Source organism: Trujillonella humicola (assembly GCF_046233715.1).
Taxonomy (GTDB): domain Bacteria; phylum Actinomycetota; class Actinomycetes; order Mycobacteriales; family Geodermatophilaceae; genus Trujillonella; species Trujillonella humicola.
Window position 1 is genome coordinate 1 of sequence record NZ_JBJNRJ010000031.1, and the last position, 51,828, is coordinate 51,828.

At 75.1% G+C, this 51,828-nt stretch carries 51 protein-coding genes and 1 pseudogene; 31 read left to right on the forward strand and 21 right to left on the reverse strand.

Features of this window, described 5'->3' with window-relative positions; all coding sequences use genetic code 11:
• From ACK586_RS15495 to ACK586_RS15515, 5 genes are all read left to right on the forward strand, one after another.
• Window positions 1-272, forward strand: a 272-nt coding sequence (locus tag ACK586_RS15495) for an HNH endonuclease signature motif containing protein (RefSeq protein ID WP_409331389.1), incomplete at its 5' end; no start/stop codon positions are given.
• 181 nt (window positions 273-453) lie between these two features.
• The gene (locus ACK586_RS15500) at window positions 454-1,797 is read left to right on the forward strand and encodes a C40 family peptidase (protein ID WP_409331390.1); all 1,344 of its coding nucleotides are present in this window, start codon (window positions 454-456) and stop codon (window positions 1,795-1,797) included.
• Window positions 1,798-2,063: 266 nt separating this feature from the next.
• Window positions 2,064-3,320 (forward strand): AAA family ATPase, encoded by a 1,257-nt coding sequence (locus ACK586_RS15505; protein ID WP_425330383.1) that lies wholly within the window; start codon window positions 2,064-2,066, stop codon window positions 3,318-3,320.
• Entirely contained in the window at window positions 3,317-4,396 is a 1,080-nt protein-coding gene (locus ACK586_RS15510) for a DUF58 domain-containing protein (protein WP_409331391.1), read from the forward strand. The genes ACK586_RS15505 and ACK586_RS15510 overlap by 4 nt, the downstream gene beginning before the upstream one ends.
• A 61-nt stretch (window positions 4,397-4,457) precedes the next feature.
• Window positions 4,458-5,411: a VWA domain-containing protein gene (locus tag ACK586_RS15515; protein WP_409331392.1), complete on the forward strand. Its 954-nt coding sequence runs from the start codon at window positions 4,458-4,460 to the stop codon at window positions 5,409-5,411.
• Between the two features lie 108 nt (window positions 5,412-5,519).
• Here ACK586_RS15515 and ACK586_RS15520 read toward each other — a convergent pair whose 3' ends face one another.
• From ACK586_RS15520 to ACK586_RS15535, 4 genes are all read right to left on the reverse strand, one after another.
• Window positions 5,520-7,001, reverse strand: a complete 1,482-nt coding sequence (locus tag ACK586_RS15520; RefSeq protein ID WP_409331393.1) for a glycosyltransferase family 2 protein — start codon at window positions 6,999-7,001, stop codon at window positions 5,520-5,522.
• The gene (locus ACK586_RS15525) at window positions 6,998-7,624 is read right to left on the reverse strand and encodes a hypothetical protein (RefSeq protein ID WP_409331394.1); all 627 of its coding nucleotides are present in this window, start codon (window positions 7,622-7,624) and stop codon (window positions 6,998-7,000) included. Before ACK586_RS15525 ends, ACK586_RS15520 begins: the two co-directional genes overlap by 4 nt.
• Window positions 7,625-7,902: 278 nt before the next feature.
• Window positions 7,903-8,874 carry a quinone oxidoreductase family protein gene (locus ACK586_RS15530; protein WP_409331395.1) on the reverse strand — a complete coding sequence of 324 codons (972 nt, stop codon included), beginning with the start codon at window positions 8,872-8,874 and terminating at the stop codon, window positions 7,903-7,905.
• Between the two features lie 930 nt (window positions 8,875-9,804).
• Window positions 9,805-11,541 (reverse strand): DUF429 domain-containing protein, encoded by a 1,737-nt coding sequence (locus ACK586_RS15535; RefSeq protein ID WP_409331396.1) that lies wholly within the window; start codon window positions 11,539-11,541, stop codon window positions 9,805-9,807.
• A gap of 480 nt (window positions 11,542-12,021) precedes the next feature.
• On the opposite strand from ACK586_RS15535, the gene ACK586_RS15540 reads away from it, so the two are divergent.
• A complete protein-coding gene (locus ACK586_RS15540) occupies window positions 12,022-12,927 on the forward strand; it encodes a TIGR03619 family F420-dependent LLM class oxidoreductase (RefSeq protein ID WP_409331397.1) in 906 nt (301 codons plus the stop codon).
• A 187-nt stretch (window positions 12,928-13,114) separates the two neighbouring features.
• Here the strand turns inward: ACK586_RS15540 and ACK586_RS15545 are convergent, their stop codons facing one another.
• Window positions 13,115-14,209 carry a helix-turn-helix domain-containing protein gene (locus tag ACK586_RS15545; protein WP_409331398.1) on the reverse strand — a complete coding sequence of 365 codons (1,095 nt, stop codon included), beginning with the start codon at window positions 14,207-14,209 and terminating at the stop codon, window positions 13,115-13,117.
• Window positions 14,210-14,413: 204 nt separating this feature from the next.
• Here ACK586_RS15545 and ACK586_RS15550 point away from each other — a divergent pair, with 204 nt between their 5' ends.
• Complete coding sequence (locus tag ACK586_RS15550; protein ID WP_409331399.1) at window positions 14,414-15,238, forward strand: alpha/beta fold hydrolase; 825 nt, start codon at window positions 14,414-14,416, stop codon at window positions 15,236-15,238.
• 147 nt (window positions 15,239-15,385) lie between these two features.
• Complete coding sequence (locus ACK586_RS15555) at window positions 15,386-15,904, forward strand: hemerythrin domain-containing protein (protein ID WP_409331400.1); 519 nt, start codon at window positions 15,386-15,388, stop codon at window positions 15,902-15,904.
• Window positions 15,905-15,955: 51 nt separating this feature from the next.
• Here the strand turns inward: ACK586_RS15555 and ACK586_RS15560 are convergent, their stop codons facing one another.
• The 3 genes from ACK586_RS15560 to ACK586_RS15570 form a co-directional block, all read right to left on the reverse strand.
• Window positions 15,956-16,873 carry a hypothetical protein gene (locus ACK586_RS15560; RefSeq protein ID WP_409331401.1) on the reverse strand — a complete coding sequence of 306 codons (918 nt, stop codon included), beginning with the start codon at window positions 16,871-16,873 and terminating at the stop codon, window positions 15,956-15,958.
• A 3-nt stretch (window positions 16,874-16,876) separates the two neighbouring features.
• A complete protein-coding gene (locus ACK586_RS25615; protein ID WP_425330384.1) occupies window positions 16,877-17,218 on the reverse strand; it encodes a helix-turn-helix domain-containing protein in 342 nt (113 codons plus the stop codon).
• Between the two features lie 301 nt (window positions 17,219-17,519).
• A complete protein-coding gene (locus ACK586_RS15570; protein WP_409331402.1) occupies window positions 17,520-19,007 on the reverse strand; it encodes a lytic transglycosylase domain-containing protein in 1,488 nt (495 codons plus the stop codon).
• 195 nt (window positions 19,008-19,202) lie between these two features.
• On the opposite strand from ACK586_RS15570, the gene ACK586_RS15575 reads away from it, so the two are divergent.
• Window positions 19,203-19,547, forward strand: coding sequence for a hypothetical protein (locus ACK586_RS15575; protein WP_409331403.1), 345 nt, complete (start codon window positions 19,203-19,205; stop codon window positions 19,545-19,547).
• On the opposite strand, the gene ACK586_RS15580 is transcribed toward ACK586_RS15575, so the two are convergent.
• Both ACK586_RS15580 and ACK586_RS15585 read right to left on the reverse strand, forming a co-directional pair.
• Entirely contained in the window at window positions 19,533-19,844 is a 312-nt protein-coding gene (locus ACK586_RS15580) for a hypothetical protein (protein WP_409331404.1), read from the reverse strand. The genes ACK586_RS15575 and ACK586_RS15580 overlap by 15 nt on opposite strands.
• Window positions 19,841-20,751, reverse strand: a pseudogene (locus ACK586_RS15585) (DUF5996 family protein). The gene ACK586_RS15580 and the pseudogene ACK586_RS15585 overlap by 4 nt, the downstream one beginning before the upstream one ends.
• A gap of 264 nt (window positions 20,752-21,015) precedes the next feature.
• Here ACK586_RS15585 and fabG (ACK586_RS15590) point away from each other — a divergent pair.
• The 3 genes from fabG (ACK586_RS15590) to ACK586_RS15600 are packed head-to-tail and all read left to right on the forward strand — an operon-like array spanning window position 21,016 to window position 23,667.
• Window positions 21,016-21,702, forward strand: a complete 687-nt coding sequence (gene fabG, locus ACK586_RS15590; RefSeq protein ID WP_425330385.1) for a 3-oxoacyl-ACP reductase FabG — start codon at window positions 21,016-21,018, stop codon at window positions 21,700-21,702.
• Window positions 21,702-22,490 carry an enoyl-ACP reductase FabI gene (gene fabI / locus ACK586_RS15595; RefSeq protein ID WP_409331406.1) on the forward strand — a complete coding sequence of 263 codons (789 nt, stop codon included), beginning with the start codon at window positions 21,702-21,704 and terminating at the stop codon, window positions 22,488-22,490. Before fabG (ACK586_RS15590) ends, fabI begins: the two co-directional genes overlap by 1 nt.
• A gap of 49 nt (window positions 22,491-22,539) precedes the next feature.
• Entirely contained in the window at window positions 22,540-23,667 is a 1,128-nt protein-coding gene (locus ACK586_RS15600) for a ferrochelatase (RefSeq protein ID WP_409331407.1), read from the forward strand.
• Window positions 23,668-23,692: 25 nt separating this feature from the next.
• On the opposite strand, the gene ACK586_RS15605 is transcribed toward ACK586_RS15600, so the two are convergent.
• Window positions 23,693-24,424: a hypothetical protein gene (locus ACK586_RS15605; protein ID WP_409331408.1), complete on the reverse strand. Its 732-nt coding sequence runs from the start codon at window positions 24,422-24,424 to the stop codon at window positions 23,693-23,695.
• Window positions 24,425-24,533: 109 nt separating this feature from the next.
• Here ACK586_RS15605 and ACK586_RS15610 point away from each other — a divergent pair, with 109 nt between their 5' ends.
• Window positions 24,534-24,977 carry an NfeD family protein gene (locus ACK586_RS15610; RefSeq protein ID WP_409331409.1) on the forward strand — a complete coding sequence of 148 codons (444 nt, stop codon included), beginning with the start codon at window positions 24,534-24,536 and terminating at the stop codon, window positions 24,975-24,977.
• Window positions 24,978-25,020: 43 nt separating this feature from the next.
• The gene (locus tag ACK586_RS15615) at window positions 25,021-26,238 is read left to right on the forward strand and encodes an SPFH domain-containing protein (protein ID WP_409331410.1); all 1,218 of its coding nucleotides are present in this window, start codon (window positions 25,021-25,023) and stop codon (window positions 26,236-26,238) included.
• Between the two features lie 109 nt (window positions 26,239-26,347).
• Here ACK586_RS15615 and ACK586_RS15620 read toward each other — a convergent pair whose 3' ends face one another.
• Together ACK586_RS15620 and ACK586_RS15625 are read right to left on the reverse strand one after the other, a co-directional pair.
• Window positions 26,348-27,286 (reverse strand): RNA polymerase sigma factor SigF, encoded by a 939-nt coding sequence (locus tag ACK586_RS15620; RefSeq protein ID WP_409331411.1) that lies wholly within the window; start codon window positions 27,284-27,286, stop codon window positions 26,348-26,350.
• Window positions 27,283-27,774, reverse strand: a complete 492-nt coding sequence (locus ACK586_RS15625; protein ID WP_409331412.1) for an ATP-binding protein — start codon at window positions 27,772-27,774, stop codon at window positions 27,283-27,285. Before ACK586_RS15625 ends, ACK586_RS15620 begins: the two co-directional genes overlap by 4 nt.
• 210 nt (window positions 27,775-27,984) lie before the next feature.
• Between ACK586_RS15625 and ACK586_RS15630 the strand changes: the two genes are divergently transcribed.
• Both ACK586_RS15630 and ACK586_RS15635 read left to right on the forward strand, forming a co-directional pair.
• Window positions 27,985-29,814 carry a SpoIIE family protein phosphatase gene (locus ACK586_RS15630; protein ID WP_409331413.1) on the forward strand — a complete coding sequence of 610 codons (1,830 nt, stop codon included), beginning with the start codon at window positions 27,985-27,987 and terminating at the stop codon, window positions 29,812-29,814.
• A 57-nt stretch (window positions 29,815-29,871) separates the two neighbouring features.
• Window positions 29,872-30,879 carry a DNA topoisomerase IB gene (locus tag ACK586_RS15635; RefSeq protein WP_409331414.1) on the forward strand — a complete coding sequence of 336 codons (1,008 nt, stop codon included), beginning with the start codon at window positions 29,872-29,874 and terminating at the stop codon, window positions 30,877-30,879.
• A 107-nt stretch (window positions 30,880-30,986) separates the two neighbouring features.
• Here the strand turns inward: ACK586_RS15635 and ACK586_RS15640 are convergent, their stop codons facing one another.
• Together ACK586_RS15640 and ACK586_RS15645 are read right to left on the reverse strand one after the other, a co-directional pair.
• Window positions 30,987-31,385 (reverse strand): STAS domain-containing protein, encoded by a 399-nt coding sequence (locus ACK586_RS15640; RefSeq protein ID WP_409331415.1) that lies wholly within the window; start codon window positions 31,383-31,385, stop codon window positions 30,987-30,989.
• A gap of 258 nt (window positions 31,386-31,643) precedes the next feature.
• Window positions 31,644-32,057 carry a hypothetical protein gene (locus tag ACK586_RS15645; RefSeq protein ID WP_409331416.1) on the reverse strand — a complete coding sequence of 138 codons (414 nt, stop codon included), beginning with the start codon at window positions 32,055-32,057 and terminating at the stop codon, window positions 31,644-31,646.
• Between the two features lie 150 nt (window positions 32,058-32,207).
• Between ACK586_RS15645 and ACK586_RS15650 the strand changes: the two genes are divergently transcribed.
• The 5 genes from ACK586_RS15650 (at window position 32,208) to purU (ending at window position 36,773) form a co-directional block, all read left to right on the forward strand.
• The gene (locus ACK586_RS15650) at window positions 32,208-32,798 is read left to right on the forward strand and encodes a DUF1360 domain-containing protein (RefSeq protein ID WP_409331417.1); all 591 of its coding nucleotides are present in this window, start codon (window positions 32,208-32,210) and stop codon (window positions 32,796-32,798) included.
• 107 nt (window positions 32,799-32,905) lie between these two features.
• On the forward strand, window positions 32,906-33,919 hold the full coding sequence (gene ku / locus ACK586_RS15655) for a non-homologous end joining protein Ku (RefSeq protein ID WP_409331418.1): 1,014 nt from the start codon (window positions 32,906-32,908) through the stop codon (window positions 33,917-33,919).
• A 1-nt stretch (window position 33,920) separates the two neighbouring features.
• Window positions 33,921-34,901 carry a non-homologous end-joining DNA ligase gene (ligD, locus tag ACK586_RS15660; RefSeq protein WP_409331419.1) on the forward strand — a complete coding sequence of 327 codons (981 nt, stop codon included), beginning with the start codon at window positions 33,921-33,923 and terminating at the stop codon, window positions 34,899-34,901.
• Window positions 34,898-35,818 carry a non-homologous end-joining DNA ligase gene (gene ligD / locus ACK586_RS15665; RefSeq protein WP_409331420.1) on the forward strand — a complete coding sequence of 307 codons (921 nt, stop codon included), beginning with the start codon at window positions 34,898-34,900 and terminating at the stop codon, window positions 35,816-35,818. Before ligD (ACK586_RS15660) ends, ligD (ACK586_RS15665) begins: the two co-directional genes overlap by 4 nt.
• 73 nt (window positions 35,819-35,891) lie before the next feature.
• A complete protein-coding gene (purU, locus tag ACK586_RS15670) occupies window positions 35,892-36,773 on the forward strand; it encodes a formyltetrahydrofolate deformylase (protein WP_409331421.1) in 882 nt (293 codons plus the stop codon).
• A 69-nt stretch (window positions 36,774-36,842) separates the two neighbouring features.
• On the opposite strand, the gene ACK586_RS15675 is transcribed toward purU, so the two are convergent.
• Both ACK586_RS15675 and ACK586_RS15680 read right to left on the reverse strand, forming a co-directional pair.
• Window positions 36,843-37,805 (reverse strand): proteasome assembly chaperone family protein, encoded by a 963-nt coding sequence (locus ACK586_RS15675; protein ID WP_409331422.1) that lies wholly within the window; start codon window positions 37,803-37,805, stop codon window positions 36,843-36,845.
• A gap of 125 nt (window positions 37,806-37,930) precedes the next feature.
• The gene (locus ACK586_RS15680; RefSeq protein WP_409331423.1) at window positions 37,931-39,223 is read right to left on the reverse strand and encodes an AI-2E family transporter; all 1,293 of its coding nucleotides are present in this window, start codon (window positions 39,221-39,223) and stop codon (window positions 37,931-37,933) included.
• A 71-nt stretch (window positions 39,224-39,294) separates the two neighbouring features.
• Here ACK586_RS15680 and ACK586_RS15685 point away from each other — a divergent pair, with 71 nt between their 5' ends.
• From ACK586_RS15685 to ACK586_RS15720, 8 genes are all read left to right on the forward strand, one after another.
• The gene (locus ACK586_RS15685; protein ID WP_409331424.1) at window positions 39,295-39,762 is read left to right on the forward strand and encodes a PPOX class F420-dependent oxidoreductase; all 468 of its coding nucleotides are present in this window, start codon (window positions 39,295-39,297) and stop codon (window positions 39,760-39,762) included.
• Between the two features lie 22 nt (window positions 39,763-39,784).
• Window positions 39,785-40,258, forward strand: coding sequence for a hypothetical protein (locus tag ACK586_RS15690; RefSeq protein WP_409331425.1), 474 nt, complete (start codon window positions 39,785-39,787; stop codon window positions 40,256-40,258).
• A gap of 72 nt (window positions 40,259-40,330) precedes the next feature.
• Complete coding sequence (locus tag ACK586_RS15695; protein WP_409331426.1) at window positions 40,331-40,891, forward strand: hypothetical protein; 561 nt, start codon at window positions 40,331-40,333, stop codon at window positions 40,889-40,891.
• Between the two features lie 36 nt (window positions 40,892-40,927).
• Window positions 40,928-41,677, forward strand: a complete 750-nt coding sequence (locus ACK586_RS15700; RefSeq protein ID WP_409331427.1) for a dienelactone hydrolase family protein — start codon at window positions 40,928-40,930, stop codon at window positions 41,675-41,677.
• Window positions 41,678-41,794: 117 nt separating this feature from the next.
• Window positions 41,795-43,243, forward strand: a complete 1,449-nt coding sequence (locus tag ACK586_RS15705) for an AI-2E family transporter (protein WP_409331428.1) — start codon at window positions 41,795-41,797, stop codon at window positions 43,241-43,243.
• A gap of 113 nt (window positions 43,244-43,356) precedes the next feature.
• Entirely contained in the window at window positions 43,357-43,776 is a 420-nt protein-coding gene (locus tag ACK586_RS15710; RefSeq protein WP_409331429.1) for a DUF350 domain-containing protein, read from the forward strand.
• Window positions 43,777-43,885: 109 nt separating this feature from the next.
• On the forward strand, window positions 43,886-44,647 hold the full coding sequence (gene fabG, locus ACK586_RS15715) for a 3-oxoacyl-ACP reductase FabG (protein ID WP_409331430.1): 762 nt from the start codon (window positions 43,886-43,888) through the stop codon (window positions 44,645-44,647).
• A gap of 147 nt (window positions 44,648-44,794) precedes the next feature.
• Entirely contained in the window at window positions 44,795-45,406 is a 612-nt protein-coding gene (locus ACK586_RS15720; protein WP_409331431.1) for an SGNH/GDSL hydrolase family protein, read from the forward strand.
• A 6-nt stretch (window positions 45,407-45,412) separates the two neighbouring features.
• Here the strand turns inward: ACK586_RS15720 and ACK586_RS15725 are convergent, their stop codons facing one another.
• Both ACK586_RS15725 and ACK586_RS15730 read right to left on the reverse strand, forming a co-directional pair.
• Window positions 45,413-46,705, reverse strand: a complete 1,293-nt coding sequence (locus ACK586_RS15725) for a hydroxyacid-oxoacid transhydrogenase (RefSeq protein WP_409331432.1) — start codon at window positions 46,703-46,705, stop codon at window positions 45,413-45,415.
• 60 nt (window positions 46,706-46,765) lie between these two features.
• Window positions 46,766-47,164, reverse strand: a complete 399-nt coding sequence (locus ACK586_RS15730) for a cupin domain-containing protein (protein WP_409331433.1) — start codon at window positions 47,162-47,164, stop codon at window positions 46,766-46,768.
• 258 nt (window positions 47,165-47,422) lie between these two features.
• On the opposite strand from ACK586_RS15730, the gene ACK586_RS15735 reads away from it, so the two are divergent.
• Complete coding sequence (locus ACK586_RS15735) at window positions 47,423-48,154, forward strand: class I SAM-dependent methyltransferase (protein WP_409331434.1); 732 nt, start codon at window positions 47,423-47,425, stop codon at window positions 48,152-48,154.
• 82 nt (window positions 48,155-48,236) lie between these two features.
• Here the strand turns inward: ACK586_RS15735 and ACK586_RS15740 are convergent, their stop codons facing one another.
• Window positions 48,237-49,547, reverse strand: coding sequence for a lipopolysaccharide biosynthesis protein (locus ACK586_RS15740; RefSeq protein WP_409331435.1), 1,311 nt, complete (start codon window positions 49,545-49,547; stop codon window positions 48,237-48,239).
• Window positions 49,548-49,551: 4 nt separating this feature from the next.
• A complete protein-coding gene (locus ACK586_RS15745) occupies window positions 49,552-50,934 on the reverse strand; it encodes a glycosyltransferase family 4 protein (protein WP_409331436.1) in 1,383 nt (460 codons plus the stop codon).
• A gap of 74 nt (window positions 50,935-51,008) precedes the next feature.
• Between ACK586_RS15745 and ACK586_RS15750 the strand changes: the two genes are divergently transcribed.
• Window positions 51,009-51,737, forward strand: a complete 729-nt coding sequence (locus tag ACK586_RS15750; RefSeq protein ID WP_409331437.1) for a class I SAM-dependent methyltransferase — start codon at window positions 51,009-51,011, stop codon at window positions 51,735-51,737.
• Window positions 51,738-51,828: the final 91 nt, after the last annotated feature.

A 51,828-nucleotide genomic window follows, 5' to 3' on the forward strand; every position in this document is an offset into this window, starting at 1 on the left:
TCCGCAAGGCCGTCGAGCTCCGAGACCGGCACTGCGTGTTCGCCGGCTGCGAGGCCCCCGCCTGGTTCTGCGACGTGCACCACCTCCTGGAGTGGGCCCTCGGCGGGGAGACCTCCCTGGAGAACTCGGCGCTGCTGTGCGAACGGCACCACACCAAGGTCCACCACGGCTACCGCATCGAACGCGACGACACCGCACCACCCGGCCGGCGCTGGCGCACCTACCGCCCCGACGGCACCCAGATCCTCATCCACCCACCCCTGCGCGTCTGAGGCCCACCCGCTTCGCCACCCCCGCGACCGGACCCCGGCCGCTGGGCAGAGGCGCGCGCCCGCCTCGAGATCGGGCACGGGGTCTCACCCGCAGGGGTGAGACAGGGTCAAGGCCACCCGCGCGCGGGCCGTTTCCCCCCGGGTGAGCAGCGCAGCGAGGACCAGGCGTCGACCGGGACGGATGACCCGATGGGCCGTCCGCGGAGCAGGTACGGGCATCGCCGCCCTCCTCTCGATCGGGCTGGCCCCGGGCATCGCCACGGCGGCTCCCACCGACGCCGACGTCGCTGCGGCGGAGGCCGAGCGCGACGCCGCTGCCGCCCAGGTCGGACAGCTGACCGCCCAGCTCGCCGCCGCCGAGGCCGCCGCCGCCCAGGCGAGCCAGGCCTCGCAGATCGCGCTGCAGGACTACGAGGAGACCCAGGCCGCGCTGGAGCAGGCGCGTGCCGCCCAGGCCGCGGCGCAGGCCGCCCTCGACCAGGCGCAGGCCGAGCTCGCCCAGGGGAGGCTCGAGGTCGTCGACTTCGCCCGCAGCAGCTACATGCAGGGCAGCACATCACCCGGCATCACCGCCTTGATGAGCTCCGGCGGGCCGGCCCAGCTGCTCGAGCGCGCCGCGCTGCTGGAGGCCGCCGGGACCCACCGCGTCGACGTCGTCCAGCAGCTCACGGTGCTGGAGCACCAGGCGACCGCCGCCGAGCAGCAAACCACCGTCGCTGCCGCGCAGGCCCAGGACCTCGAGGCCCAGGCCGCGGTGCAGCTGGCGGACGCCCAGGCCCAGGAGGTCGCCGCCCGGCAGCAGACGGCCGCGCTGGAGGAGCAGCGGGTGGCCGTCGAGCAGCAGCTCGCCGCCGCCGAGGCCGAGGTGGGCCAGCTGACCGCCGAGCAGCGGGCCGCCCGGGAAGCCGCCGAGCGGGCCGCCCAGCAGGCCGCGCGCCCGGCCCCCAACGCGCCGTCGCCGGCGGCCCCCGTCCCGGCCCCGCAGACCGCCCCCCGGACGCCGCCGGCGAGCACCGGCCCGTCCGGCGGGGGCTCGCCCTCCGGCGGCGGCTCGTCCTCCGGCGGCGGCACCCCGGCGCCGGTGCCCACCACGGTCGGCGCTCCGTCGGCCTCGGCGGTCCAGACGGCCATCGACGCGGCCATGAGCCAGCGCGGCCTCCCCTACAGCTGGGGCGGCGGCGGCAGGAGCGGCCCGAGCTACGGCATCCCCCCGGACACCGGTATCTACGGCTTCGACTGCTCGGGTCTGACCGAGTACGCCTACTGGCAGGCCGGCATCTCGATCGGTGGGACCAGTCGTGAGCAGTACAACCGGTTCCGCAACCAGACGGTGGCGCGCGCCGACCTGCAGCCCGGTGACCTGGTGTTCTGGGGGTCCGGCAGCTCGTACATGAGCATCTACCACGTCGCGCTGTACATCGGTGGCGGCAAGGTGGTGCAGGCGCCGCAGAGCGGCGACGTCGTGAAGGTGTCGACATTGTGGTTGGGCAGCGAATACTTCGGCGGCGTCCGCCCGACCGCCTGACCACCCCCCTCCCGGAACGCAACAGGGCCCCGCGCAGCTGCGCGGGGCCCTGTTCCGTTGGGGCGTCGGGCAGCCACGGGGGGAGCTGCCCGACGCACCGGCGAGGTTAGCAGCCCTCCCGCGAGCCGGGCAGGGGGCGGCGCGCCGTGTCGCGGCGGCCGGCCTGCCCGGTCCGGGCCGCAGGTGTAGGACACTGGGGCCGGGGACGGGCACGCCGCCCCGTCGCCGGCCCAGCGAGGCCGGCTCCGGCACCAGCAGGGAGAGCAGTGAGCCAGGCCGCCAGCACCTCCGCCGAGATCCCCCAGGGCGCCACCGCCGCCGGCGCGCAGCCCGTCCCGCCGGCGGCCGACGCCGCGCGGCTCGAGCGCGCTCTGTTCGAGATCAAGCGGGTCATCGTCGGCCAGGACCGGCTGGTCGAGCGGATGCTCGTCTCGCTGCTGGCCCGTGGGCACGTCCTGCTCGAGGGCGTCCCCGGTGTGGCCAAGACCCTTGCCGTCGAGACGCTGGCGACCGTGGTCGGCGGGAAGTTCGCCCGGCTGCAGTTCACCCCCGACCTCGTGCCGGCCGACATCATCGGCACCCGCATCTACAAGGCCGGGCAGGACACCTTCGACACCGAGCTCGGCCCGGTGTTCGCCAACTTCGTGCTGACCGACGAGATCAACCGCGCCCCGGCCAAGGTGCAGTCGGCGCTGCTGGAGGTCATGGCCGAGCGGCAGGTCTCCATCGGCGGGGTCACCCACCCGCTGCCCGACCCCTTCCTGGTGCTGGCCACGCAGAACCCGATCGAGTCCGAGGGCGTCTACCCGCTGCCCGAGGCCCAGCGCGACCGCTTCCTCATGAAGGTGCTCGTCGACTACCCGACCCCGGAGGAGGAGCGGGAGATCATCTACCGGATGGGCTCCACCCCGCCGGTGGCCGAGACGGTCCTGGGCCCGGACGACCTGCGCCGCATGCAGCGCACCGCTAGCCAGGTCTTCGTCCACCACGCGCTGGTCGACTACGTCGTCCGCCTGGTGGTCGCCACGCGCGCCCCTCGCGAGCACGGCATGGACGACGTCGCCTCGTGGGTCTCCTACGGGGCCAGCCCGCGCGCCTCGCTCGGGCTGATCTCCGCCAGCCGGGCCCTGGCGCTGGTCCGCGGCCGTGACTACGTGCTGCCGCAGGACGTCCTCGACATCACCACCGACGTGCTGCGGCACCGGCTGGTGCTCTCCTACGACGCGCTCGCCGACGGCGTCCCGGCCGACCACGTGGTCAAGCGGATCCTGCAGACGGTGCCGCTGCCGCAGGTGACGCCCCGCCAGCGCGCCGGTGGATTCGGTCCCTCGGCGCCCGGCGGCCCGACCGCGCCGGGTTTCGGCGGCCCGGGTCAGGGGCCGCAGTTCGGTCCGCCGGCGGTGCCCGGTCAGCCGCCGCGGCCGCAGGTCCCCTCCGCCCCGGCGGCCGGCGCGCCCGGCGGCCCGGCCGGCCCCCAGGCGCCCGGCGCCAACGGCTACGGGCGCGGACCCCAGCAGACGTGAGGCTGCGGCGCAGGGCGGCCGCCCAGGCGGCCCCGCCCGAGCAGGAGGCCGCCGAGGCGCCCCGCGACGAGCCGCCCGTGGGCGGCGCCGTCCCGGACGCCGGCGGCCCCGTCCCGGCGGACACCCCCGGTTCCGGGATCGACCCGGGGCGCGGCGACGGCGCTCCGCCCAACTTCGCCGAGGGGCCGGCCGACGTCCTGCTCCAGCGGCTGGAGCTGACCGTCCGGCGCCGCCTCGACGGCCTCCTGCAGGGCGACCACCTGGGTCTGGTCCCGGGCTCGGGCACCGAGAACGGCGACTCGCGCACCTACCACCCCGGCGACGACGTCCGCCGGATGGACTGGCCGGTGACCGCCCGCACCCAGGTGCCGCACGTGCGCGAGACCGTCGCCGACCGGGAGCTGGAGACCTGGGCCGTCGTGGACCTGTCGGCGAGCTTGGACTTCGGCACCGCCAACTGCCAGAAGCGCGACCTGGCCATCGCGGGGCTCTCGGCGGTCAGCCACCTGACCGTCCGCGGGGGCAACCGGCTCGGCGCCGTCGTCACCACCGGCGAGCGGGTCGACCGCTACCCGGCGGCCGCCGGCCGGCTGGCCGCCGACCGGCTGCTGCGCAACGTCGTCGCCACCCCTCGTGCCTCGGGGGGACGGCGGGGCGATCTCGCCGTCGCCCTGGAGAGCCTGCGCCGCCCGCCGCGCCGCCGCGGGCTCGTCGTCGTCGTCTCCGACTTCCTCGGCGACAGCGACTGGGAACGGCCGTTCCGGCTGCTGTCGGCCCGGCACGAGCTGCTGGCCATCGAGGTCGTCGACCCGCGCGAGCTCGAGCTGCCGGACGTGGGGCTGCTGACGGTCGTCGACCCGGAGACGGGGCAGACCCTCGAGGTCCCCACCGGCGACGCCGAGTTCCGGGCCCGGTACGCCGCCGGCGCCGCCGCCCAGCGCCAGGCCGTCGCCCGGGCGCTGCGCCGCGCCGGCGCCGGGCACCTGCAGCTGCGCACCGACCGCGACTGGCTCATGGACGTGGTCAGATTCGTTGCCGACCGACGACGGGCCGGCTCCGGAGGGGCGTCGCGATGACGTCCCTGCGCCCTGGCAGCCGTCGCGACCGCCGGCGCGCCGGCAGTGGAGGGGCCTCCCGATGAGCTTCCAGGCACCGTTGTGGCTGCTCGGCCTGCTGGCCGTCGCCGCGCTGGTGGCGCTGTACGTCGTCCTGCAGCTGCGGCGCAAGAAGTACGCCGCCCGCTTCACCAACGTGGCGCTGCTCGGATCGCTGGTGCCCCGGCGTCCGGGCTGGAAGCGGCACGTGGCCTTCGGCCTGGTGGCGCTGGCGCTGGGGGTGCTGGTCGTCTCGCTGGCGCAGCCGAGCACCGAGGTCCGGGTACCGCGCGAGCGGGCGACCGTCGTGATGGCCGTGGACGTCTCGATGTCGATGGAGGCCACCGACATCCGGCCGACGCGCTTCGAGGCGATGCAGGTGGCGGCCAAGGAGTTCGTCGACGTCCTCCCCGAGCAGATCAACCTCGGGCTGGTCGCCTTCTCCGGCACCGCCACCACGCTGGTCACCCCGACCACCGACCGCGGCCAGGTACGCGCGGCCATCGACAACCTCGAGCTGTCGGAGGCGACGGCCATCGGCGAGGCGATCTTCACCTCGCTGACGGCGATCGCCAACTTCCAGACAGCACTGGGGGAGACCGAGGACGAGGTGCCCGCGCGGATCGTGCTGCTCTCGGACGGCACCAACACCGTGGGCCGCGGCACCACGCAGGCGATCGACTCCGCCATCGACGCCGGGGTACCGGTGTCCACGATCGCCTTCGGCACCGACTACGGCACCGTCGAGATCGAGGGCGAGGCCGTGCCTGTGCCGGTCGACCGCGCCGCGCTGGAGGAGATCGCAGAGGAGACCGGTGGCAGCTACAGCGAGGCGGCCAGCGCCGCGGAGCTCGAGGACGTCTACAGCGACCTCGGCAGCCAGATCGGCTACACCACCGAGCCGCAGGACGTGAGCTACTGGTTCGTCCGCGGCGGCGTGCTGCTGGCCATGCTCGGCGCGGTCATGAGCCTGCTCTTCACCAGCCGCCTGCTGTAGACGAACGGAGCCGCCCGGTGACGGGGAACGTCACCGGGCGACTCCGTACGGCCCCCTCGCAGGGGCCCGCCGCGAGCTCGCGAGCGGTAGGGGCGAGGGGGTCCTTCCTCAGACCGTGAAGCCCTTCTGACGGCGGAGGAGCTTCTTGATCATGAACAGCGTCTGCAGCACGGTGACCAGGTAGAGCACCGGCCAGCCGATCGACAGGATGGCCGACTGGACGCCGACGCTCTGCTGGCCCCAGGCGTAGATCAGCACGACGAAGGTGGCGAGCGCGCACACCGCCGGCATGACGTAGGCCGAGCCGCGGCCCTTCTCGGCTGCCGCCTGCGCGGCCCAGTTGTCCTTCTCCGACCGGGAGAGGAACTGCACCCACGCGGTCATGAAGTGGCCCATGCGGATCCACATGTAGAGCTCGGCCGGGGCGAACAGGAACGCGTAGAGGATGTCCGAGGCGCTCTTGTCGTGCATCGACAGCGCGATCCGCAGGTTCAGCAGCGTGGCCACCGCCGGCGGGATCAGCCAGATCGGGTTGAACACGAACGCGTCGATCGACAGCGCCGCCGCCAGCAGCAGCAGGAACGACATGCGGGTGCCGATGTTGAACAGCATCGAGATGTTCTCGTACCAGCGCAGCCGCAGGTTCGGGTGCAGCGGCTGGCCCTTGGTGTCGCCGCGCTGGCCGGGCCACAGCAGGTCGATGCCGCCGAAGTTCCACTTCACCTGCTGCCCGTGCAGGGCGCGCAGCGTCGTCATGGGCCCCACGAAGGCCCGCGCGCGGGCGCTGATCTTCGTGTTGAAGCCGGCGTCCTTGATCTGCAGCGACAGCTTCGAGTCCTCGACCTCCGAGTCGCGCACCCACGGAGCGGACTGGTGGTTGCGGTACATGACCGCCTCGAGCGCCCGGACGCTGAAGAGGCTGCACTGGCCGCCCAGGACGGCCATGTTGCGGCCGCGGATGAGGTTGTCCATGTTGAACCCGGCGAACTGGGCGCGCTGCCCGGCGACGAGGTACCTCGCCATGGCGCCCTTCACCCGCGACTTGTCGAAGGTGTAGATCGCCGACAGCCCGCCGATGCGCGGGTCGGTGACCATCTCCTTCTCCAGCCACTCCACGCAGCGCCGGTCGAGGGTGGTGTCGCCGTCGACGCCGAGGATGTAGTCGTAACCGCGGCTGACGTAGTAGCCGAAGTTGAGCGCCCCGACCTTCTTGTCCGGGTTCTCGCCGATGTCGTGGATGTGGACGACGGTGTGGTAGGCCTCGCCCTTGACCACCCGGAAGTGCTCGCCGGCGAACTGCGCGGCGATCTCGGGGGTGTCGTCGTCGGTGTTGTTGATGATGACGTGGATGGCGTCCGGCGGCCGGGTCTGCGCGAGCAGCGAGGTGAGGACGTCGGCGATCGTCGACTCCTCGTTGTAGGCCGGGATGATGCAGCTGATCGTGGCCGTGCGGCGCTGCTCCTCGGTGGCCGGGCCGCCGAACTCCGCCGGCACGAGCGAGGTGATGTCGGGGACGTTGGAGTCCCCGCGGGCCAGCAGGGTGACGCGGTCGGTTGCCCGCCGCTGGCCGTGGACGACGAGCTGGGTCACTTCGGGTCCTCCTGGAGGAGCGGCAGCTCGAGGGTGTCGAGCACGGTCTGGCGGTAGTAGCGCTGGGAGCCCGGCTCGGTCTCCACGAGCAGGTCGAACTGGACGTAGAGCGTCACGGCCTCGGCGGTCGGCGCCGACGGCAGGACGGTGAAGGCGGTGCTGTAGCTGAACGGCGGCATGACCGCGAACTCGCCGCGGTCCTCGACGACCACGGTGCGGGCGGTGCCGTCGTCGGCGGTGACGACGAAGCGGGTGACGAGGACCTCGACGTCCTCGTCGCTGTCCGCGCCTTCGATGTGCGCCGACAGCTGGATGGTCTTCTCGGCGTCCGCGGTCCACTGCGCGGCCTGCTGCGCGGTCCAGTAGTCGATGACGACGTCCTGGGCGCCGGCGGCGAGGACGCGGGTCAGCGAGCCGGTGTCCAGGTCACCGACCGGTCGCACCGGTGCGACCACGGCGTCCGCGCTCCCGGCGGCCCGATCGGCGGCCTCATCGGCGGCGCGGTCGGCGGCGGCCGGCTCGGTGGTGGCGGCGGCCTCGGACTCCTGGGCCGCCGACGAGTTCCCGGACAGGTCCGGGCTCATGCTGACGTCGGGCCAGGAGCAACCGGTGGCCCCGGCCATGAGTGCGAGTGAGAGCCCCAGCCCCACGGCTCCTGGCCGTAGGCGCCCGGACCCGGGCATGCGTCGTGACACGAATTCCCCCCGTGTTCGATCGATGACCGCAGACACGGAAGGAAACGGCGCTGTCCCCCAACTGCGGCCGCCACGAACGGTAGGGAGGGGAAACAGGGAGTAGGGGGTTCTCCACCCGATCGGGTGCGCGAGGTCAACCGTCCGGGTGTGACGGCGGCCACCGGAGCGGCCCGGCCGGTCACGCGCAGTGACCGGCCGGGCCGGGATCAGCGACTCGGGTCGAGGACCAGCTTGCCGGTGGTGCGGCGGGCCCGGAGGTCCTGGTGGGCCTCGCGGACGGCGGACAGCGGGTACCGGCCGCCGATGACCGGGCGCAGTGCGCCGTCGGCGACGAGCGCGAGCAGCTCGGCCATGGCGTCGTCCATCATCTGCGGCCGGGCCATGCAGTGGGCCAGCCAGAAGCCGATCACGGCGCGGCTCTTCTGCAGGAGCATCCCCGGCGGGACCGGCCGCGTCTCCTCGCGCGCGGCCATGCCGTAGGTGACCAGCCGGCCGAAGGGCGCGAGGGCGGCCAGCGACCCGGCGAAGACGTTGCCGCCGGTCATCTCCAGGACGACGTCGACCGGCCTGCCGCCGTTGGCCTCGCGCAGGGCCGCGGTGAACGACTTCGGGTCGTCGACGGCCAGGGCGGGGTCGACCGAGGCGTCGGCACCGAGCTCCTCGGTGAGCGCGCGCTTCTCGGGGCTCGAGGCCGTGGCGATGACCCGCCCGGCGCCCCAGCGGCGGGCCAGCTGCACGGCCAGAGACCCCACTCCGCCCGCGCCGGCGATGACGACGACGGTCTCGCCGGCGGCCAGGTGGGCGCTGGTGCGCAGCAGGTGCCAGGCGGTGGCGCCCTGCAGGACCACGGACAGCGCCTGCTCGTCGGAGACGCCGTCGGGCACCGGCCAGGTCAGCCGCGGGTGGGCCGCCACCTTCTCCGCGTACCCGCCGCCGTCCAGCAGCCCGACGACCCGCTCGCCGCCGCCGGCCGGGGTGCCGACGAACTCGGCGCCGGGGATCAGCGGCAGCGTCTGCGGCGCCAGGTAGGAGTTCTCGGCCTGGTGGGTGTCGGCGTAGTTGACGCCCGCGGTGGAGACCTCGAAGAGCTGCTCGCCGTCCGCGGGAACGGGATCGGGCAGGTCGACGACGTCGAGGACCTCGGGGCCACCGAACTCGGTGATCTGGACTGCGCGCATACGGAGGACGCTAGGGGACGACGCCGGCGCCGCGGTACGCGGCCGAGCGCCGCCCCGGATCCTCTGCGAAGGCGCATCGCCGTGTCGTCGACGCAGTCGGTGCACGGACGACCGATGCGCTACGGCCGCACGACGTGGAGTTCGCGTTCCACGAGCGGTGGCAACCGTCGGAGGTCGAACGTATGTTCGATGCATGCCACCGACGACCGCTGCTCCACGGTTGCTCCCTCCCGGGGTGCGCGCCCCAGGTGTCGGATCTCGCCTGGTGTGCGTCGTGACGACGCCGACCCCGCACCGGCCCCGGGAGGGCGCCCGTTTCGTCCTCTACGACGCCGCGCGGCAGCACACGCCACCCATCCCCGTGCCACTCGTGGTCGACGAGGAGCTGCCGGCGGGCTGGCGGCGCGACCCGGCGCACCCCCGCCGGATCCACCTGCCGGACCCGGGCCGTTGTCCGCACGGCTCATTCCCCCGGTACGCGGCGCGGAACTGCTGTGCTCCCGGTCGGGCGACCGCGGACACCGGGCCGGCGGTCCCTCGCCGGCCCCATCGTGTCGACTGCCGGCCGGTCGGCGAGGCCGCAGACGGTCGTGGCTGGAGCCCACGATCACGGACATCGAGCGCGTTCGGTCCGAGGAGTGTGCTGGCCGAACGCCACGCAGGGTGACGACGAGCGGCGGACGCGCAGTCGCGCGGGGCAGGGTGACACGAGCCGAGCCCCACCGCGACGTCGAACTCCGGGCAGCTCTGTCCGGCCGGCCTCGCCGGTCGCCGGGTTGCTCGGCCCCCGGCGTCGTGCCGAGTGGCCGGATCCAGAGGTGGACCTGGCCGACGGCGAGTTCGACGCAGCGGGCGGACAGGGGGGCGCCTGCAGCTCCTCAGTGGCGGCGGGTTCACTGTCGCTCGCGCGGGCGGCTACCGGGCCGCCGGTCAGCCGTCGGCGAGCCGCTGCAGCCGGGTGGTCAGCGCGGTCCGCCGGTCGGCGTTGCCGTGCAGGTCCACGTACCGCTGACCGAAGCCGGCCAGCAGCATGTCGTCCAGCCGGCGTACGGCACCCGGGGGATAGCGGTAGTCCATCCGCGCGGTGATGTCGCTGTCGTCGGTGCCGCGCAGCACCTCGCCCAGCTCCACCAGGCTGGTCACCCCCAGTTCGAGCAGCAGGCCGGAGATCCAGGTGTAGTGATCCGGGCGCGACCAGCCGGCGTCGGCGAACTGCCCGGCCAGGAAGGCGGCCAGTTCCCGGGGTGCGATCCGGGGGTCGTCGGGGTCGGTGTCGTCGGCCTCGTCGCCGGGAGCCGGTGCCCGGAGGCGCTCGCGGATCGCGGTGAACTGCTGATCGGCCAGCTCCAGCAACCCGGCGGCCAGGGTGAACCGGCGGTCGAACTCGGAGGCGTGCTCGTCCGGCACCGTGCCCTTGTAGCGGATGTCGTGCTCGAACTCCGCCCAGGCGTGCTGCAGCACCGTGCGCACCTGCACCTGCACCACGCGCCCGACCAGCTCCGGCAGCTCGGCCGCCCGACTCGGATCCACGCCGATCAGCAGGTGCCGGCTGGAGTACCCGAACCGGCCCTGCTGCGCGGTCTGCCGCCCCATGTCGCGGTCGTCGATCACCCGCACCTGCGCGGCCAGCAGCTCGGCGACCGCCTCCACGTCGCTCTGCACGTAGGTGATCACCCGCACGCCGATCTGGTCGGTGATGTCCCGCGCCGGGTCCGGATAGGCAGGCGCGCCGTCGACCGTGCGAGCCGCCTTCTCCGCGAACGACGCCACGGTCTTGGTCCGCCCGGTCACCGACAGGTAGTTGATCCCGGCGTCGTCGAGCAGCCCGGTGACGAGCGCGAGCGCCTGCGCCCCCGCGAGGAGGGTCTGGGGGCGGCCGTCGGCGTACGCCTGGATGGCCTGCTGCACCGGGTCGGGTGGGGGCCCGGCGACCCGGGGGCCGGGCTGGAGGTCCGGCGGCAGGGTCGGCGTCACGATGGCGCCGCCGGCCGCGTCGCCGTAGGTGGTCACCTCGTCCGGGCGTCGGACGGCGATCCATCCCACGTAGGCGCACACCACGGCGTCGACCTGGTCCTCCGCCACCCGCAGCTCGCTCTTGCGGGTGGCGGCCTGCACCTGCCGGCGCAGCGCGGCGAACCGTTCACCGAGGTCGAGCTCGACCACAGCGCCCAGCAGGTCGACGAGCAGCAGCAGCTCCGTGCGCATCTGCTCGAGCGTCCGGCCCGGCTTGTTCTTGTACTTCAGCGTGCGGCCCAGCCGGAACAGCGCCACCGTCGCCGCGTGCGGGTAGACCTCGATCGCCCGGCGGTCGCGGCCCGAGCGGGGGTCGAGGTCCAGCCGTAGGCGCCGGCCGATCCGCCCGCCGCGGGTGTCACCGTCGGTGAACTCGGGCTTGCCGGTGTTCGTCGGGTGCGCCCCGGCCTGGAACCTCGCGAAGTCGGCGTTGAGCGCCCGCTCGGCGGCCCGGTTCCCCGTGGCGTTGGTGACCACCAGCGGGGCGTCGATCGCCACGATGCACGGGCCGGCGGTGAACGGGGCCAGCGCGGTCTCGATCTGCTCGTCGGTGCGCACGGCGCTGACGTGCACCAGCCGGCCGGCGTCGTCCAGCACGGCGAGGCCGGTGGGTTGCTTGAGCCCCCAGGCGAGGTCGATCCCGATGTGGTGCACGGCGTCAGCCTGCCCTGCCCACCGTGAGGGAGACGACCGCATCGCCGACCTGCGCGCCGTCACAGCGACGCGGATGCGCACCTGCCGCTCCGGACCGATGACGGTTTCCGACGGGAGAACCGCGAGCTGCGCCGAGCCAACGCGATCCTCGAGAGCGCGTCGGCCTGACTCGCGGCCGAGCTCGACCGGCCATCCCAGGGGTGATCGACCACCTCGACACGACTTCGGAGTCGAGCCGGAGCGCCGCGCGCTCACCGCGGCGGGCGCGACGAGCGCTCCGAGCACCGACGACGCCTCACGGGCCGCACCGTCGACGGCGCGGGCCGTCGGCGACGCGCAGCTCGGGACCGAGGTCGTGCGGGTGCGCACGAGGCCGGCCTCGGCGTTGGCGGCTGGGTGTCTACGATCGCGGGGCAGGGCCCCTGCTCCGCGGCAGCACGTCCCCGGCTGGGAGCAGCCGCTCGACCAGGAGGAGCCGACGTGCGTTACATCCTGCAGCCATCGCTGAGGGTGGCCGGACGCTTCGACGAGTGGCTCGGGGACAACGACTTCGTCGAGCTGGCCGTGATGGCGGAGCAAGCCGGCTTCGACGCCATAGCCGAGACCGACCACCCGTTCCCCCCGGCGCAGCTGGTGGCTCGCGGCGGCCACCACTCGCTCGACCTGTTCGTCGCCCTGTCCTTCGCCGCAGCACGCACACGCCGGTTGAAGGTGATGACCAACATCATGGTCACCGGCTACCGGAACCCGTACCTGGCCGCCAAGGCCTGCGCCACGCTGGACAAGTTGTCAGGCGGCCGCCTCATCCTCGGGATGGCTGCCGGGTACGTCGCCGAGGAGTTCGCCGCCCTCGGTGGCTCCTTCGAGCAGCGCGGCCGGCGGTTCGACGAAGCGATCAGCGCGATGCGCTCGGCGTGGACCGGCGACGTCGTCCACCGCAACGGCTTCTTCCCGGCAGACGGCCACGTCATGGCGCCGTCCCCTGCCACCCCGGGCGGCCCCCCGATATGGATCGGCGGCAACAGCGAGCGTGCGGCGCGACGCGCTGTCGAGCTGGGCGACGGGTGGATGCCGATGCCGGCCGGCGAGAAGGTGGCTGCCTTCGCCGGAACGGTGCCGTTGGCATCTCTCGAGGTGCTTGCGGCGCGAGTATCGGACGTACAGCGACGACGGGAGGAACTGGGGAAGCCGCCGCTCGACATCGCCTTCGGCTCCTTCTCCCTGACGGGGGACAACGAAGCGCGGTTCCAGCAGCTGGCTCGGGACAGCAACGCCTACGAAGACGCCGGTGTGACCGCGGTTCCCGTCCTCATCGACGGCCGGTCGTTCGCGGAGACGGCAGAGCTCGTGCAGCGATTCCACGAGGTGGTCCTGGCCGCCCACTGACGTCGGGGACACGCACTGGCGGAATCGGCGGATCGTGCGCGAAGACCTGCTGGCGCCGGGGCGTCGCGCGGCAGGGCGGGTCCGGCGGTGGGGGCCGAGCGACGATCAACAAGTCGAGGGAGCCGGTGGTGGATGTCGGCGTGGTCGACGCCCGAGGTGATCCCGCACAGCAGGCACGTGGCTGGAACTAGGGGGCGCCCGGAGGGGCGGGACCGGCCCCCGCCGTGTCGGCGCGGTCCGCTGACGGTGAGGTTCGGTCGCCGGGGGCGCGCTCCCCGGACCACCAGGCCGGGGCGGCGCCGGCTCGCGTCGCGGCCTGCCGCCAGTCCCGGGGCGAGGACCCGAACGCCTGCCGGAAGCGGCGGCTGAAGTGCGAGGGGTCGGTGAACCCCCAGCGTCGCGCCACCACGGCGATCGAGCGGTTCCGGTGGGCGACGTCGGACAGGTCCCGGCGCGCGCCCTCCAGGCGCTGGTGGATCGTCCACTGCTCGAGGCTGAAGCCGGCTGCGGCGCAGATCCGGTAGAGCTGGCGGACCGAGACCGCGTGCGCCGCCGCGATCTGCTCCACGTCGAGGTGCGGATCGGTGAGGTGCCGGCGGACGTAGCCGCACACCCGGGTCGGCAGCGTCTCCTCGACGACCTCGTCCACGGACCGGCCGGGGGCGCCCGCTGACGTGAGCAGCGCCCGCACCAGGTCGACCGTCGCGGCGGCGATCGACGGCGCGGTCGGCTCGCCGGACAGCTGCTCGGCATCCAGGCTCAGCTGCTGGAGGTGGACCCGGACCAGGCCGTGGAGGGGGCTGCGGTGGAGGCGGGGCAGGGCCCGGCGGACCACGTCGACGGGGAGGCCGAGCCGGTCGACGGGAACCTGGACCGCCCGGCAGGCGACCGGCCCCGAGCAGTGGTACCGGTAGGGGGAGGCCACCTCGGTCACGGCCAGGCCGCCGCGCGGCACGACCCGCTGAGCCCCCAGGTGCTCGTGCAGGGCGACACCCTGCTCCTGGACGGCGAAGGAGACCGTCGGCGCGGGGTCCGCGCCCAGCTGGCGAGGCGATCGGCTCAGCGTCAGCTCGCCGGAGAGCGCCACCCGCAGCACCGACACCCCGCCGAGGTCCCAGGCGTCGAGGCGGGCCCGCGCCGGGCGACGAGGGTCGGCGAAGCGGACACGGGAGACCATCGCGGCCTCGAGCCGCTCGGCGACCTCGGCCGGCCGGCGTCCGGCGGGGTCCAGCAGGTCGGTGTCGAGGAGGGTGACCACGGGCGCTCCCTGCGCGACGAGCACGCGACGCTGCTGACGGAGCCATCGTGGCTCCCCGCCGTCCCGGCGTAAAGGCTCCGCGGGCGGTTGCGGGTGGCAGGCAGGAGCCGCAGCCCGTCAGCGAGAGCACACCCGCCGCAGCGGGCCGCTCCTAGCGTGCGGGGCGGCCCGCGACCGGCCCGGTCGCAGGTCCGCGCCGAGCCCGCTCCCGAGCAGGAGGCCCACCCCATGACCGTGCTCACCACCGCCGACGGAACCGAGATCTTCTACAAGGACTGGGGCAGTGGCAGGCCCATCGTCTTCAGCCACGGCTGGCCGTTGTCGGCCGACGACTGGGACGCGCAGATGATGTTCTTCCTGGCCCACGGCTACCGGGTCATCGCGCACGACCGCCGGGGGCACGGCCGCTCGTCCCAGGTGAGCGACGGGCACGACATGGACCACTACGCCGACGACCTGGCCGCGCTGACCGCGCACCTCGACCTGCACGATGCCGTCCACGTCGGGCACTCGACCGGTGGCGGCGAGGTCGCGCACTACATCGCCCGGCACGGCCAGGACCGCGTCGCGAAGGCCGTCCTCATCAGCGCGGTTCCCCCGATCATGGTGCAGACCGACGCCAACCCCGGGGGGCTGCCCAAGAGCGTCTTCGACGGCATCCAGCAGCAGGTGGCCACGAACCGGTCGGCGTTCTACCGGGAGCTCGCCGCCACCGCCTTCTACGGGTTCAACCGGCCCGGGGTGGAACCGGTCGAGGCGATCATCCAGAACTGGTGGCGCCAGGGGATGATGGGCGGGGCCAAGGCGCACCACGACGGCGTCGTCGCGTTCTCCCAGACCGACTTCACCGACGACCTCAAGAAGATCACCGTGCCCGTCCTGGTCATGCACGGCGACGACGACCAGGTCGTGCCCTACGCCGACTCCGCGCCGCTGTCGGCCGAGCTGCTGCCGAACGCCACGCTGAAGACCTACGCCGGCTTCCCGCACGGGATGCCGACGACGCAGGCCGAGACGATCAACGCGGACCTGCTGGCCTTCCTCGAGGACTGACGACAGGGCCCGGGCCCTGCGGGTCGTCCGATTCGCCGGGCTCGGCCGGTCCTGACGGCCTGCACGGCGGGACCTCTCGCGGGCCGATCCGGAGGAGGGATGCTGCGCCCTTCGCCTATCTCGCGTGCGTGGGGGTAGCCGGTCTGCATGTCGGACTTCGAGATCACCGCCCTCGTCCTCGCCGAGCACGAGGTCTTCCGACGGGAGTTCGCGGGCCTCGAGGACCTCTCCGGAGAGGAACTCGCGGCCGCGTGGGAGGCGCTGCACGCCGAGCTGGAGGTGCACGCCGTCGCCGAGGAGCAGCTGTTCTACCCGCTGCTCGCCCAGGAGGCCGGGGGTGAGCAGGAGACGGCGGAGGGGGTCCACGACCACAACGAGATCCGGCACGCCGCCGCCGCGGTCCAGCGGCACGAGGTGGGCAGCGAGGGCTGGTGGGAGGCCGTGCGCACCGCTCGGCAGGTCAACGCCGACCACATGAGCGAGGAGGAGACGGACTTCTTCCCGCCCTTCAAGGACGCCGTCGACGGCGAGCAGCGCGAGGCCCTCGGGATGCGCTGGCTGGCGTTCCACGACGAGCACGAGCAGGCCGAGGGGCTGCCCGGCGGGGACGCCGAGGTGGCCGAGGTGGTCGCGACCGAGGTGCCGGAGGGCGACCCGTCGCAGTGAGCCCTCCGCCCACCGAGGCGGCTGTCGGTCCGGTCGTGCGCCGGCCCGGTCTCAGCCGACGGGCAACGCCACCAGCCGGGCGGCCAGCTCGACGTTGCGGCGGAGGAACGGCGTCCACCCGCGGGGTGCCCGGGTGCCCGACGCCGTGCGGGCACACGTCTCCTGGCTCCAGTCGCACAGCCGGCCGCCGCGGAAGCGCAACCGGACGAGGACGTCTCCGGTCCAGGCGCTGACGTCGGCGTCGGCGGCCGTGCCGGGTGCGGTGATCCGCTGCGGCGCGACGACCCACCGGACCGCGTCCATCTCCTCCCGGAGCCGGGCGGCGGCCTCGTAGGCCTGCACCCGTGCCGCGGCGTCCCGCCGCTCGGCGAGCGCCGCCAGTGCAGCGGTCACGGCCGCCGGCTCCCGGTCGAGGACGGCGGTCAGCGCCGCGGCGAGCTGCGGGACGGACGCGGCGTCCGCGCCGCGGAGACGGGCCAGCTCACGGGCACCCGCGGACGGGTGCGGGCCCGCGTGGCGCAGCGGGTGCACGCGGCTCAGCCCGGAGACCGCCAGCTGGGCCCGGCGGGCGCCGAGGTAGGGACCGAAGGTGCGGACGTCCGGCGCGGCGCGGTGCTCGTCGACGACGTCGAGCCGCGGCGCCTCCGGCGAGGGGTCCAGCCGGATGACGACGGGCACCTCCGCCCCGCCGACGACCCGGTTCCACGGGGGCAGCGAGCGCTCGAGCAGGGTGCGCTCGGCCCACGCCGCCTCGTGCACGGAGTCGCAGACCAGGGCCTCGATCGCGGCCACCCGCGGCATCATCCGGCGCAGGTGGCGACGGTCGCGCAGGTCGCCCCAGTAGGAGCCGACGCGGCGGCGCAGGTCGGTGGCCCGGCCGACGTACAGGGCACGCCCGGTGCCGTCCCGGAACCGGTACACGCCCGGAGCGGTCGGCAGGACCGCGACCGCGTCCGGTCGGGCGGGCACGGGTCAGGCGACGTCGGTGCGGGCCTCGGTCAGGTACGCACGGACGGCCGGCTCGGGCACCCGGAAGGAGCGCCCGACGCGGACCGCCGCGAGCTCGCCGCCGTGCACGAGGCGGTACACCGTCATCTTGGAGACGCGCATGATCCCGGCGACCTCGGCCACCGTGAGGAACCGCGGCGCGGCCGGCGGGCGCTGGCCCATCGGGAGCGTCCCGGGCTGCGGCCGGATGCCGGCCGGCAGAGGGGCGCCCGGCCGGTGCGGGACGGGAGGCCGCGCGTAGGACCGCTGGGCGAGGGTGGCGGTGCGGGCGGGGACCGGAGCGGGGGAGCGCTGGGGCAGGGTCACGGGGTTCTCCTCGGGAGCGGATCGGCGGACGCGGCGCCGGGAGGCCGTCGGTGACGGTGCGCGTCCGTGCTGGCACTGACCGTAGGAGACCGGCAGGGGTCGGCGCGAGGACGGACGAGGACGAGACGAACTGGTCCGCTTCGTCAGATGTTGACCGTGCGCCGGCCGGTACCGGTGCGGTGCGCGTGGCGGAGGAGGCGCCCACGCCTGGTCCGGACCGGTCCGCCGGCCGGGCCCCGCCCGCCCGCGCCCCTGATCGGAGCTCGGCGCTTCAGGGTGCGCCGGCGGGCGGGCGGGACGCTCATGCGGGCGGGCTGCCCGACGTCGAGGGGGTCGCGGACGGGTCCGTCCCCGGAGGAGCGGGCGGCTCGGCCGCCCCAGCCGTCGTGGTGGGGGTCGTCGTGCCCGGGGCCGTCGTGGTGGGGGACGTCGCCGACGGCGTCCCGGGGGGCGCGGACGGGGACGGCGGAGGCGCGGCCGAGGTGGCCGGGCTCGGCGCCGATGTGGTCGGTGGAGCCGTGGTCGACGGCGCGGGCGGGGCGGTGGTCGGTGGTGGGGCCGACGGCGGCGGCGGGGCCGTGGTCGACGGTGGGGCGGTGGACACCGGCGGCGGGGCCGTGGTCGACGGTGGGGCCGTGGTCGGCGGTGGGGCCGTGGTCGGCGGCGGGACAGCGGTCGACGGTGGGGCCGTGGTCGGCGGCGGGACAGCGGTCGATGAAGGCGGCGGCGCAGCCGGCACGGTGCCGGGCGGCGGGGCAGGCGGCGGCGCAGCCGGCACGGTGCCGGGCGGCGGGGCAGGCGGCGTCCCCGGCGCCGCCGGCGGTGGCGGGGCGGCCACCGCCGGTGGCGGGGCGGGGTCGGCCGGCGGGACCGAGGGCGGGGGCAGGGCCTCGGTCGGGATCGTGGGCACCGGCGTTCCCGCGTAGGACGCCGCGAGGGTGAGCACGGTGGCCACGTACTCCTCGGAGTGGTTGTACGCGTAGACGGCCCGCCGCTGGCCCTCGACACCGGTGAGGTCCCCGCCGGCGGCGCACAGGTAGCGGGCGGTGGCGAGTGCGGCGTCCTGGATGTCGTCGGGGTCCGCTCTCCCGTCGCCGTCCCCGTCGGCGGCGTAGCGGGCCCACGTCGACGGGATGAACTGCATCGGGCCGACGGCGCGGTCGTAGGTCGTGTCGCCGTCGAGGCGCCCGCCGTCGGTGTCCCGGATGAGCGACGAGCGGGTCCCGTCGAGCGGGATGCCGCGGATCGGGGGTGCCGAGCGCCCGTCGGTCTGCAGCACCGCGCCGGCGAACCGGCCGTGGTCGGACTCCACGCGCCCGATGGCGGCGACCAGGGACCACGTGACGCCGCAGTCGCCGGCCGCGGCCGCGGCCGTGTAGGCGTCCAGGGCGAGCGACGGGATACCGCTCGCGGTCAGGGCGGAGGCGGCCACCGGGGCGGCCGGCGCGGGGTCGTCGCCGGCGGGCGTGGGCGTCCCGGGTGCCGCGGCCGGGCCGGCGGTGCCGCCCGCCGGTCGGGGGACCGGGCCGGCGGCGACGGTGTGCTTCCCGGACCCGTCCCGCGCCGGTCCGGTGGTGCCCTGGGAGGCCGCCCACGAGGGGTCCTGGCCGGGAGCGCCGGAGGAGGGGACGGGCTGGTCGGTCCGCGCGGTGGCGGTGAGCGCCGCGACGGTGAGGACGACGGCCGCCCCGCGGGTGAGGGCGGACGCGTGCAGCCATCCCGTCCGCGGCCGGGGGGCCGGCGACCGTCGGGCTCCGTCCCGCGGCCCCGTGCCGGACTGCTGAGCCATCGGTCCGTCCCCCCGCCGCCTGATCCACCGCCTCCACTGTGCGGCCCGGCGGCGTGGCGGCGCGCTGCCCAAAGCGGGGGGTGCCGGTCGGGGGAGCCTCACCCGTGCGGGCGGTGCGGACCCGGGAAGGGCTGGAGACCGCGGCCGGAGGTGCCGATGCTCGTCGGGTACGACCGTGAGGAGCGAGGAGGCTTCGTGATCATCAACAGCCGGGCCAAGGCGCCTGCCGGCGATCTCACGGTGCTCAGCGAGGTCGCCTCGGTCCTGGACGCCCGCAGTGCCGTCGTGCGCGCCCCGGTGACCGTCGCCGTCTCCGATTGCACCGCCCTCGGCATCGCCGGGATGTTCAGCAGCGCGACGCCGTCGGGTCAGGTGCTCGGGCGCTTCGCCCGGACCGGCACCGCCGACAGCGGGGAGCTGCTGGCCGCCGTCCGCGTCGAGCAGGGCTTCGCCTCCGCCGAGGGACATGCCGCGCTGCACTGCCTGGCCGGCTGGGTGCGCAAGCAGGTCTACAACGGTGCCGGCTCACCCACCGACTGAGGCGCCTGCCTCGGCGAGGCGGCGCAGGACGGCGGGGGAGCGGCGCAGGGTCGCCGGCCGCCCGCTGCGTGCGGCCACCTCCAGGTGGTCCAGCAGGATCTCCAGGCCGGACGGCGACAGCGCGGTGACCGACCCGGCGTCGATCCTGGCGACCGGCAGCGGTTCGCGCCCGTAGCGCCGCACGAAGTCGGCCACCGCGGCCGCGTCCACCTCGCCGGCCAGGCACAGCACGCCGCCGTCGCTGCTGTTGAGCAACCGGATCACCCCGCGCGCCGTGCGCAGGTCGGAGAGGGTCACGACCGGGCGCTCCGGAGCGGGTCGGTGCTGCCCTCGACGCAGGCCAGACCGGGGACGTCCCAGCCGGCCCGGGTCGCGCCGGCCACGTAGGCCGCCTCGAGGAAGTCGAGGACGGCGGCCCGCGGATCGGCCGACCGTCGTGCCACGTCGTACGGCAGCACCGCGAGGGAGCTGCCGCCGCGCGGGAGCCAGTACGCGCCCGCGGGCAGCGGGTCGGTGGCCAGCCCGGGCGGCTCCGGGGCCGTGTAGGAGTAGAACGCCGGGTCCGGGAAGGTCGGGTCCCCGAACCAGAAACCGGAGCTCACCACCTCGCGGCTGTACGCCTCGCGCGTCACGGCGTCGGCGCCGGCGGGGTGGTCGACGACCCGGTCGGAGAACCGGGTGACCGCCAGGTCGAAGGTGTGCCAGAAGTGGTGGACCGGGCTGGTCTTGCCCGAGAAGCGGCCGGCGAACTCCTCGAGCACCATGCCCACCTGGCTGAGGACCTGCCGGTACCGGGTGACGGCCGCCGGGTCGTAGGACGCGTGCTCGTCGTCCTCGGCGAAGGGGCGGCCGGCGTCGGGCAGGTCGAAGGGCCGCGCACCGGCGATGTCGACGTCGACACCGAGGGCCGCCAGCGCCGCCGTCAGGTCGGCGTGGACACCGGCCACCGAGCGGCCGACCAGGGGGAGGACACCCGGCGGCCCTCGATCGTGGCCACGTCCAGCCGGTGGTCGACCAGGTCCAGGTCGATGGTGAACGTCGGGTCCAGCCCCATGGGCCGGGTGGTGATGCCCCGACCGGTCACGTGGAAGGGGACGTTCCACCAGTGGTTGCGCCGCGGGCTGCTCAGCAGCCGCACGCGCCCGGCCATCTGCGCGATCCGGTGCATCGTCGCCAGCGTGTCCGACCACTCGGCGTAGGGCATCGGCGGGAACAGCTGCACGGGCGCCCGTCCTCTCCGTCGGCGGCCCGCGGGGCAGGCCCTTCCCGCCCAGTGTGCCGCCGGATCGGCCGCGGACCGCGACCGGCGCGGTGGCGACGCGTGGTCCGGCGACCGCGGAGTGATCGTCTCGCCGCCCGTACCCGCCGGTAGCGCGCTGGGCCGCGGACCCACGGGCTAGGTTCGACGGCGACAGCGGCGCTCGGGCAGGGGAGTTCGACGGTGGGTTCTGGCGGCAGGTCGGTGCTGGTGACCGGGGGCAACCGGGGGATCGGCCTGGCCATCGCCCGCGCGTTCGCCGCGCAGGGGGACGCCGTGGCCGTCACCCACCGCGGCAGCGGCGTCCCCGACGGGCTGTTCGGCGTCACCTGCGACGTCACCGACGCCGAGGCCGTGGACCGGGCGTTCACGGAGGTCGAGGAGCACCAGGGCCCCGTCGAGGTCCTGGTCAGCAACGCCGGCATCACCCGCGACGGGCTGCTCATGCGGATGAAGGAGGAGGACTTCACCGAGGTCCTCGACGCCAACCTGACCGCCGCCTACCGGGTCGCGAAGAGGGCGACACCGAAGATGGTGCGCGCCCGCGCCGGCCGGATGGTCTTCGTCTCCTCGGTCGTCGGGCTGCTCGGCTCGGCCGGGCAGGTCAACTACGCGGCGAGCAAGTCCGGGCTGGTCGGCCTGGCCCGCTCGATCGCCCGGGAGCTGGGCGGGCGCGGCATCACCGCCAACGTGGTGGCACCGGGTTTCGTCGAGACCGACATGACCGCCGCCCTCCCGGAGAAGCGGCAGCAGGAGATCCTCGGGCAGGTGCCGCTGGGCCGGTACGCCTCGGCCGAGGAGGTCGCGGGGGTCGTGACGTTCCTCGCCGGCGAGCACGCCGGCTACATCACCGGGGCGGTCGTCCCGGTCGACGGCGGACTGGGGATGGGGCACTGATGACGGACACGACGGCGACCGGCCTGCTGGCGGGCCGCAAGATCCTCGTCACCGGCGTGCTGACCGAGGCGTCCATCGCCTTCGCCACGGCGCGGATCGCCCAGGAGCAGGGCGCCACCGTCGTCCTGTCCAACTTCGGCCGCACGCTGTCGCTGTGCCGGCGGATCGCCAAGCGGCTGCCGCAGGAGCCGCCGGTCATCGAGCTCGACGTCACCGACCCCGAGCACCTGGGCACGCTGGCCGACCGGCTGCGCGAGCAGGGCTTCGACAGCCTCGACGGCGTCGTGCACTCGATCGGCTTCGCCCCGCAGGAGGCGATGGGCGACGGGTTCCCCGAGGTCGCCTGGGAGCACGCCGCGACCGCGTTCCAGGTCTCCACCTGGTCCCTGGCCTCCCTGACGCAGGCCTGCCGGCCGCTGTTCGCCGAGCGTGCGTCGGTCGTGGGCCTGACCTTCGACGCGTCGGTCGCGTGGCCGGTCTACGGCTGGATGGGGGCGGCCAAGGCGGCGCTGGAGTCCACCTCCCGCTACCTCGCCCGCGAGCTCGGTCCCGAGGGCGTGCGGGTCAACCTGGTCGCCGCCGGCCCGCTGCGCAGCATGGCGATGAAGTCCATCCCCGGCAGCAAGCAGTTCGAGGACGCGTGGGAGACCCGAGCGCCGCTGGGCTGGTCGGTGACCGACACCGAGCCGGCCGGCAAGGCCGTCGTCGCGCTGCTGTCGGACTGGTTCCCGGCCACCACCGGCGAGATCGTGCACGTCGACGGCGGGTTCCACGCCGTCGGCGTGTGATCCGCGTCCGGTCCCGCATCCGATCCCGACCGGACAGGCGAACCCCTCCGTGCCCCGCGCCACCGACGTCGACATCCACCCCGGCCAGCGCCCCGACGAGGACCCGTCGCTCGCCGTCCGCAACAACGGCGGCGCCGAGCCGGCCGCGACCCCCGCGCCTCCCGGGCGGCGCGAGGCCCTGCTGGTGCTCTCCTTCGGCGGCCCCGAGGGCCCCGGGGACGTGCTGCCGTTCCTGGAGAACGTCACCCGCGGCCGCGGCATCCCGCGCGAACGGCTCGAGGCCGTGGCCGAGCACTACCACCACTTCGGGGGCGTCAGCCCGATCAACGACCAGAACCGGGCGCTGATCGCCGCGGTGGAGGCCGATCTCGCCGCGCACGGCATCGACCTGCCGGTCTACTGGGGCAACCGCAACTGGGCGCCCTACGTCGAGGACGCCTGGCGGCAGATGGCCGACGACGGCGTGCAGCACGTGTACGTCTTCGCCACCTCGGCCTACGCCTCGGCGTCCGGGTGCCGGCAGTACCACGAGGACGTCGCCCGGGCCCGGGCGGCGGTCGGGTCCGGCGCCCCGACGGCGGAGAAGCTGCCGCACTACTTCGACGCTCCCGGCTTCGTCCGCGCCAACGCCGACGCCCTGTCGGCAGCCCTGGCCCGGCTGCCCGAGGAGCTGAGGGGCAGCGCCCGGCTGGTCGCCACGGCGCACTCGATCCCCGACGCGATGGCGGCGGTGGCCGGGCCGGACGGTGGCGCCTACCAGGAGGAACTGCACGCGGCGGCCCGCGCGGTCGTCGACGCCGTCGACCCCGGGCGCCCCGTGGACCTGGTGTGGCAGAGCCGCAGCGGGCCCCCGTCGGTGCCGTGGCTGGAGCCCGACGTCAACGACCACCTGCGCACGCTGGCCGCGGCGGGGGAGACGGCGGTCGTCGTCCTCCCGGTCGGGTTCGTCAGCGACCACCTCGAGGTGGCCTGGGACCTCGACAACGAGGCCCTCGACACCGCCGCCGGGCTGGGGCTGAGCTTCGTGCGGGCCGGCACCGCCGGCACGCATCCGGCGTTCGTGGCGACCGTGCGGGAACTGCTGCAGGAGCGCCGCGCCGGCGGGCCGCCCCGGCTGGGCACGAACTGCCCCGCCGCCTGCTGTTTCGTCGCCCGGCCGTCGCGCCCGGCCCGCTGAGGAGCACGTCGCGCGGGGTCGGCTGCTACCTCGGCACCCAGTTGTAGGCGGCGGTCAGGGCGTCGCGGACGGCGTCGGACAGTGGCCGCAGCGCCTCGTCGCGGGCCGCGGCCTGGGCGGTGGTGACCGCACCCCCGGGGGTGTCGGCCATGGCCAGGTCCAGCACCCGGGCCAGCCGCTGGGCCCGCGCGAGCACCGAGAGCGCGAGCGGATCGGTGTCGGACGGCATCCCGGGCACCTGGGCGGCCCGGGCCAGTCCGGCCAGCAGCGTCGGCACCTCGGGGTGCCACCGCGCGAGGTCCAGGCCGGCCAGCGTGCGGGCCGCGTCGGCCACGGCCAGGTCGAGCGCGCCCGAGGCGGCCCGCAGGGTGCCCTCCACCGGCGGCGGCGCCGGGACGCCGGCCAGCGGGAACGCCGTCCAGGTGACCACCTCGCCGAGCGGCTGCGGCACCAGCACCAGGCCGGCGCCCACGGCGGCCTGCCCGGTCTCCAGGGCCAGCGGGGTCAGCCCGGGGGAGCGGGGCAGGCCGCGGACGTCCCCGGCGACCGGCAGCACCAGCGCGAAGCGCCGCTCACCCAGCCCGCGCAGCGCGGCCAGGCTCCGCCCGAGCGGCACCGCGCCGTCGGTCCCCGGCATACCGGTGACCAGGTGGGCGGCCTCGCCGGTCAGCGCGTCGAGGGCCTCGTCGAAGGAGCAGCGGCCACCGAGCCAGGCGGTGGCCCAGGTGGCGAGGCGGCCGGCGGGGAGGTCGTGCACGTCCGCGAGGCTACGTCCCGGCGTCCGGCAGGAGGGCGGCCGCACAACGGTCGTGTGACAAGATCGCCCGCGACGTGCCCGCGCCGTCGCGGAATGCCAGAGTGGGTCCGTGGACCCCTGGCTGCTGTGGCTGATCGCCTCCGGCCTGTTCGCCGCGGGCGAGCTCTCCGGCGGTGACCTCTTCCTCCTGATGTTCGCCGGCGGCGCCGTGGGCGGCATGACGGTGGCCCTGCTCGGCGGGCCGCTGTTCCTGCAGCTGGTCGCCTTCATCGTCGTCAGCGCGCTGCTCCTGGCGCTGGTGCGGCCGCTGGCCAAGCGGCACCTGGTCGACCGCACCCCCGAGCAGCTCGACGGCGTCGCCACGCTCATCGGCTCGACCGCCACCGTGACCCGCGCGGTCGACGCGCACGGCGGCCGCATCCAGCTCGGCGCCGACGAGTGGACCGCCCGCAGCCAGTTCGGCGGCGAGTCCTTCCCGGTCGGCGCCACGGTCCGGATCCTCCAGGTCGACGGCGCGACCGCCGTCGTCGGCGACGCGCTCGAGCTCGAGTGACCCGCCACCCCGGCCTGCCCACCCCCTCGAAGGGAGCCCTCCCGTGACCCCCGCCCTGATCGCGCTCGTCGTGATCGCCCTGCTGGTGGTCGTCGTGATCGCCAAGAGCGTCACGATCGTCCCTCAGGCGCAGGCCAAGGTGGTCGAACGGCTCGGTCGCTACAGCCGCACGCTGTCGCCCGGCCTGTCGATCCTCGTGCCGTTCATCGACCGCGTGCGCGCCACGATCGACCTGCGCGAGCAGGTCGTCTCGTTCCCCCCGCAGCCGGTCATCACGGCCGACAACCTCCAGGTCGGCATCGACACCGTCGTCTACTTCCAGGTCACCGACCCGCGGCTGGCCGTGTACGGCATCGCGAACTACATCACCGGCATGGAGCAGCTGACCACCACGACGCTGCGCAACGTGGTCGGCGGGCTCAACCTCGAGCACGCGCTCACCGGGCGCGACGGCATCAACAGCCAGCTCCGGTCGGTCCTCGACGGAACGACCGGGCCGTGGGGCCTGCGCGTCGCCCGCGTCGAGATCAAGGCCATCGACCCGCCGGCGTCCATCCAGGACTCGATGGAGAAGCAGATGCGCGCCGACCGCGACAAGCGGGCGATCATCCTGCAGGCCGAGGGCCAGCGGCAGTCGCAGATCACCACGGCGGAGGGCCAGAAGGCCGCGGCGATCCTCTCGGCCGAGGGGAAGAAGCAGGCCGCGATCCTCGAGGCCGAGGCCGAGCGGCAGAGCCGGATCCTGCGGGCCGAGGGTGAGCGGGCGGCCATCTACCTGCGCGCGCAGGGCCAGGCGAAGTCGATCGAGACGGTGTTCCAGGCGATCCACGAGGGCAAGCCGGACCAGGGGCTGCTGGCCTACCAGTACCTGCAGACGCTGCCGCAGATCGCGCAGGGCGACGCGAACAAGATGTGGATCGTCCCCAGCGAGTTCAGCAAGGCGCTCGAGGGGCTGTCCCGGCTCGGCGGCGCCGACGGCGAGGGCCGGTCGTGGATGGACGTCGACCGCTCGGCCGACGGGGACGCCCGCCCGATGCGCGAGATGGACACCAGCGGGTGGTTCGAGTCCCAGCTGCCGCCGGCCGCGGAGCAGCCGGAGGCCCGCATCGAGATGACGAGCCTGACCGATGCCGCGCCCGGCATCCCCTCGCCGGAGATGCCGGAGACCGGCTCGATGGCGCGGACGGCCGCTGACGAGGCGCCGCCGGCGCCGCCCATGCCGCAGCTGCCGCCGCAGCAGCAGCCGCCGCCCCAGCAGTAGCGCAGACGCCGGTGGCCCGGGACTCGACGCGAGTCCCGGGCCACCGGCGTCAGGCCCCGTCCAGGGGCTCGCCCCAGAGCGTGCGGGGTGAGGGGGACGGGGTCCTTCGTCAGTCCTTGAGCAGTCCCTCGCGCAGCTTGGCCAGCGTCTGGCTGAGCAGCCGCGACACGTGCATCTGCGAGATGCCGATGTCGGCGGCGATCTGCGACTGGGTCATGTTGCCGAAGAACCGCAGGATGAGGATCCGCCGCTCGCGGGCCGGGATGGTGGCCAGCAGCGGCTGCAGGGACTCGCGGTACTCCACGCCCTCCAGCGCGGCGTCCTCCTCGCCCAGCGTCGCGGCCAGGGTGGGGGAGTCGTCCTCGCCGGAGAGTCGCTCGTCGAGGGAGCTGCTGCGGTAGGCGTTGGCGACCGCCAGGCCCTCGAGCACCTCCTCGCGGGGGATGCCCAGGTGCTCGGCGAGCTCGCTGGGGGTCGGCGCCCGCCCGTTCTTCTGCGCCAGCTCGCCGACGGCGGAGTTCAGCGACAGGTGCAGCTCCTGCAGCCGCCGCGGCACCCGCACCGACCAGCCCTGGTCGCGGAAGTGCCGCTTGATCTCGCCGGTGATGGTCGGCACGGCGAAGGAGAGGAACTCCACCCCGCGCGTCGGGTCGAACCGGTCGATCGCGGCGATGAGGCCGAGCGTGCCCACCTGCAGGAGGTCGTCGAACGGCTCGCCGCGGTTGCTGAACCGCCGGGCGAAGTGCCGCACCAGCGGCAGGTGCTCCTCGACCAGGATCTCCCGCAGCCGCTCCCGGCGCGGGTCGTCCTTGTCCAGCGACGCGAGCTCGGCGAAGAGCGGAGCGGTCCGCTCGGCGCGGCGCCGGTTGTCCGACACCGGCGCGGCGTCCTCGGCCTCCTCGCGCTCGTCCGCCCGCGGGGCCGGAACGGGCGTGTCCACGCCGTCGGTCCCCTCGACGGGGTCCTGCTCGTCCCGGGGGGCGGTCTCCTCGCCGTCCAGGGTCTCCTCCTCGGCTGTCGGGTGTCCGGTGGCGGCCCCCGGGGTCACCGCGCGACCGAGACGTTCCGGTCCGAGCCGACCGGGCTCGGGCCCTGGCCCGGGAGGAACTTGTCGACCGAGATCAGCGCGACCGCGGCACCGCTGCCGTCGCCGGCCGGCACCTCCGCCTGCGTGGCCGGCCGCGCGTCCACGGCGTCGACGAGGGTCTGCAGCACCGCCCACCCGAAGCCGTCCCGGGGCACCTCGGTGCCGTCGGGCGTGGGCACCCAGGCGTCGATGTGCAGGCCGCTGCGGGTGGTCTCGAACACGACGGTCAGCGGCTCGTCCGGCGTGGCGATCGCCGCCAGCGTGGCGCAGGCCTCGTCCACGGCCAGCCGCAGGTCCTCGACCGAGTCCAGGTCGTAGTCCATCCGGATGGCCAGGTCGCCGGCCATCGCCCGCACAGCGGGCAGCTGGGTCGGCGTGGTGGGCACCCGCAGCTCCAGCCGTTCGGCGCGCCGCCCGTCCTGGGCGAGTGCGCCCCTGCGATCCACCATGCGTCCGTACTCCTCGATCGTCGTCCGGGCCGGCGCCTCGGCGGCGGCAGCTCCGCTGCACCATCCTGCCCGAGGAGCCCACCGAGCCGGGCGGCACGGGGGCGGCCCGGGAGCGGTGCCCGACCAGGCTCGATACCCCGGTGGCGGACGTGGCAAACCCGCCTCCGGCGCGGTTGCCGGGGTCCGGGGCCTGGTGTCCACTGACCGGAGATGGACACCAGCCAGGGCGCCCCGTCGCCGGATCAGCTCGCCGAGGTCACGGCCGCCGCGCTCGTGTCCGCGCTGGAGGAGGCCCCGGCGGCCATCACCTGCCTGGCCGGAGCCGACCTGCAGCCGATCTGGGCGAACGGGCGTGCCCGCCGGCTGGCGTCCGACCGGGAGGGGTTGCCCGTGGTGGCGGGCCGGCTGGTGGCCGAGCTGGCCCGCGTCGCGCTGGGCACCGGCCGGACCGAGACCGTCACCGGGCTGCTGGGCGACGGTGGCCCGCCGGCCACCGTGGTGCTGCAGCCGCTCACCGTCGCCGGGGAGCCGGGGGTCCTGCTCGTCCTGGAGACCGCCGCCGGACCGGACCCGGACGTCCTGCTCGTGGAGCAGGTCCAGTCCGCGCTCCTCCCGCCGTCGCTGCCCCTGCTGCCCGACATCCGGGTGTCGGGCAGCTACGAGCGGGCGACGTCGGCCGGCGCCGCCGGTGGGGACTGGTACGACGCAGTCCCCCTCGGGGCCGGCCGGCTCGCCCTCGTGATCGGCGACGCCGTGGGCTCCGGGGCGCCCGCGGCGGGCGCGATGAGCCGGCTGCGCGGTGCCCTGCGGTCGGTGGCGATGCGCGACCCGTGGCCGGGGGCGGTGATCGCCGCGCTGGACGAGTTCGCCGCGCAGATGGACGACGTCGAGGGCGCGTCGGTGTTCTACGGGGTGCTGGAGGCCGGCACGGGCCGGCTGACCTACGCCGCCGCCGGGCACCCCGCGCCGCTGGTCGTCGCCACGGACGGGAGCACGTCGTTCCTCCGGCTGGTGCCCCGCCCGCCGCTGGGCAGCGTCCCCGGCAGCCGCACCGAGGTCTCCTCCCTCGTGCTGGACAAGGGCGCGACGCTGGTCCTGTTCTCCGACGGCGCGGTCGCCGCCGCCGGACCACCGCCGACGCAGGGGCTCACCCACCTGGCCGAGGTCGCCCGCTCGGTCGTCGCCGCAGGGAACGGTGGCGACGGCATCGGCTCGGTCGACCTGGCCGCCGCCGTGGCCGAGCGGCTGCCCGCGCCCGCGGGCCGGCCGGACGACGTCGCCGTCCTGGTGGCCCACCGCCTGGCCGACACCCCGGCCCCGCTACGGCTGGAGCTGCCGGCGGTGCCGTCGTCGCTGCCCGCGGTCCGCCGCCGGCTCGGCGCGTGGCTGGACCGCCTGGGCATGGGGGAGCAGGACCGGGTGGGCGTCATGGTCGCGGTGGGGGAGGCCGCCGCCAACGCCGCCGAGCACGCCTACCGCGACGGCGAGCCCGGCCCCGTGCACGTCCTGGCGGCGGTCGACCAGGACGGCGTGCTGACCGTGGTCGTCCGGGATCACGGCACGTGGCGCCCCCCGGACCGCGACCCGGGCAGCCGCGGTCGCGGGCTGCTGATCATGCGCCAGCTGGTCGACGGCGTCGTCCTCCAGGACGAGGGCGGGACGACGGTGACGCTGCGGCTGCGCCTGCGCCGCGTGCCGGAGGACGGTCACGAGAACCCACCGGTCGGGGCGACGGCGGCCGTGGTCGTGGACCGGACCGGCGAGCGGCCCGTGGTCCGGGTCGACGGCGACCTCGACATGCTCAGCGCCGAGCAGTTGCGCATCCGGCTGCTCGAGGCCAGCCACGGCGGCACCGGCCGGGTGGAGCTGGACCTGACCGGCGTGACGCTGTTCAGCAGCGCGGCCGTCCGGGTCGTGCTGGCCATCGCGCGGATCGCCCGGGACGAGGGGTGGCGGCTGGTGGTGCACGCCCCCGACGGTGGGGTGACCCGGCACGTGCTGGAGATCAGCGGCCTGCCGGGGTTGGTCGACATCCGCTGACGGGTGACGCGCACGCGTTCCGGTTTGGACGACCGGATCGCGGCACATCCACCGGTGGTGAGACTGCGGCGCAGCGACGTGAACGGGCCGGGCTGGCGGCGCCGGCGAGCCGGACGGGGCTTCGCCTACTACGACGAGGGCGGCGTCCTCATCAAGGACGACCGGCTGGACCGGCTGCGGTCGCTGGCGATCCCGCCGGCCTGGAAGGACGTGTGGATCTGCCCCTGGCCCAACGGGCACATCCAGGCGACCGGGACCGACGCCGCCGGCCGGCGGCAGTACCGCTACCACGACCAGTGGCGGGCCCGGCGCGACGCGGCCAAGCACCAGCGGGTGCTGGAGATCGCCCACCAGCTGCCCGACGTCCGCGACGAGGTGGTGAACGCGCTGCGCGGCCGCGGGCTCGGCCGCGAACGGGTGCTGGCCTGCGCCGTCCGGCTGCTCGACCTCGGTGCCTTCCGGGTGGGCAGCGAGCAGTACGCCGAGGACAACGGCACCTACGGGCTGGCGACGCTGCGCCGGGAGCACGTCTCGGTCCGCGGGGAGCGCACGTTCTACTCCTACACCGCGAAGGGTGGCCTCGAGCGCGAGGTCGAGATCACCGACAAGCCGACCGCCGACGTCGTGCGCGCGCTGCTCCGGCGCCCCGAGGGCACGGGAGAGGAGCTGCTGGCCTACCGGCTGGAGGACGGCACCTGGCACGACGTCACCAGCAGCGAGATCAACGCCTACCTCAAGGAGATCAGCGGCGCGGAGATCACCGCCAAGGACTTCCGGACCTGGACGGCGACCGTGCTCATGGCCGCCCAGCTGGCCGAGGCGTCGCCGCCGAGGTCGAGGACCGGCCGCAAGAAGGTGGTCAGCTCGGCGTACAAGGCGGTGTCCGAGCAGTTGGGCAACACCCCCGCGGTGTGCAAGGCCAGCTACGTCGACCCCCGGGTCGTCGACCGGTTCGAGCACGGCGAGACCGTCGCGGCCGCGCTGCGCGAGGCGGCCGGGGCCGACAACGACCGCGACGCCCAGCGGGTGCTCGAGGCGGCGGTCTGCCAGATGCTGCACGCCTGACCGACACGACGAGGGCCCCCGCCGGTCGGCGGGGGCCCTCGTCGTCGGTGACCCCCTGCAGGGGCCCGCTGCGAGCTAGCGAGCAGTGGGGGGCAGGGGGGCCTTGCTCAACGCGCGCTGCCGTCCACGATGGTGAACAGGTCGATGAGGCCGGTCACCTCGAGCGGCCGGGTGACCGCGCGCGTGGTGGCGACGAGCCGCAGGTCCACGTCGCGGCTGCGCGCCGACTTCTGCGTCTCCACGAGGACGGCCAGGCCGGCCGACCCGAGGAACTGGACGCCGGACAGGTCGATCACGAGCTCGCGCGGCTGCTGCTCGAGCTGGGTGTCCAGCGACGAGCGGAGCACCGGCGCGGTGAACGTGTCCACTTCGCCGACGACCGTCACCGTGACAGCGCCGTCCTCACCAGTGGTGGTGGAGAGCGTGATCACGTCGTCGAAGGGGGCCTCCGTGCCCTCGTTCGGCACGTCGGACTGCCCCTCGGCGGGCAGGTCGGATGCGGTCACGGACGAGCTCCTCTCAACGGCAGTGCCCGGCGGCACGTCCGCGGGGTCAATCTACCGCCGTGCGGGGCGCCGGTGTCGGCGCCCCCGGGCACACGCCCGGTCGGACGGTGTCCGTACCGGGAGGGAACCCGGCACGGCGCGGCTGCCTGCTCAACCGCGCTTACAACGTAGACACCCGGACCGACGACCGCCAACCCGCCGCCCGGGGGTCCGGACGGCGGGTCGGTGAGGAGGGGAGGGCTGCCGGGGCGGCGGTGCTCAGCCGTCGGTCACGTGCATCGCCGCCTCCTCGGGGCCCTCCCCGCCGGCCGGCGCGTCGGCGGTGGCCTCGACGTCGTCGGCGGTGGTGTTCGTGCCCGAGTCGGAGAACGGCGACGTCGAGGTGTCCTGCTCCAGCTGCATCGTGGCGCGCTGCGGGTCCTCCGCGGCCCGGACGCCGGGCTGCACGTCGGGCTCCTCCCGGTCCAGCCGGCCGGTCAGCGACTCCCCCTGCGACTGCTCGAAGGCCGTGGTGCCGAAGTCGGCGGAGGCGCCGGCCCGCTCGCCGGGCAGCGGAGCGAACTCGGGGTCCTCGTTCCAGGTCTGGGTGGGCGAGTCGTCCTGCGAGACCTCGGGGATGCCCTCGTCCTCGGGGTGGACGTCGCGGGCGGTCTGGCCCTCGGGCGTGGTCATGGGGTGCTGCCTCCTCCTGCGCGGTGCTCGCGCGGCGTTCCGTCGGCGGCCGGTGCGCGGCCGCGGTCCCTCCCCGCCTACCCGCCCGCCCGGAGACCATGCGGGGCCCGGCGACGGGTCAGGGCCGGCTTCGCGGGGTAGCGCCGTGCCATGGCGATCGGGAACGACCTGCAGCGCGCCGCCCACGGGTCACTGGCCCCCCTCCGGCGATGGGTCCGTGCGCAGGGGCGGGAGTACTCGCAGGGCGAGCCGCGGCCGCTGGCCGGCGACCTGGGGGCGATGGGGGTCTACCTCGGCCTGGTCTCGGCCGGAGCCGCCGCGGTGCGCGCCTCCGGCCGAGAGCTGCCCGACCGCATCCCGCCGGGGGACGCCGCCCTGCTGGCCGTGGCCACCTTCCGGCTGGCCCGGCGGATCGCCAAGGACCCGGTGACCGCCCCGCTCCGGGCGCCGTTCACCGCCTTCCAGGGACCCTCCGGGCACGCCGAGGTCGCCGAGGAGGTCCGCGAGCACGGCGGCGTCAAGCACGCGGTGGGGGAGCTGCTCACCTGCCCGTTCTGCCTGGCCCAGTGGGTGGCCACCGGCCTGGTGTTCGGCTACGCCGCGGCGCCGAAGGCCACCCGGCTGGCGGCGCTGACGATGACGCTGGTCGCCTCCTCCGACGTCCTGCAGTTCGTCTACGACGCCATCCAGAACGGCGGCCTGGAGCCGGCGCCGAGGGATCAGCCGCAGGGCGTGGCCTGAGCGCCGTCCTCCGGACGGGGGAGGCGGCGGGCGTCGACCTGCCGGGGGGCCCGCACCCGGCCTACGCTGCGGACCGGGGTGCCGGTGGGGGCGGGAGGAGGCGCGACGTGCGGTCGATCTGGCGGGGTGCGGTCTCCTTCGGGCTGGTCAGCATCGGCGTGAAGCTCTACTCCGCGACCGAGGACAAGGACATCCGCTTCCACCAGGTCCACGCCCCCGACGGCGGCCGGATCAAGTACAAGCGGGTCTGCTCCATCGACGGCGAGGAGGTCGAGTACTCCGACATCGCCAAGGGCTACGAGCTGCCCGACGGCCAGCTGGTCATCCTGACCGACGAGGACTTCGACGACCTGCCGCTGTCGTCGCGGCGCGAGATCGACGTCCTGCAGTTCGTCGACCAGGAGGAGATCGACCCCATCCACTTCGAGAAGACCTACTACCTCGAGCCCGACGGTCCCGCCGTCCGCCCGTACGTGCTCCTGCGCGACGCCCTGGTCAACGCCGGTCAGGTGGCGATCACGAAGATCGCGATCCGCCAGCGCGAGTCGCTGGCCGCCCTGCGGGTGCGCGACGACGTGCTCGTCCTGCACACGATGCGGTGGCCCGACGAGATCCGCCGTCCCGACTTCGCCTTCCTCGACGAGGACGTCGCCGTCCGGCTGCAGGAGCTGCAGATGGCCGAGGCGCTGATCTCCTCCATGTCGGGCGAGTTCGACCCGGGCGAGTTCACCGACGACTACCGCGAGGCCATGACGGCGCTGCTGGAGGCCAAGCAGACCGGCGGCGAGGTGCAGCCCGTCCCCGAGACCGCCGACCCGGGTGCCGCCGTGGTCGACCTGATGAGCGCCCTGCGCCGCAGCGTCGAGAAGGCCCGCGGCGGCGCCGACGACGACGGGGACGCCGCCCCGGCCAGGCGTGCCCCCGCCAGGAAGGCGACGGCGCCACGCAGGGCGGCTGCCGAGGACACCGCCGAGGACGCCGCCGAGGCACCGGCGAAGCGGACCGCGAAGAAGGCCCCGGCGGCCGCGAAGAAGACCACCGCGGCGGAGAAGACGACGGCCGCGAAGAAGACCGCCGCGGCCGGCAAGCCCCCGGCCAAGCGGACCCGCCGCAGCGCCTGAGGTGGCCCGCCCCGACCCGCCGCCCGTCCCCGCGCCGATGCTCGCCACGCCCGGCGAGCTGCCTCCGGCCGCCGAGGACGGCCGCTGGGGGTACGAGTTCAAGTGGGACGGCGTCCGGGCGGTCGCGCTCGTGCGGGACGGCGACGTCGGGCTGTGGGCGCGCAGCCGCACCGAGATCACCGTGCGGTACCCGGAGGTGACCCGGCCCCCCGCGGTGCTGGCCGGGCACGACGCCGTCGTCGACGGGGAGATCGTGGCGCTGGACGCCCTGGGCCGGCCCGACTTCGGCGCGCTCCAGGGCCGCATGCACCGCACCGGGCCCGAGGTGCGCCGGATGGCGGCGGCCGGGCCGGTCACCTACCTCGTGTTCGACCTCCTCGCGCTGGACGGCGCGGACCTCACCGGGTTGCCCTACGCCGAGCGGCGGGCACGCCTCGACGCGCTCCAGCCGGCCGGCGAGCGGTGGGTGCCCACCCCCTGGTTCCGTGGCGGCGGCGCCGGTGTGCACACCGCCAGCCGGGAGAACGGCCTCGAGGGCGTCGTCGCCAAGCGGCTGGACAGCCCCTACCGCCCCGGCGTCCGCGCGCCGGAGTGGCGCAAGGTCAAGCATCTGCGGATGCAGAGCGTCGTCGTCGGTGGTTGGCGGCCCGGGCAGGGGCGGCGGGCCGGCGGGGTGGGCTCGCTGCTGGTCGGCGTGCACGACGACGACGGCCGGTTGGTCTACGCCGGGCACGTGGGCACCGGGTTCGCCGACGCCGCGCTGCGTCAGATCGAAGCGCTGATGACGGCGCGCGGAAGCTCCCCGTTTGCCGGCGCGCTCCCGCGCGAGGTGACCCGGGACGCGCGCTGGGTCGAGCCGGAGCTCGTCGGCGAGGTCGCCTTCGCCGGCTGGACCGCCGACGGCCGGATGCGCCACCCCTCCTGGCGGGGGCTGCGCGAGGACCTGGACCCGGAGGAGGTGATCGAGGAGTGGCAGGCGTGAGCCGCCAGCGGGTGCGGGTCGACGGCCGCCAGCTGGAGGTCTCCAACCTGGAGAAGGTGCTCTTCCCGGAGGTGTCGTTCACCAAGGCGCAGGTGATCGACTACTACGTCCGGATCGCGCCGGTGCTGCTGCCGCACCTGTCCGGCCGGCCGGTGACCTTCACCCGCTGGCCCGACGGCGTGGAGGGGCAGGCGTTCTTCGAGAAGAACAGCGCCCGGCACGCCCCGGACTGGGTGCGGACGGTGACCGTGCCGAGCCCGGGCAGCTCCCGGGGCAGGGAGACCCTCGAGATGGTGGTGCTGGAGACCGTCGCCGACCTGGCCTGGGCGGCGAACCTCGCCGCGCTGGAGCTGCACGTGCCGCAGTGGCAGGTCGGCAGCCGGCTGCAGCCCGCCCTGCCCGACCTGCTGGTGCTCGACCTGGACCCGGGGCCGCAGACCGGGATCGCCGAGTGCTGCCGGGTGGCCGAGCGGCTGCGCGTGCGGCTGGTCGACGACGGGCTGGACCCGGTGGTGAAGACGTCGGGGTCCAAGGGCATGCAGGTGTACGCCCCGATCCGGGTGACCGACCGCGACCACCCCAGCCGGTACGCCAGGGCGCTGGCCCAGGAGCTGTCGGCCGAGACGCCCGGCGAGGTCGTGTGGCGGATGGAGAAGGTGCTGCGGCCGGGCAAGGTCTTCATCGACTGGAGCCAGAACAACCCGGCCAAGACGACGGTCGCGCCGTACTCGCTGCGCGCCCGCCCCGACGCGACGGTGTCCACCCCGATCGGCTGGGACGAGGTCGACGCCGTCAACGAGGGCGCCGACCCCGGGCTGCTGCGCTTCCGCACCGAGGAGGTGCTGCACCGGGTCGAGGACTACGGCGACCTGTTCGACGTCGCCGATCGCACGCGGGCCCGGCTGCCCGACGCCTGAACCTCCCCCCTCGGGGTGCCCGCGCTCCGCCGGGGCGCGGCGGGCCGATCCCGGTCGGGGAGAATCGGCGACCGTGCTGCCTGCTGCTCCCGCGGACCCGACCACCACCGACACCGGCCGCCTGGTCGTGCGCTGCCCCGACCGCCCCGGCATCGTCGCCGTCCTGTCCCGGCTGCTGGCCGACGTCGGCGCGAACATCACCGACTCGCAGCAGCACTCCTCCGACCCGACGGGCGGCACGTTCACCCTGCGCCTGGAGTTCGTCCTCGCCGACCTGGCCGAGCGCCGGCCGCAGCTGGAGGGCGCCCTGGACCTGCTGGCCAGGCAGTGGCAGATGACCTGGCGGCTGACCGAGGCCAGCGCCCGGCCCTCGATCGCGGTCTTCGTGAGCCGGACCGACCACGTCCTGCAGGAGCTCGTCTACCGGGTGCGCGCCGGTGACCTGCGGGCCGACATCACCAGCGTCGTCTCCAACCACCCCGACCTCGAGCCGGTGGCGGCCGCGGCCGGCATCCCGTTCCACCACGTGCCGGTGACCCCGGGGACCAAGGCCGAGGCCGAGGCCCGGGCCCTGGAGATCGTGGGGGACGCCGACCTGGTGGTGCTCGCCCGCTACATGCAGATCGTGTCGCCGGAGTTCTGCAGCCGATTCCCCGAGCGGCTGATCAACATCCACCACAGCTTCCTGCCGGCGTTCGTCGGCGCGAACCCCTACCAGGCGGCCCACGACCGCGGCGTGAAGCTCATCGGCGCCACGGCGCACTACGTGACCGCGGAGCTCGACGCCGGGCCGATCATCGAGCAGGAGGTCGCCCGCGTGGACCACCGGGCGACCGTGGCCGACATGCGCCGGGTGGGCCGCTACGTCGAGCGCCAGGTCCTCGCCCAGGCCGTGACGTGGCACGTCGAGGACCGGGTGATCGTCGAGGGCGACCGCACGATCGTCTTCGCCTAGGGGAAGGACCCCCTCGCCCCCGGTACTCGCGAGCTCGCACCGGCGCCCTGCGAGGGGGCCGACAGGGACCTAGTCGCCGCGGCGCTTCTCCTGCTCGGCGAGGAACCGCTCGAACTCGCCGGCGATCTCCTCGCCGCTGGGCACCTCGCCGCCGCCGGCGAGCAGACCGGAGTCCCCGTGGGCGGCGGTGAACTCGTCGTACTGCTGCTCCAGGGCGGCGACGACGGCGGTGTTCTCCGGCGAGCGGGCGATCTGCTCGTCCACCTCGGTGCGGTTGGCCTCCGCGGCCTCCCGCAGCGTCTCGGTGGGCAGGTGCAGCCCGGTGAGCCGCGAGAGGTGCTCCACGAGCGTGAGCGAGGCCGCCGGGTAGGTGGCCTGCGCCAGGTAGTGCGGCACGTGGGCGGCGATCCCGAAGGCGTCCACGCCGGCCTCGCCCAGCCGCAGCTCCAGCAGCGCCCCCACGCTGCCGGGGATGCGCACCTGCCCCCAGTAGACCGGGTAGCTCTCGATCAGCTGCCGCCGCGTCGCGTGCGCGGTCAGCGTCACCGGGCGGGTGTGCGGGACGGGCATCGGGATGGCGTGCAGCGCGACCACCGACGTGACACCCAGCCGCTCGACCAGGTCCTGGACGGCGGCCACGAACCGCGTCCAGGCGAAGTCCGGCTCCGCCCCGTGCAGGAGGAGGAACGGCTCGCCCGCGTCGTCCTCCAGCGCGTACAGGACGATCTCGGGCAGCGTGACGTCGGCGTAGCTGTCGCCGGTGAAGGTCATCCGCGGCCGGTGGGCGCGGTAGTCGACCAGCGCGTCGGCGTCGAACCGGGCCACCACCTCGTGCGGCAGGCTGGTCAGCAGGTGCGCCCCGGCCAGGGCACCGGCGCGGGCGGCGTCGAAGTCCCCGGCCAGGTCGTGCACCAGCACCAGCCCCCGGCGCGCCCCCGCCGGGTCGGCGTGCTGCGCCAGCGCGCTCTCCCGGTCCAGGAACGGGCCGGCCGCCGGCAGCAGCTCCAGCAGGTCCTCCGGTCGCAGCGGCACGTGTGCTCCTCCTCGACGGCGTCCCCGGGCACCCGCCCGGTGTCCACCGCAGCCCCCGGGAGGGGCGCGGCATTCCCATCGTCCCCCGCCGGAGCGCCTCCCTGGTGGCAGGGTCGGCGCGGGGATCAGGACCGCGCGTCCTCCTCGGGGGCCGGGCCCCGGTCGGTGGGGGGCGGGCCGTGCTCGGCGGCCAGCGCGGCGCCGTCCTCGTCGCCGACCACCCGCGTCCGGGCGCCCTCGTCGGTCACCTCCGGCGAGCGGCCGTCGAGGGCGTCGCGCACGTAGCGGTAGATCACGGCCGTCAGGGCGGCCACCGGGACGCCGAGGAACGCACCGGTGATGCCCGCGAGGCTGCCGCCGGCCGTGACCGCGAGGATGACGACGGCCGGGTGCATGTTGAATCCGCGGCCCTGGATGATCGGCTGGAGCACGTTGCTCTCCAGCTGCTGGACCACCAGGACCAGGATCAGGACGGCGAGGGCGACCCCGAAACCCTGGTCGACCAGCGCGACCAGGACGGCGAACGCGCCGGCCACGACCGCACCGATGATCGGGATGAACGCGGCGAAGAACGTGATCACGGCCAGGGGCAGGACCAGCGGGACGTCGAGGATCCACAGGCCCAGGCCGATGAAGAACGCGTCGACGAAGCCCACGAGCGCCTGCTGGCGGATGAACTCCGACAGCGTCGACCACACCTTCGCCGACAGGGCGGCCACGTGCGGGGCGGCCTGCCTGCCCGTCTGCGCGGCCAGCCACGGCACCCAGCGGGGCCCGTCCTTGAGGAAGAAGAAGCAGAGGACGAGCGCCAGCACGAGGTTGATCAGGCCGTTGCCGATCGCCGTGGCGCCGGTCGCCGCGTAGCCGGCGATGTCGCCGGCGCGGGCCTGCAGCTCGTTGATGGCGTTGTCGACCGCGTTGCCGATCTGGTCCTCGTCGATGTTGAACGGCGGACCCTGCAGCCACGCCTGGATGTCCTCCAGGCCGCTGGCCACCTGGCCGGCGAGCTCCTCGACCTGGTCGACCACCTGGGGGGCGATGGCGGCGATGAGCCCGCCGAAGCCGCCGATGGCCAGCAGCACCACGGTCGCGGCGGCCAGCGCGGGCGGCCAGCCGTGCCGGCGCAGGAACCGGGCCGGCGGCCAGAGCACCGTGGTGATCAGCAGGCCCAGCACGATCGGGAGCAGGATGACCCACAGCGCTCCCAGGATCTCGCCCACCACGTAGAGCGCGAGGACGATCAGCAGCAGCTCGGCGGAGCCGATCGCCAGCGTCCGGACGGCGCGCTGCAGCCGGGGGCCGCGGTCGTCCGACGGCGCCGGCGCCGACGTGGTGGCCCCCGGGACGTCCGTGAGCGCGTGCGGGCTGTTGTCGGGGGCGGCGCCGGAGCCGGAGCGTCGCGACGGGAGCAGCCTCATGCCCTCATCGCAGCACAGCGGTGCGCGCAGCACCCGGCGGCGTCCGCGCGCGTCGCACTACCGTGGCCGGCATGCCCAGGACCGCCACCGCCGACCGGGTCGACCGGGACGCGCTGCTCGACTTCCTCCGGCCCCGGCACCGGGCGCTGCTGCTCACCCGCCGCGCCTCCGGCGGCCCGCAGCTGTCCCCGGTCACCTGCGGGGTGGACGGCGAGGGCCGCGTCGTCGTCTCCACGTATCCCCAGCGGGCCAAGGTGGCCAATGCGCGGCGCGACCCGGCGGTCTCCCTCTGCGTGCTGTCCGACGACTGGGACGGCCCCTGGGTGCAGGTCGACGGGACGGCCGAGGTGCTCGACCTGCCCGAGGCGCTGGAGCCGCTGGTGGGCTACTTCCGCTCGATCAGCGGCGAGCACCCCGACTGGGACGACTACCGGGCGGCCATGGTCCGGCAGGGCAAGTCGCTGCTGCGGATCACCGTGGACCGGTGGGGCCCGATCGCCACGGGCGGCTTCCCGGCCGAGGTGCTCGACAAGCTCTAGGGCTTGCCCCAGGCTCGGTGCCGTGCCCTTCGTCGTCGCCGCCGAGGGGGACGCCGTCGTCCTGCCCGACCCGGAGGCGACGGTCGAGGCGGTGCTGCGCCTCGTCCGGCACGGGCGCCGGCCGATCGGGGTGGGCGCCGGCGCCCTGGTGAAGGGGCCGGGTCCCGCCCGCGGGCCCGCCGCCCTCGCCGCCGCGTCCGCGCTGGCCGTCGCCGTCCGGCGACCGGCCCGGCTGGCGGTCCGTGGCGCGCAGCCGGACGAGGCCCTCGACGCCCAGGCCGTCCTGACCGCGCTGGCCGCGCTGGTCGCCCGGCGCAGCGCCGCCGCCTGGACCGTGGTCGACCTGCTCGCCGCCGGGCGCACCCGGTCGTCCGTCGCGGCCGAGCTGGGGGTCAGCCGGCAGGCGGTGGGGCAGCGGCTGGCCGCCGGCGGCTGGGACCTGGAGGGCGAGCTGCGGCCCACGGCGGCGCGGCTGCTCGCGCGGGCCGCGCGGTGACCGCCGCCGGGGAGCGGGATGATCATCGGGCGGCGACAATGGTCCGGTCCCGTCCGGTCCCGAGGAGGTCCCGTGTCCCAGCCCCCGTCGTCGCAGCCCGCCGGGTCCGGCCCGCTGCGCCACCCCGAGCTGCTGGGCGTCTACGTCAACGACCACCTCGCCGCCGCCACCGGAGGGGTCGAGCTGGTGTCGCGGATGCTGTCCCGGCACCGGGGGACCAGGTGGGAGCCGAAGCTCGAGCAGCTGCTCGACGAGCTGCGCGAGGAGCGGTCGGCGCACATCGCGATGGCCGGGGCGCTGGACATCCCGGTGCGGACCTACAAGCAGCTGGGCACGTGGGTCGCGGAGAAGCTCTCGCGGGTCAAGCTCAACGGCCGGCTCCTCTCCCGGTCCCCGCTCAGCGACCTGGTCGAGTTCGAGTTCATCGCCACCGCCGTCCTGGCCAAGCGGGCCGGCTTCGAGACGCTGCTCGAGCTGGCGGCGGTGGAGCCGCGGCTGGACCGCGCGCTGCTCGAGCGGCTGGTCGCCCAGGCCGACGACCAGCACCAGTGGCTCGCCGACGCCCGCCGCGAGGTGGCCGCCCAGGTCTTCGGCGGCCGTCCGGACGCCGCCGACCGGGCCGCCGACACCTGAGCTGCCCGCCGCCGTCCCGGCTGGTAGGGAGAGGGCATGTGCCACGACGCCGACAGCCGCCCGCCCGCTCCGCCACGCTCCGGTGAGGTCGTGGAGCGGGGTCTGCTGACCCTGACCTCGGCCGACGGGACGGAGGTCGATGCGGCCTTCGCGGCGCCGGCGCAGGAGGCCGGCGCCGGGGTCGTCGTGCTGCCCGACGTCCGCGGCCTGCACCCCTACTACGTCGCGCTGGCCGAGCGGTTCGCCGAGGCGGGGTACCCGGCCGTCGCGATCGACTACTTCGCCCGCACCGCCGGCCGGGCCGGGCAGGGCGTCCGCGACCAGGAGTTCGACTGGCAGACGCACGTGCCGCAGACCACCGCCCGGGGCATCGACGACGACACCGCCGCCGCGATCGGGCTCCTGCGGGACCGCACCCGCGCCGACCTGCCCGTGATCACCGTGGGGTTCTGCTTCGGCGGGAGCAACGCCTGGCGCCAGGCCGAGGGGGTGCTGCCGCTGGCCGCCACCGCGGGCTTCTACGGCCGGCCGCAGATGGTCGGCGACGCGGCCGGGTCGGCCCGCCTGCCGGTGCTCATGCTCGTCGCCGGGGACGACGCCGCGACTCCGGTCGACGACCAGCTCGCGCTGGCCCAGCGGATGCGGGCGGCCGGCGCCGAGGTGGAGACGGCGGTCTACGAGGGGGCGCCGCACTCCTTCTTCGACCGGGCCGCCGACCAGTGGGCGGAGGCCTCGGCCGACGCCTGGCGCCGGCTGCTCGCGCTGCTCGAGCGCGTCGCCGGGTGAGCCGCAGCGCCGCACCGCGGGACCGGGCCCCGGTCGTGACACCCTGGGCGCGGTCGCGGCGCACGACGCGCGCGGGCCGGCGGCAGGGCACGCCGCACGGGGGAGAGCGGAGAGCAGATGGGAGCCCAGCCCGCGCTGCCGGGGGGTGAGCGGAACGGACGCGGCGGCACCGCGTCCGCGCTGACGGCCGAGCTCGCCGACGCCCGCGCGACGGCGGCGACCGCGGCGGGCGAGGCACTGGTCCCGGGCGCGGCGGACGCGCCGCCCGGGACGGCGGCGGCGACCCCGGCCGCGGCCGAGATCCCGGCAGCGGCCCCGGCAGCGGCCCCGGCTGCGGTCCCGGCTGCGGCGTGCTCCCCGGCGGCCGAGCCGGAGCCCTCCGCCGGAGCGGCCGCCGGCGAGACCTCGGGTGGGCTGCCCCGCTGGCTGGTGCTGCTCCTGGGCGGCGCCGCGGCGACCATCGCGCTCGGCGGCGTCCGGACGCTCGCCTGGCTCATCGCCCCGGTGATGCTCGCGCTGGTCATCGTGATCGCCCTGATGCCGGTGCAGCGCTGGCTGCTCCGCCACGGCGTGCCGCGCTGGGCCAGCGCCACCGTCCTGCTGCTGCTCGTCTGGGCGGTCCTGCTGTCGTTCGTCGCGCTGCTCGTCGTCTCCGCCGCGCAGCTCGCGGCGCTGCTGCCCGACTACGCACCCGAGTTCAACTCCCTGCTGCGCTCCATCCAGACCGACCTGAACGACGCGGGCGTGGTCTCCGGCCAGATCAGCGACCTGGTCTCGCAGATCGACTACGGCCAGCTGGTCGGGGTGGCCACCGGCCTGCTCGCCAGCCTCACCGACGCGGCGTCGACCCTGTTGCTGCTGCTCTCGGCCCTGGTCTTCCTCGCCATCGAGTCCGGTGGCTTCGGCCGCCGGCTGGCGCTGGTCGCCGCCGAGCGGCCGCACCTGCTCATCGCGATGGGCCTGTTCGCGCGCGGCACCCGCAGCTACCTGCTGGTCAGCACCGTGTTCGGCTTCGTCGTCGCCGTCGGCGACACGATCGCCCTGGCGGTCATCGGCGTCCCGCTGCCGCTGCTGTGGGGCCTGCTGGCGTTCATCACCAACTACGTGCCCAACATCGGCTTCGTCCTCGGCCTGCTGCCGCCGGCGCTGCTGGCGCTGCTGGACGGCGGCTGGTCGGACCTGTGGGCCGTCGTCATCGTCTACTCGGTGCTGAACTTCGTCATCCAGACCCTGATCCAGCCGCGCTTCGTCGGCGACTCGGTCGGCCTGTCGATGACCGTCACCTTCGTCGCGCTGCTGTTCTGGGGCTGGGCGCTCGGCGCGCTCGGCGCACTGCTGGCGATCCCGCTCACGCTGCTGGTCAAGGCGTTGCTGGTCGACGTCGACCCGCGCGGCCACTGGCTGGACTCGCTGCTGCGCGAGGAGCCGCGGGCTCCCCGGACCAGCCGCGCCCGCCAGCGCGCGCAGGCGCGCCGCGCGGCCCTCGCGTCGGTCCGCGCGCTGCACGTGCCCCGGCCGCACGTGCCGCGCCCGCACCGGCGCTCGCAGGACGCCGACCACGAGTGACGCGGACGGCGACCGGCCCCGGTGCGGCGCGTCGGGCGCCGGGCGCCGTGCGGTAGACACAGCAGGCCCGTGTGGCACCCCCTCGCCCGCCGCTCCCCGGAGGTCCCGCCCCCATGCTGGCCAGCATCGGCTACGCCGTCGCCTACACCGGCGTGGGCATCGCGCTGCTCGTCCTCGGTTTCTTCGCCCTGGACCTGCTCACCCCCGGCCACCTCGGCCGGCACATCTACGAGCACCGGTCGGTCAACGCGGCGCTCACCCTCGCCGCCGGCTTCCTCGGCCAGGGCGCCATCGCCTTCACCACCATCTGGACCAACGCCACCAGCGGCTTCGGCGACGCCCTCGGGTACACGGTGGTGTTCGGGGTCCTCGGCGTCGTCCTGCAGGCCGTCGCCTTCCTGGTGCTCGACCTCGTCACCCCCGGCCGGCTGGGCACCCACCTGACCGAGGCGCGCTTCCACCCGGCCAGCCTGGTGAGCGTGGGGTCCCAGCTGGCCGTGGCGGCGATCATCGTCGCGAGCATCTGGCCCTGAGCCCGCGACCGGACCTCCGCGCGTCCTCCCCGGGCGCCCGCCGTACGGTGTGCGGCGAGTTCTGCGAGACGACCCGGCGCACAGGAGTGCCGGCAGGAGAAGGAGCGACATGACCGACGCACAGCGCCGCGTGGCGATCGTGACCGGCGCGGCCCGGGGGATCGGCGCCGCCACCGCGCAGCGCCTGGCCGCCGACGGCTTCGCCGTGGCCGTGGTGGACCTCGAGGAGTCGGCCGGCAAGAGCACGGTCGAGGCGATCCAGGCCGCCGGCGGCACCGCGCTGGCCGTGGGCGCCGACGTGAGCGACGCCGAGCAGGTGCAGGCGGCGGTCGACCGGATCGCCGCCGAGCTCGGCCCGCCGGTCGTGCTGGTCAACAACGCGGGCGTCACCCGGGACAACCTGCTGTTCAAGATGACCGAGACCGACTGGGACGTCGTCATGAACGTGCACCTGCGCGGTGCCTTCCTGATGACCCGTGCGGCGCAGAAGCACATGATCGACGCGAAGTGGGGCCGGATCGTCAACCTGTCGTCGACCTCGGCGCTGGGCAACCGCGGCCAGGCCAACTACTCCGCGGCCAAGGCCGGCATGCAGGGCCTCACCAAGACCCTGGCCATCGAGCTGGGCAAGTTCGGCGTCACCGCCAACGCGATCGCCCCCGGCTTCATCCAGACCGAGATGACGAAGGCGACCGCCGAGCGGCTCGGCGTCGGCTTCGACGACTTCATCCAGTTCAACGCCTCGCAGATCCCGGTCGCCCGGGTCGGCCAGCCCGAGGACATCGCCCACCTCGTGTCGTTCTTCGTCAGCGAGGGCGCCGGCTTCGTGTCCGGCCAGGTCGTCTACGCCGCGGGCGGCCCGAAGGCCTGATCCGCAGGTCACCTCCCGGCGAGGCCCGGACGGCACCCGCCGTCCGGGCCTCGTCGTGCGCGGGTGCCTCGCCGCCCCCCGCACCGAGGCCGTTCTCACGCCGGAGGCGGGCACGGCACCCCGCCCGCCGGCGTTGTCGTCCGTGTGATGTCCCCGCTGCGCGTCGCCGTCCTGGGCGACTCCATCGCCTACGGCACCGGCGCCTCCCGCCCGCAGGACGCCCTCGGCCCGCGGCTGGCCGCCGCCCTGCGCGCCGACGGGCACGACGTCGAGCTCAGCGTGCTCGCCGTGCCGGGCGCCGTCGCGGCCGACCTCGCCGCCCAGGTGCGCCGGGCGGTCCCGGCGCCGGACCTCGCGGTCGTGGTGGTGGGCGCCAACGACCTCGCGCGGCTGGTGCCCACCGAGCGGTCGGCGGCCTCGCTGGGCGACGCGGTCCGGACGCTGCGCGCGGCCGGCTCCGACGTGGTGGTCGTGCCGGCGCCGGACATGTCCGGCATCCCGTTCGTGCCACCGGCGCTCCGGCCGGTCGTGCGGGCCGCCTCGGCCGTGCTGCAGCGCCGCCAGGAGGAGGTCGCCGCGGCCGCCGGGGCGCGGGTGGCCGCCGTGGCCGCGCACGTCGGGCGATCCTTCGAGGCGGACCCGGCGATGTTCGCCGCCGACCGGTTCCACCCCTCGTCGGCCGGCTACGCCGCGATCGGCGCGGCCCTCACCCCGTTCGCGCTCGACGCGGCGCGCCGGCGCCGGGACCCGGCCGCCTGACCGGCGTCACCACAGCGAGACCGACCGCCGGAAGATGCCGGCCAGGTCGTCGGCGGCCACCGGCTTGGGGCAGGTGGCCAGCAGCCGCTGCTGCTTGAGCGCACCCTCGACGAGGTCGGGGACGTCGTCCTCGGCGTACCCGACCGCGCCGATGCCCCCGGGGATGTCGATGTCGCGCATCAGCCGGATCAGGACGCTGGGGAGGACCTCGGCCGGCTCGCCGGAGCGGTCCCCGTCCGGGTCCAGCAGCTCGGCGGCGCGCAGGTGCCGCTCGGGGGCGGCGTCGAAGGTGAACCGGAAGGCCTCGGGCGCGGTGAGGGAGACCGACATCCCGTGCGGCACCATCGGCTCGCCGGCCGGGTAGTCCTTCGGGTGGAAGTCGCGCACCCGCCCGGCGATCGGGTAGGCGTTGGCGTGCGGCACGTGCACCCCGGCGTTGCCGAAGCCCAGCCCGGCGAAGGTCGCGGCCATGGCCATGTCCGCCCGGGCCGCGTCGTCGCCCCCGTCGCGGACGGCCCGCCGGAAGGACGTCGCCAGCAGCGACAGGGCCTTCTCCGACCACATGTCGGCGATCGGGTTGGCCCCGCAGTAGGGGACCCGCTGCTCGGGCTGCTTGCGCTCGAAGGTGTCGTAGGGCCGGGCGGTGTAGCTCTCCAGCGCGTGGCAGAGGATGTCCATGCCGGAGGAGGCCGTGACCCCGGCCGGCTGGGTGCGGGTCAGCGCCGGGTCGATCACGGCCAGCGTCGGGCGCAGCCGGGGGTGGCTGATCCCGGTCTTCACCTTCAGCGAGAGCACGTCGAGCACGCAGATGGTGGTGCTCTCCGAGCCCGTGCCGGTGGTGGTGGGCACCGCGACCAGGGGCTTGAGCGGCTCGACCGGCGCGCGCCCGCCGCCGACCGGGGCGTTGACGTAGTCCATGAGCTCACCGGGGTTGGTGGTGAGCAGGTCGACGGCCTTCGCGGTGTCGATGCTCGAGCCGCCGCCGACGGCCACGAACGCGTCCCAGGGACCGCCGGCCCGCGCGGACTCCACGGCCGCGGCGAGGCTCTCGTCGGTCGGCTCGACGTGGACGCCGTCGAAGACGTGCGCCTCGATGCCGAACCGCGCCATCCCGTCGGCGATCCGCTGCGGCATGCCGGTGGCCGCGACGCCCGGGTCGGTGATGACGAGGACGCGGCGCGCGCCGGTCTGGGCGAGGTCGTAGCCGACCTCGTCCGCGGCGCCCACGCCGAACTTCAGCTGCGGTGCGCCGTAGGTGAACACGCTCTCGGGGCTCGCGGGAACCGGGATCGAGGTCATGCCCGATCCTGGCGCGTGCGGGCGGACGGGGCCACCGGCCGTGGTGGCCCCGTCCCCGGCTCAGGAGGTCGGCGGCTCGTCCTTGCCGGCCTCCTCCAGCTCGTCGGCCTCCTCCTTGGTCTTGTGCACGGCGCCGTCGGCGTGCTCCGGCGGCCCGTAGACCGTGTAGAGGACCAGCGGGTTCGGCCCGGTGTTGACGAAGTTGTGCTTCGTCCCGGCCGGGACGACGACCAGGTCGCCCTGCGCCACCTTCTTGGTGGACCCGCCGACGCGGGCCTCGCCGGTGCCGCTGACGAACGTGAGGATCTGGTCGATGTCCTCGTGCACCTCCTCGCCGATCTCCCCGTCCGGCGGGATGGTCATGACCACGAGCTGGGTCTTCTCGCCGGTCCACAGGACCCGGCGGAAGTCGGCGTACTTCTCGGCCTCGGTGGCGATGGTGTAGTGGATGACGGCCATCGACGGCTCCTCTCATCGGTGGTCCCGGGTGCCCCGGGTGGTCCCGGGCGGTCGCCCGGGCTCCGGCCCGGACGGCGAACGGCCTGCTCCTGCCCGGTGCGGCGGCCGGTTACTCGTCGATGCGCCGAGCCTCACCCGGCGGGGCGCCGGCGCGGGCGGACCCACCCCGTCGGGTGGGCCGGCCGGGGAACGTCCTCACCGGCCCCGGGCGGCGGGTAGCGTCTGCGCGGATCTGATCCGCAGGTGATGGGAGTGCTGGTGCAGGAGTCTCCGTCGACGTCCTCCTCGGAGGACCGCTTCTCCCGGGTCTGGGCCCTCGCCGACCGCATCCCCGGGTGGCTGTCCCGGGACCAGGCGGAGCTGCTGGACTCCCAGGCCCGGGCCCTCCCGGACGGCGCGCACGCGCTGGAGATCGGCTCGCACCAGGGACGTTCCACCGTCGTGCTCGGCACGGTGCTGCAGGGCAAGGGCGGGCGGCTGTACGCCGTCGACCCGTTCATCGACGGCAAGTTGTTCGGCGGCCGGAAGACCCGTGACTCGTTCGAGCGCAACGTGGCCGAGGCCGGGGTCGGCGACACCGTCGAGCTGGTCTGCGACTACTCCACGGAGATCCGCGGGTCCTGGGACGAGCCGTTCCAGCTGCTGTACATCGACGGCAAGCACGACTACTGGACGTTCTCCGACGACCTGAAGTGGCGGGTGCACCTGCCCGACGGTGCCGCCGTGCTGGTGCACGACTGCTTCTCCTCGATCGGCGTGACCCTCGGGGTGCTGGTGCACGTCCTGTTCGCCGGGGACCTCCGCTACGAGCGGCGCGCCGGCTCGCTGGCGCTGTTCCGCGTCGGCCGGCCGTCGTTCCGGGACCGGCTGCGGATCCTGGGCGAGCTGCCGTGGTGGATCCGCAACGTCTTCATCAAGGTGTTGTTGAGGTTGAGGTTGCGCCCGGTGGCGCGGCTGTTCGGGCACGACTCGCCGTACGACCCGTACTGATCCCGCGGGGCCGGATCCCCGCACGACACCGCCGCGGCGGGCCGGGGCGGCCGGCCGCGGCGGTACCACGACAGGGCTGCGGTCAGCCGGGGACGGCGGTGTGGGAGCGCCGCAGCCGGACCAGGCCGGTGGCCACGAGCAGGACGCTGGCCGTCAGGGCCGTGCCGGCCACGCTGAGCACGGTGAGGCTGCCGGTGGCGACGAACAGCTCCACCGTGACGGCCTCGAGCACCACCGCGCCCCAGACGGCGGCGGCGGCCACCCGGTCGGCCGCGGCGATGCCGGAGTAGAGCAGCAGCTGGGCCAGCGCGAGGAGGGTGCCCAGCAGCGCGAAGACCCAGGTCCAGCCGCCGAGCGCGGCGCCGTACTCGGCGCCGCCCACCAGCGGGAGGGCGCGGGCCCCGAGCACGGCCGTGGCGGCGGTCAGCACCAGGCCGGTGCCGGCGACCAGGACGACGGCCGCGGGCAGCAGCCGGCGGCGCCCGCCGGCGCTGGCGAGCCGGGGGAGCAGGACCACGCTCACGCCCTGCGGCAGCCAGAACGCGACCTTGGCGAAGATGGACGCCACGGCGTACTCGCCGGCCAGGTCGCCCGGCAGGTGGTGCCGGGCCAGCAGGACGTCGAGGTTCACCAGCAGCACCAGGCCGAGCAGCGCGCCCGCCGCCCGCGCTGCGGCGACCACGTGCGGCCGGGCGCCGCGGGCGACCCCGGGCCGCCCGGTGACGACCCAGCCGAGCAGCGCGCTGGCGGTGCAGCCGAGCGCCATGCCGATGAGCGCGGCCTCGGGGGTGCCGCCCACGAGCAGACCGGCGATCCCGCCGCCGGTCTTGGCCAGGCCGAACAGGCCCGTGACGACGGCCAGCCGCCCGTAGCGGCCCGATCCCTGCAGCAGCCCGTCGTAGCCGCCGATCATCGTGTGCGGCACGAGGACGGCCACCAGCCACAGCGCCGTGGAGGGCCCCTCCAGGTGCAGCAGCGCCACCAGCGGGCCGACCGCGAGCAGCCCGAGCAGGCCGACCGCCACGGCACCGGCCAGCATCGCCGCGTGCAGCCGGGCGGTGACCAGCCGGGGGTCCTCCGGCCGGGAGCCCAGCGTCAGGGCGGCCGCCGTCTGCAGGCCCGTCATCGGGACCACGCCGATGAACATGACCCCGAGCAGGGCGGCGAGCTCGCCGTAGGCCTCGGGGACCAGCAGCCGGGCGCCGACGACCGTGAAGACGTAGGCGAGCCCGTTCACGCCGAGCAGCGCCAGGGAGACCAGCGCCGCGGGAACGGCGGCCTGGCGCCGGACGCGGGGGATGCCCGCGACCGTCGCCGGGGCGGCCGTCATCCCGGCGCCCCGCTGCGCGCCGGCCGGCCGGCCGACGGAGCGCGGGTCCCCTGCGGGAGGCACGGGGTCACGCCGTCCCCGTCCGTGCGGCGGCGGTGACGTCCACGCTGTCGTCCACGGTGCCGTCTACCCTGCCGTCCGTGCCCCGTCCCGCCGTCCGCAGGCCGTGCCCGCGGTGAAGAAGCAGCTCGTGGCCCTCTTCCTGGCTCTGGCCGCCGGCGCCGCCGTCGGAGCGGGCGCCGTCGTCGCCGTGGCCGGGCACGATGCCGACCGCGACGCGGTCGAGCGCGCGCGCGAGGTCGGCGAGGGCGAGCTCGGGGTGGGTTCCGGTCGCGGCTGAGCCGCGGACCGATCGGGCCAGCGCCGCGGCGAAGGAGCGCACGGTGGCCGGCCACTCCAGCGAGACGGCGTACCGGGCGGCCGCGCCCCCCATGGCCTCGCGCTCGGCGTCGTCGGCGAGCAGCCGCGCGGCGGCGGCGGTCATCTCGTCGAGGTCGTCGACGAGCACCCCGCTGACGCCGTCGAGCACCGACTCGCGCAGGCCGCCGGCCGAGCGGTAGCCCACGGTGGGCACCCCGTGCCCGCCGGCCTCGTTGACGACCAGCCCCCACCCCTCCTTGATGGACGGGCAGAGGTGCACCCAGCCCGTGGCGAGCAGCTCGTGCTTGGCCTGCTCGTCGACGAACCCGGCGAAGGTCACCCGGTCGGCGACCCCGAGCCGCTCGGCCTCGGCGCGCAGCTGGTCCTCCCACCAGCCGTCGCCGATGACGGTCAGCGTCAGGTCCGGCCACCGGTCGCTCAGCCGGGCCAGGACCTCCAGGGCGTGCTCGACCCGCTTGTGCGGCACCAGCCGGCCGAGGGCCACCAGGTGCGGGGTGGGGGAGCGCCGGGTGCCGACGGCCGGGAACGGCTCGATGCCCACGGGGACGACGGTGACGCGGTCCGGGTCGATGCCCAGGCCCGCCATCTCGGTGCGGGTGGCCTCGGAGATGGTCACGTAGCGGCACCGGCGGTAGACGCGCGGGGCGACCCGCGACTCCAGCCACCAGCCGACCCGGCCCATGACCCGGCCGAAGACGATCGGCCACTGCTCCTTGTGCACGTGGTACACCACCGCGGTCACCGGGCGGCCGCGGCGGACCAGGGTGCTGCTGAACGGGATGCCGTTCTGGACGTCGACCACCAGGCGCGGGCGGGTACGCCGGACGAAGGCCAGGGCACGCGGGTAGACGCCCAGCCGGCTGCCGCGGCGGACGATGCGGACGCCGTTGACGACCTCCTCGGCGGGGGCCCGGTCGTGCGCGGCGCAGAAGAGGGTGACCCGGAGGCCGGCCGCGGCCAGCCCCTCCGCGACCTGGTGCACGTACCGTTCCGACCCGCCGCCCTCGGGGTGGCTCAGGTCGCGCCAGTTCACGAAGAGGACGTCGACGTCCACGGATCGGTCGAGCACCTGGGGCACGTTAATGCACGTGACACAGTCGATCGAACTCTCCAGTAACCCCCTACCTCGAACGGAGTGTCCGCATGGATCGATCGGCCACCCTCTCACGGTCGGTCACCCTGTTCCGGGCCTTCCGGCGGGAGCAGTCCGACCCGGACGGTTTCTACGGCATCCTGGCCGCCGACTCGGTCGCCCAGCTGTCCCGCTGGGTCTCCCTGGACGGCGCCACGGTGCTCGACGTCGGGGGCGGTGCGGGGTACTTCGCCGATGCCTTCCGGGGCGCCGGGTCGACGTACGTGGGCCTGGAGCCCGACGCCGGTGAGATGGCCGCCCGCGGCGAGCCCGAGCCCGGGACGCTGCGGGGCAGCGGCGAGGAGCTGCCGATCCGCACCGGCGCGGTGGACGTCTGCTACTCCTCGAACGTGCTGGAGCACGTGCGCCGGCCGTGGGTGATGGCCGACGAGATGGTGCGGGTGACCCGGCCGGGGGGCACGGTCTTCCTCTCCTACACGCCGTGGCTGTCGCCGTGGGGCGGGCACGAGACCTCGCCGTGGCACTACCTGGGCGGGCACCGGGCGCGGCGCCGGTACCGCCGCCGGACCGGCGCCGAGCCCAAGAACAGGTTCGGCGAGTCGCTGTTCGCGGTCTCGGCCGGCGGCGCGGTGCGCTGGGCGCGCGCCTGCCCGGACGCCGACCTGCTGGCCGTCCTGCCGCGCTACCACCCGTGGTGGGCCGCCTGGGTGGCCCGCGTGCCCGGGCTGCGGGAGGTCGTCTCCTGGAACGTGGTCCTGGTGCTGCGCAAGCGCGCCTGACAGTGAGGATGTAGGCGCGCCCCGCAGCGGTCGTTCCTGACCCAGCGCCTGACTGACTTCGAGTCTTCAACGGGATCTGTCGGTTCGGTCC

Bases quoted from the DNA above. Each gene is read 5' to 3' on its own strand.
- ACK586_RS15720 (WP_409331431.1), top strand. From the start codon at position 44,795: ATGTCCCCGCTGCGCGTCGCCGTCCTGGGCGACTCCATCGCCTACGGC.
- ACK586_RS15700 (WP_409331427.1), top strand. From the start codon at position 40,928: ATGTGCCACGACGCCGACAGCCGCCCGCCCGCTCCGCCACGCTCCGGT.
- ACK586_RS15525 (WP_409331394.1), bottom strand. From the start codon at position 7,624: ATGGCCGGGGCCACCGGTTGCTCCTGGCCCGACGTCAGCATGAGCCCG.
- ACK586_RS15550 (WP_409331399.1), top strand. From the start codon at position 14,414: ATGACCGTGCTCACCACCGCCGACGGAACCGAGATCTTCTACAAGGAC.
- ACK586_RS15680 (WP_409331423.1), bottom strand. From the start codon at position 39,223: ATGAGGCTGCTCCCGTCGCGACGCTCCGGCTCCGGCGCCGCCCCCGAC.
- ACK586_RS15730 (WP_409331433.1), bottom strand. From the start codon at position 47,164: ATGGCCGTCATCCACTACACCATCGCCACCGAGGCCGAGAAGTACGCC.
- ACK586_RS15685 (WP_409331424.1), top strand. From the start codon at position 39,295: ATGCCCAGGACCGCCACCGCCGACCGGGTCGACCGGGACGCGCTGCTC.
- ACK586_RS15530 (WP_409331395.1), bottom strand. From the start codon at position 8,874: ATGCGCGCAGTCCAGATCACCGAGTTCGGTGGCCCCGAGGTCCTCGAC.
- ACK586_RS15555 (WP_409331400.1), top strand. From the start codon at position 15,386: ATGTCGGACTTCGAGATCACCGCCCTCGTCCTCGCCGAGCACGAGGTC.
- ACK586_RS15750 (WP_409331437.1), top strand. From the start codon at position 51,009: ATGGATCGATCGGCCACCCTCTCACGGTCGGTCACCCTGTTCCGGGCC.
- ACK586_RS15705 (WP_409331428.1), top strand. From the start codon at position 41,795: ATGGGAGCCCAGCCCGCGCTGCCGGGGGGTGAGCGGAACGGACGCGGC.
- fabI (WP_409331406.1), top strand. From the start codon at position 21,702: ATGACGGACACGACGGCGACCGGCCTGCTGGCGGGCCGCAAGATCCTC.
- ACK586_RS15500 (WP_409331390.1), top strand. From the start codon at position 454: ATGACCCGATGGGCCGTCCGCGGAGCAGGTACGGGCATCGCCGCCCTC.
- ACK586_RS15650 (WP_409331417.1), top strand. From the start codon at position 32,208: ATGGCGATCGGGAACGACCTGCAGCGCGCCGCCCACGGGTCACTGGCC.
- ACK586_RS15630 (WP_409331413.1), top strand. From the start codon at position 27,985: ATGGACACCAGCCAGGGCGCCCCGTCGCCGGATCAGCTCGCCGAGGTC.
- fabG (WP_409331430.1), top strand. From the start codon at position 43,886: ATGACCGACGCACAGCGCCGCGTGGCGATCGTGACCGGCGCGGCCCGG.
- ACK586_RS15515 (WP_409331392.1), top strand. From the start codon at position 4,458: ATGAGCTTCCAGGCACCGTTGTGGCTGCTCGGCCTGCTGGCCGTCGCC.
- ACK586_RS15710 (WP_409331429.1), top strand. From the start codon at position 43,357: ATGCTGGCCAGCATCGGCTACGCCGTCGCCTACACCGGCGTGGGCATC.
- ACK586_RS15625 (WP_409331412.1), bottom strand. From the start codon at position 27,774: ATGGTGGATCGCAGGGGCGCACTCGCCCAGGACGGGCGGCGCGCCGAA.
- ACK586_RS15645 (WP_409331416.1), bottom strand. From the start codon at position 32,057: ATGACCACGCCCGAGGGCCAGACCGCCCGCGACGTCCACCCCGAGGAC.
- ACK586_RS15725 (WP_409331432.1), bottom strand. From the start codon at position 46,705: ATGACCTCGATCCCGGTTCCCGCGAGCCCCGAGAGCGTGTTCACCTAC.
- ACK586_RS15570 (WP_409331402.1), bottom strand. From the start codon at position 19,007: ATGGCTCAGCAGTCCGGCACGGGGCCGCGGGACGGAGCCCGACGGTCG.